Source organism: Streptomyces lanatus (assembly GCF_014655715.1).
Classification (GTDB): domain Bacteria; phylum Actinomycetota; class Actinomycetes; order Streptomycetales; family Streptomycetaceae; genus Streptomyces; species Streptomyces lanatus.
The window spans coordinates 1-55,907 of record NZ_BNBM01000015.1 but is presented as its reverse complement, the minus strand read 5'-3'; the positions used below and the strand labels follow the sequence as shown (position 1 = coordinate 55,907).

The 55,907-nt window shown below is 67.3% G+C and carries 64 protein-coding genes and 1 tRNA gene (1 of these 65 running past the window's edge); 61 read left to right on the top strand and 4 right to left on the bottom strand.

From position 1 onward, the window contains the following. From IE325_RS32245 to IE325_RS32225, 5 genes are all read left to right on the top strand, one after another. Positions 1-586: the 3' portion of an AfsR/SARP family transcriptional regulator gene (locus IE325_RS32245; protein ID WP_190073646.1), read on the top strand. It extends 209 nt beyond the left edge of the window; the window shows 586 of its 795 coding nt (coding positions 210-795); the start codon falls outside the window, past its left edge; its stop codon occupies positions 584-586. 17 nt (positions 587-603) lie between these two features. Further along, complete coding sequence (locus IE325_RS32240; RefSeq protein WP_190073645.1) at positions 604-1,170, top strand: TetR/AcrR family transcriptional regulator; 567 nt, start codon at positions 604-606, stop codon at positions 1,168-1,170. Between the two features lie 117 nt (positions 1,171-1,287). Further along, positions 1,288-2,763, top strand: a complete 1,476-nt coding sequence (locus IE325_RS32235; RefSeq protein ID WP_190073644.1) for an MFS transporter — start codon at positions 1,288-1,290, stop codon at positions 2,761-2,763. Positions 2,764-2,886: 123 nt separating this feature from the next. Then, positions 2,887-3,267 (top strand): DUF3291 domain-containing protein, encoded by a 381-nt coding sequence (locus IE325_RS32230; RefSeq protein ID WP_190073643.1) that lies wholly within the window; start codon positions 2,887-2,889, stop codon positions 3,265-3,267. A gap of 66 nt (positions 3,268-3,333) precedes the next feature. Next, positions 3,334-4,389: a UDP-N-acetylmuramate dehydrogenase gene (locus IE325_RS32225; RefSeq protein ID WP_190073642.1), complete on the top strand. Its 1,056-nt coding sequence runs from the start codon at positions 3,334-3,336 to the stop codon at positions 4,387-4,389. A 42-nt stretch (positions 4,390-4,431) separates the two neighbouring features. On the opposite strand, the gene IE325_RS32220 is transcribed toward IE325_RS32225, so the two are convergent. Continuing rightward, positions 4,432-5,064 carry an NAD(P)-dependent oxidoreductase gene (locus IE325_RS32220; protein WP_190073641.1) on the bottom strand — a complete coding sequence of 211 codons (633 nt, stop codon included), beginning with the start codon at positions 5,062-5,064 and terminating at the stop codon, positions 4,432-4,434. A 119-nt stretch (positions 5,065-5,183) separates the two neighbouring features. Here IE325_RS32220 and IE325_RS32215 point away from each other — a divergent pair, with 119 nt between their 5' ends. Then, positions 5,184-5,780: a TetR/AcrR family transcriptional regulator gene (locus IE325_RS32215; RefSeq protein WP_190073640.1), complete on the top strand. Its 597-nt coding sequence runs from the start codon at positions 5,184-5,186 to the stop codon at positions 5,778-5,780. Here the strand turns inward: IE325_RS32215 and IE325_RS32210 are convergent. Further along, positions 5,777-6,805, bottom strand: coding sequence for an adenosine deaminase (locus IE325_RS32210; RefSeq protein WP_190073639.1), 1,029 nt, complete (start codon positions 6,803-6,805; stop codon positions 5,777-5,779). The two genes, IE325_RS32215 and IE325_RS32210, sit on opposite strands and share 4 nt — an antisense overlap. A 122-nt stretch (positions 6,806-6,927) precedes the next feature. Then, the gene (locus IE325_RS32205; protein WP_190073638.1) at positions 6,928-8,154 is read right to left on the bottom strand and encodes a pyridoxal phosphate-dependent aminotransferase; all 1,227 of its coding nucleotides are present in this window, start codon (positions 8,152-8,154) and stop codon (positions 6,928-6,930) included. Positions 8,155-8,436: 282 nt separating this feature from the next. Between IE325_RS32205 and IE325_RS32200 the strand changes: the two genes are divergently transcribed. From IE325_RS32200 to tuf, 16 genes are all read left to right on the top strand, one after another. After that, positions 8,437-8,509 (top strand) — tRNA-Trp (locus IE325_RS32200). Between the two features lie 109 nt (positions 8,510-8,618). Beyond that, positions 8,619-8,903 carry a preprotein translocase subunit SecE gene (secE, locus tag IE325_RS32195; protein WP_190073637.1) on the top strand — a complete coding sequence of 95 codons (285 nt, stop codon included), beginning with the start codon at positions 8,619-8,621 and terminating at the stop codon, positions 8,901-8,903. A gap of 81 nt (positions 8,904-8,984) precedes the next feature. Further along, positions 8,985-9,818: a transcription termination/antitermination protein NusG gene (gene nusG / locus IE325_RS32190; protein ID WP_190073636.1), complete on the top strand. Its 834-nt coding sequence runs from the start codon at positions 8,985-8,987 to the stop codon at positions 9,816-9,818. Between the two features lie 251 nt (positions 9,819-10,069). After that, a complete protein-coding gene (locus IE325_RS32185) occupies positions 10,070-10,597 on the top strand; it encodes a hypothetical protein (protein WP_190073635.1) in 528 nt (175 codons plus the stop codon). A 212-nt stretch (positions 10,598-10,809) separates the two neighbouring features. After that, positions 10,810-11,244, top strand: coding sequence for a 50S ribosomal protein L11 (gene rplK, locus IE325_RS32180; RefSeq protein ID WP_016645192.1), 435 nt, complete (start codon positions 10,810-10,812; stop codon positions 11,242-11,244). Between the two features lie 77 nt (positions 11,245-11,321). Continuing rightward, positions 11,322-12,047, top strand: coding sequence for a 50S ribosomal protein L1 (rplA, locus tag IE325_RS32175; RefSeq protein ID WP_190073634.1), 726 nt, complete (start codon positions 11,322-11,324; stop codon positions 12,045-12,047). 131 nt (positions 12,048-12,178) lie between these two features. Then, a complete protein-coding gene (locus tag IE325_RS32170) occupies positions 12,179-13,012 on the top strand; it encodes an SCO4651 family lipoprotein (RefSeq protein ID WP_190073633.1) in 834 nt (277 codons plus the stop codon). 287 nt (positions 13,013-13,299) lie between these two features. Further along, entirely contained in the window at positions 13,300-13,830 is a 531-nt protein-coding gene (gene rplJ, locus IE325_RS32165; RefSeq protein ID WP_190073632.1) for a 50S ribosomal protein L10, read from the top strand. Positions 13,831-13,936: 106 nt separating this feature from the next. Continuing rightward, positions 13,937-14,320 (top strand): 50S ribosomal protein L7/L12, encoded by a 384-nt coding sequence (gene rplL / locus IE325_RS32160; RefSeq protein WP_190073825.1) that lies wholly within the window; start codon positions 13,937-13,939, stop codon positions 14,318-14,320. Positions 14,321-14,911: 591 nt separating this feature from the next. Beyond that, a complete protein-coding gene (gene rpoB, locus IE325_RS32155; RefSeq protein ID WP_190073631.1) occupies positions 14,912-18,397 on the top strand; it encodes a DNA-directed RNA polymerase subunit beta in 3,486 nt (1,161 codons plus the stop codon). Between the two features lie 98 nt (positions 18,398-18,495). Further along, positions 18,496-22,395, top strand: a complete 3,900-nt coding sequence (locus IE325_RS32150; RefSeq protein ID WP_190073630.1) for a DNA-directed RNA polymerase subunit beta' — start codon at positions 18,496-18,498, stop codon at positions 22,393-22,395. A gap of 158 nt (positions 22,396-22,553) precedes the next feature. Further along, positions 22,554-23,078: a DUF1707 and DUF4190 domain-containing protein gene (locus tag IE325_RS32145; protein WP_229912146.1), complete on the top strand. Its 525-nt coding sequence runs from the start codon at positions 22,554-22,556 to the stop codon at positions 23,076-23,078. Positions 23,079-23,397: 319 nt separating this feature from the next. Further along, positions 23,398-23,769 carry a 30S ribosomal protein S12 gene (gene rpsL, locus IE325_RS32140; RefSeq protein ID WP_003948652.1) on the top strand — a complete coding sequence of 124 codons (372 nt, stop codon included), beginning with the start codon at positions 23,398-23,400 and terminating at the stop codon, positions 23,767-23,769. A gap of 2 nt (positions 23,770-23,771) precedes the next feature. Continuing rightward, on the top strand, positions 23,772-24,242 hold the full coding sequence (gene rpsG / locus IE325_RS32135) for a 30S ribosomal protein S7 (protein WP_003992340.1): 471 nt from the start codon (positions 23,772-23,774) through the stop codon (positions 24,240-24,242). Between the two features lie 39 nt (positions 24,243-24,281). Next, positions 24,282-26,408 carry an elongation factor G gene (gene fusA, locus IE325_RS32130; protein WP_190073629.1) on the top strand — a complete coding sequence of 709 codons (2,127 nt, stop codon included), beginning with the start codon at positions 24,282-24,284 and terminating at the stop codon, positions 26,406-26,408. Between the two features lie 154 nt (positions 26,409-26,562). Next, positions 26,563-27,756 carry an elongation factor Tu gene (gene tuf / locus IE325_RS32125; protein WP_190073628.1) on the top strand — a complete coding sequence of 398 codons (1,194 nt, stop codon included), beginning with the start codon at positions 26,563-26,565 and terminating at the stop codon, positions 27,754-27,756. 103 nt (positions 27,757-27,859) lie between these two features. Here tuf and IE325_RS32120 read toward each other — a convergent pair whose 3' ends face one another. Further along, positions 27,860-28,354: a hypothetical protein gene (locus tag IE325_RS32120; RefSeq protein ID WP_190073627.1), complete on the bottom strand. Its 495-nt coding sequence runs from the start codon at positions 28,352-28,354 to the stop codon at positions 27,860-27,862. 321 nt (positions 28,355-28,675) lie between these two features. On the opposite strand from IE325_RS32120, the gene IE325_RS32115 reads away from it, so the two are divergent. The 39 genes from IE325_RS32115 to IE325_RS31925 all read left to right on the top strand — a co-directional run. Then, positions 28,676-29,263, top strand: coding sequence for an LbetaH domain-containing protein (locus tag IE325_RS32115; protein ID WP_190073626.1), 588 nt, complete (start codon positions 28,676-28,678; stop codon positions 29,261-29,263). Then, the gene (locus IE325_RS32110) at positions 29,260-30,387 is read left to right on the top strand and encodes a glycosyltransferase (RefSeq protein WP_190073625.1); all 1,128 of its coding nucleotides are present in this window, start codon (positions 29,260-29,262) and stop codon (positions 30,385-30,387) included. Before IE325_RS32115 ends, IE325_RS32110 begins: the two co-directional genes overlap by 4 nt. 73 nt (positions 30,388-30,460) lie before the next feature. Continuing rightward, complete coding sequence (locus tag IE325_RS32105; RefSeq protein WP_190073624.1) at positions 30,461-31,162, top strand: CDP-alcohol phosphatidyltransferase family protein; 702 nt, start codon at positions 30,461-30,463, stop codon at positions 31,160-31,162. A 121-nt stretch (positions 31,163-31,283) separates the two neighbouring features. Continuing rightward, a complete protein-coding gene (locus IE325_RS32100) occupies positions 31,284-32,264 on the top strand; it encodes an NAD-dependent epimerase/dehydratase family protein (RefSeq protein ID WP_190073623.1) in 981 nt (326 codons plus the stop codon). Between the two features lie 28 nt (positions 32,265-32,292). Further along, the gene (locus tag IE325_RS32095; RefSeq protein ID WP_190073622.1) at positions 32,293-33,492 is read left to right on the top strand and encodes a glycosyltransferase family 4 protein; all 1,200 of its coding nucleotides are present in this window, start codon (positions 32,293-32,295) and stop codon (positions 33,490-33,492) included. 30 nt (positions 33,493-33,522) lie between these two features. Then, complete coding sequence (locus IE325_RS32090) at positions 33,523-35,076, top strand: hypothetical protein (protein WP_229912145.1); 1,554 nt, start codon at positions 33,523-33,525, stop codon at positions 35,074-35,076. After that, positions 35,073-36,680, top strand: coding sequence for a hypothetical protein (locus IE325_RS32085; RefSeq protein WP_190073621.1), 1,608 nt, complete (start codon positions 35,073-35,075; stop codon positions 36,678-36,680). The genes IE325_RS32090 and IE325_RS32085 overlap by 4 nt, the downstream gene beginning before the upstream one ends. Then, complete coding sequence (locus IE325_RS32080) at positions 36,677-38,221, top strand: oligosaccharide flippase family protein (RefSeq protein ID WP_190073620.1); 1,545 nt, start codon at positions 36,677-36,679, stop codon at positions 38,219-38,221. Before IE325_RS32085 ends, IE325_RS32080 begins: the two co-directional genes overlap by 4 nt. 74 nt (positions 38,222-38,295) lie before the next feature. Further along, the gene (locus IE325_RS32075) at positions 38,296-39,858 is read left to right on the top strand and encodes a fibronectin type III domain-containing protein (RefSeq protein WP_190073619.1); all 1,563 of its coding nucleotides are present in this window, start codon (positions 38,296-38,298) and stop codon (positions 39,856-39,858) included. Then, a complete protein-coding gene (locus IE325_RS32070; protein ID WP_190073618.1) occupies positions 39,855-40,340 on the top strand; it encodes an FAD synthase family protein in 486 nt (161 codons plus the stop codon). The genes IE325_RS32075 and IE325_RS32070 overlap by 4 nt, the downstream gene beginning before the upstream one ends. A 476-nt stretch (positions 40,341-40,816) precedes the next feature. Further along, positions 40,817-41,125: a 30S ribosomal protein S10 gene (gene rpsJ, locus IE325_RS32065; protein ID WP_003948644.1), complete on the top strand. Its 309-nt coding sequence runs from the start codon at positions 40,817-40,819 to the stop codon at positions 41,123-41,125. Between the two features lie 17 nt (positions 41,126-41,142). Continuing rightward, on the top strand, positions 41,143-41,787 hold the full coding sequence (gene rplC, locus IE325_RS32060) for a 50S ribosomal protein L3 (RefSeq protein ID WP_190073617.1): 645 nt from the start codon (positions 41,143-41,145) through the stop codon (positions 41,785-41,787). An 8-nt stretch (positions 41,788-41,795) separates the two neighbouring features. Further along, complete coding sequence (gene rplD / locus IE325_RS32055) at positions 41,796-42,452, top strand: 50S ribosomal protein L4 (protein ID WP_190073616.1); 657 nt, start codon at positions 41,796-41,798, stop codon at positions 42,450-42,452. Further along, the gene (rplW, locus tag IE325_RS32050; RefSeq protein WP_190073615.1) at positions 42,452-42,871 is read left to right on the top strand and encodes a 50S ribosomal protein L23; all 420 of its coding nucleotides are present in this window, start codon (positions 42,452-42,454) and stop codon (positions 42,869-42,871) included. Before rplD ends, rplW begins: the two co-directional genes overlap by 1 nt. A gap of 40 nt (positions 42,872-42,911) precedes the next feature. Then, a complete protein-coding gene (gene rplB, locus IE325_RS32045) occupies positions 42,912-43,748 on the top strand; it encodes a 50S ribosomal protein L2 (RefSeq protein WP_059192905.1) in 837 nt (278 codons plus the stop codon). A gap of 12 nt (positions 43,749-43,760) precedes the next feature. Next, complete coding sequence (rpsS, locus tag IE325_RS32040) at positions 43,761-44,042, top strand: 30S ribosomal protein S19 (RefSeq protein WP_019753092.1); 282 nt, start codon at positions 43,761-43,763, stop codon at positions 44,040-44,042. A gap of 44 nt (positions 44,043-44,086) precedes the next feature. After that, positions 44,087-44,434: a 50S ribosomal protein L22 gene (rplV, locus tag IE325_RS32035; RefSeq protein ID WP_053759515.1), complete on the top strand. Its 348-nt coding sequence runs from the start codon at positions 44,087-44,089 to the stop codon at positions 44,432-44,434. After that, positions 44,434-45,258, top strand: coding sequence for a 30S ribosomal protein S3 (gene rpsC, locus IE325_RS32030; protein WP_190073614.1), 825 nt, complete (start codon positions 44,434-44,436; stop codon positions 45,256-45,258). The genes rplV and rpsC overlap by 1 nt, the downstream gene beginning before the upstream one ends. Before the next feature lie 5 nt (positions 45,259-45,263). After that, positions 45,264-45,683, top strand: coding sequence for a 50S ribosomal protein L16 (gene rplP, locus IE325_RS32025; protein ID WP_030967307.1), 420 nt, complete (start codon positions 45,264-45,266; stop codon positions 45,681-45,683). Next, positions 45,683-45,907 (top strand): 50S ribosomal protein L29, encoded by a 225-nt coding sequence (gene rpmC, locus IE325_RS32020; protein WP_007494763.1) that lies wholly within the window; start codon positions 45,683-45,685, stop codon positions 45,905-45,907. Before rplP ends, rpmC begins: the two co-directional genes overlap by 1 nt. Then, a complete protein-coding gene (gene rpsQ, locus IE325_RS32015; protein ID WP_190073613.1) occupies positions 45,907-46,191 on the top strand; it encodes a 30S ribosomal protein S17 in 285 nt (94 codons plus the stop codon). Before rpmC ends, rpsQ begins: the two co-directional genes overlap by 1 nt. Before the next feature lie 95 nt (positions 46,192-46,286). Next, the gene (gene rplN / locus IE325_RS32010) at positions 46,287-46,655 is read left to right on the top strand and encodes a 50S ribosomal protein L14 (protein ID WP_003998823.1); all 369 of its coding nucleotides are present in this window, start codon (positions 46,287-46,289) and stop codon (positions 46,653-46,655) included. A 2-nt stretch (positions 46,656-46,657) separates the two neighbouring features. Further along, positions 46,658-46,981, top strand: coding sequence for a 50S ribosomal protein L24 (gene rplX, locus IE325_RS32005; RefSeq protein ID WP_031477830.1), 324 nt, complete (start codon positions 46,658-46,660; stop codon positions 46,979-46,981). Next, the gene (gene rplE / locus IE325_RS32000) at positions 46,981-47,538 is read left to right on the top strand and encodes a 50S ribosomal protein L5 (protein WP_190073612.1); all 558 of its coding nucleotides are present in this window, start codon (positions 46,981-46,983) and stop codon (positions 47,536-47,538) included. The genes rplX and rplE overlap by 1 nt, the downstream gene beginning before the upstream one ends. A 5-nt stretch (positions 47,539-47,543) precedes the next feature. Then, a complete protein-coding gene (locus IE325_RS31995; RefSeq protein WP_003948630.1) occupies positions 47,544-47,729 on the top strand; it encodes a type Z 30S ribosomal protein S14 in 186 nt (61 codons plus the stop codon). A 211-nt stretch (positions 47,730-47,940) separates the two neighbouring features. Then, entirely contained in the window at positions 47,941-48,339 is a 399-nt protein-coding gene (gene rpsH, locus IE325_RS31990) for a 30S ribosomal protein S8 (protein WP_007384075.1), read from the top strand. A 24-nt stretch (positions 48,340-48,363) separates the two neighbouring features. After that, positions 48,364-48,903: a 50S ribosomal protein L6 gene (rplF, locus tag IE325_RS31985; protein WP_190073611.1), complete on the top strand. Its 540-nt coding sequence runs from the start codon at positions 48,364-48,366 to the stop codon at positions 48,901-48,903. 3 nt (positions 48,904-48,906) lie between these two features. Continuing rightward, on the top strand, positions 48,907-49,290 hold the full coding sequence (gene rplR, locus IE325_RS31980; protein ID WP_190073610.1) for a 50S ribosomal protein L18: 384 nt from the start codon (positions 48,907-48,909) through the stop codon (positions 49,288-49,290). 38 nt (positions 49,291-49,328) lie between these two features. Then, positions 49,329-49,934 (top strand): 30S ribosomal protein S5, encoded by a 606-nt coding sequence (gene rpsE, locus IE325_RS31975; RefSeq protein WP_015658456.1) that lies wholly within the window; start codon positions 49,329-49,331, stop codon positions 49,932-49,934. Between the two features lie 2 nt (positions 49,935-49,936). After that, entirely contained in the window at positions 49,937-50,119 is a 183-nt protein-coding gene (gene rpmD, locus IE325_RS31970; RefSeq protein WP_003974250.1) for a 50S ribosomal protein L30, read from the top strand. A gap of 2 nt (positions 50,120-50,121) precedes the next feature. Then, positions 50,122-50,577, top strand: coding sequence for a 50S ribosomal protein L15 (gene rplO / locus IE325_RS31965; protein ID WP_014674382.1), 456 nt, complete (start codon positions 50,122-50,124; stop codon positions 50,575-50,577). A gap of 245 nt (positions 50,578-50,822) precedes the next feature. Beyond that, the gene (gene secY, locus IE325_RS31960) at positions 50,823-52,136 is read left to right on the top strand and encodes a preprotein translocase subunit SecY (protein WP_190073609.1); all 1,314 of its coding nucleotides are present in this window, start codon (positions 50,823-50,825) and stop codon (positions 52,134-52,136) included. Then, a complete protein-coding gene (locus IE325_RS31955) occupies positions 52,136-52,798 on the top strand; it encodes an adenylate kinase (protein ID WP_190073608.1) in 663 nt (220 codons plus the stop codon). The genes secY and IE325_RS31955 overlap by 1 nt, the downstream gene beginning before the upstream one ends. A gap of 150 nt (positions 52,799-52,948) precedes the next feature. After that, the gene (map, locus tag IE325_RS31950) at positions 52,949-53,785 is read left to right on the top strand and encodes a type I methionyl aminopeptidase (RefSeq protein ID WP_190073607.1); all 837 of its coding nucleotides are present in this window, start codon (positions 52,949-52,951) and stop codon (positions 53,783-53,785) included. Positions 53,786-53,948: 163 nt separating this feature from the next. Next, the gene (gene infA, locus IE325_RS31945) at positions 53,949-54,170 is read left to right on the top strand and encodes a translation initiation factor IF-1 (protein WP_003948620.1); all 222 of its coding nucleotides are present in this window, start codon (positions 53,949-53,951) and stop codon (positions 54,168-54,170) included. A 29-nt stretch (positions 54,171-54,199) separates the two neighbouring features. Then, the gene (rpmJ, locus tag IE325_RS31940; RefSeq protein WP_003998809.1) at positions 54,200-54,313 is read left to right on the top strand and encodes a 50S ribosomal protein L36; all 114 of its coding nucleotides are present in this window, start codon (positions 54,200-54,202) and stop codon (positions 54,311-54,313) included. 200 nt (positions 54,314-54,513) lie between these two features. Continuing rightward, positions 54,514-54,894, top strand: coding sequence for a 30S ribosomal protein S13 (rpsM, locus tag IE325_RS31935; RefSeq protein WP_037680379.1), 381 nt, complete (start codon positions 54,514-54,516; stop codon positions 54,892-54,894). A gap of 70 nt (positions 54,895-54,964) precedes the next feature. Beyond that, positions 54,965-55,369, top strand: coding sequence for a 30S ribosomal protein S11 (gene rpsK, locus IE325_RS31930; protein ID WP_003956432.1), 405 nt, complete (start codon positions 54,965-54,967; stop codon positions 55,367-55,369). Between the two features lie 144 nt (positions 55,370-55,513). After that, a partial coding sequence (locus IE325_RS31925; protein ID WP_506005360.1) for a DNA-directed RNA polymerase subunit alpha occupies positions 55,514-55,907 on the top strand: 394 nt, incomplete at its 3' end.

The following is a 55,907-nucleotide window of genomic DNA, read 5'->3' as shown; positions in this document are numbered from 1 at the left end:
ACGCCAGCTCGGCGACCGCCGCCGCACCGTCCTGGTGACCCAGTCGCCCGGCTACCGACTGCTCCTGGAGCCGGAACAGCTCGACGTCAGCCGGTTCGACGAACTGTGCGCCAGAGGCCAGGACCTGTTCGCGGCTGGCCGCTACGACCGTGCCGTCGCGGTGTTCGGCGAGGCGCTGGCGCTGTGGCGCGGGGCGCCGCTGGAGGACGTACCGCCCTCGCCCTCGGTGGTCGCCGAGGCCGAGCGGCTGCGGGAGGCCCGGCTCGCCGCGGCCGAGATGTGCGTCGACGCCAGCCACCGCACCGGCGAGTACGCGGCCACCCTCGCCGAACTGCGCGCGCTCCGCGACGACCACCCCCTGCGCGAGGGGCTCTGGGAGAAGGAGATGACGGCACTGCACGCGTGCGGCCGCCGGGCGGAAGCACTGGAGCTCTACCAGCTGGCCCGCCGCACCTTCCGCACCGAACTGGGCCTGGAACCGGGCGCGAGCCTGCGCACCCTCCAGCGCCGCATCCTGGAGGGCGGCCAGGTGCATCGGCCGTCCGAGCGCACTCGCCAGGGGACCCTTGACGTAGTTAGTGATTGAGTACTAACTTAGCTTTCATGGCCAGGATGAGTGCAGAGGAGAGGCGCGAGAGCGTCATCCGCGCGGCGATGACCGAGTTCGCCCGCGGCGGCTACTACGGCACCTCGACCGAGGCCATCGCCAAGCGGGTCGGTGTCTCGCAGCCGTATCTCTTCCGGCTCTTCCCCGGCAAGAAGGCGATCTTCCTCGCGGCGGCCGAGCGCTGTGTAGAGGACACCATCCGGATGTTCGAGGAGGCCGGCGAAGGGGTGGCGGCCGAAGAGGCCATGCATGCCATGGGTGCCGTCTACCGCAAGGTCGTCTCGGAGGAGCCCGAGCGGCTGATGATGCAGATGCAGATGTATCTCGCCGTGGCGGCCGCCGAGCAGGAGGGTGACCGCGAGTTCGGCGAGGCCGTGCGGGCCGGGTGGATGCGCCTGTGGGACACCATCCATATCCCACTCGGGGCGGACGTCAACGAGACGACGAGCTTCATGGCGTACGGCATGCTCATCAACTGCCTGGTGGCCATGGGTTTCCCGCCCGATCACCGGGTCTGGGCGGGGCTGGACACGGAGGAGCAGCCGGGCGAGGAGCGGCCGTAGGGGCGGGGTGGCGAGTGCTGCCCCGCTTTTTCATGACGACAAAAGTTAGTGATCAATAACTACCCACTACTAACCGTCCATGTCCATGTAGAGGAACACATCACTTCAGGGGGAGCGATGTCACACCACACCGAGCAGCACACCGATCAGCACACGCGCACAGCCGCCCTGCCGGGCGGGGCCGTATGGGCCCTGGTGATCACCAGCGTCGCCGGTTTCATGGCCGCGCTCGACAATCTCGTCGTCACCACCGCGCTGCCCTCCATCCGCGAGGACCTGGGCGGCGGGCTGCACGACCTGGAGTGGACGGTGAGTGCGTACACACTCACCTTCGCCGTCCTGCTGATGTTCGGCGCGGCGCTGGGCGACCGCTTCGGCCGCCGCAGGCTCTTCCTCGTCGGCATCACGATCTTCACCGGAGCGTCCGCCGCCGCGGCCCTCGCGCCCGGCATCGACTCCCTGATCGCCGCCCGCGCGGTGCAGGGCGCCGGTGCGGCGATCATGATGCCGCTGACGCTGACCCTGCTGACGGCGGCCGTGCCCGCGGCCAAGCGCGGGATGGCGTACGGCATCTGGGGCGCCGTCAACGGGCTCGCGATCGCGTCCGGGCCGCTCATCGGCGGCAGCCTCACCGAGCACATCTCCTGGCAGTGGATCTTCTGGCTGAACGTCCCCCTGGGCATCGCCCTGCTGCCGCTCGCCCGACTGCGCCTCGCCGAGTCGTACGGCACCGGTGCCCGCCTCGACATCCCCGGCACCCTGCTCGCCAGCGGCGGCCTCTTCGGGATCGTGTACGGCCTGGTGCGCGGCCCCGCCGACGGCTGGACCGGACGCCTGGTCCTGACCGGCCTGTTCGCGGGAGGCGCTCTGCTGGCCGGCTTCGTCCTCTACAGCACCCGCGCGAAGAACCCGATGCTGCCGATGCGGCTGTTCCGCTCCCGGGCGTTCTCCGGGATCAACGCCGCGAGCATGCTGATGTTCCTCGGCATGTTCGGGTCGATCTTCCTGCTCAGCCAGTACATGCAGGGCGTGCTCGGCTACTCGCCCACCGAGGCGGGCCTGCGGATGCTGCCCTGGACCGGCATGCCGATGCTCGTCGCGCCGATCGCCGGCATCCTCTCCGACCGCATCGGCGGCCGCCCGGTCGTCGCCACCGGCCTGTTCCTCCAGGCCGCCGGCCTCGCCTACCTGGCCTCCGCGGTCACCGTCGACGTCTCCTACGCCGCCCAGCTCCCCGGCCTGATCATCAGCGGCATCGGCATGGCCCTGTTCTTCGCCCCCGCCTCCCACCTGGTCATGTCCAGCGTCCGCGCCTCCGAACAGGGCATCGCCTCCGGCGCCAACAACGCCCTGCGCGAGGTCGGCGGCGCCCTCGGCATCGCCGTCATGGGCTCGATCTTCTCGGCCCAGGGCGGCTACGAGACCGGCCAGACCTTCGTCGACGGGCTGCGGCCCGCGCTGATCACCGGCGCCGCGGTGGTGGCTCTCGCAGGAATCGCGGCCCTGACCATCCCGGGCCGACGGCACAACGAGGCTGCCGCCGGCTTGGCGGAGCCGGCGCCGGAACGCGTGATGGAGCCGGCGTCGCGGTGAGGCCGTGAGGGCGTGCGGGGCGGGGGTGGGCCGGAGTGGGCGGGCACCCCCCGAACCAACCCCACCGCCCCCGCCCCACCCCAGACCCCACCACCCCCGAACCACCCCCAAGGAGCAGCAGCCATGCCCACCCTCCCCTGGACCGTCCCCAACCCCGCCCCGCCCGGCGCCGAAGTCCACGTCTTCGCCTCCCGTTTCGAGACCCGCACCCTCTGGGGAGCGCTCCGTTTCCTCGCCCGCACGCCGGGTGTGTGGCGGCAGGTGAGTCGGGCGCCCGGGGCGTACGGAGCCACCCTGAAAGCCGAGCCCTTCAAGCGGACCTTCTGGACGCTGTCGGCCTGGGAGTCGCCGGCCGCCCTCAAGGACTTCGCCCGCTCCGGCACCCATGCCCCGACCTCAAGGGGCCTGTCGGCCCGGATGCGGGACGCGAAGTTCGCCACCTGGCAGGTGTCGAGCGAGGAACTCCCGCTCGACTGGACGGAGGCCTTCCGGAGGCTGACATGAGCGGATCGGCCCCGGCGCTCCCCATGGGTGCCGGGGCTGTCGGTGCCGTCTCGTAGTCTTGGGCGCGTGCAGGAACTCCACGACGCCCCCCTCGCCCCGTTCACCACCTTCCGGCTGGGCGGCCCCGCCACCCGCCTGGTCACGGCCACCACGGACGCCGAGGTGATCGACGCCGTGCGCGAGGCCGACGCCGAAGGCACCCCGCTGCTGCTCATCGGCGGCGGATCGAACCTGGTCATCGGCGACAAGGGCTTCGCGGGCACCGCACTCGTCATCGCCACCAAGGGCTTCGAACTGGACGGCACCACACTCGAACTCGCCGCCGGCGAGGTCTGGACCGACGCCGTCGCCCGCACAGTCGAGGCCGGTCTCGCCGGGATCGAGTGCCTCGCCGGAATCCCCGGCTCCGCCGGCGCCACCCCGATCCAGAACGTCGGTGCCTACGGCCAGGAGGTCTCCTCGACGATCACCGAGGTGATCGCCTACGACCGCAGGACCGGCGAGACCGTCGTCATCCCGAGCTCCGACTGCGCCTTCTCCTACCGCCACAGCCGCTTCAAGGCCGACCCCGAGCGCCACGTCGTCCTACGCGTCCGCTTCCGCCTGGAGGACGCCGACGGACTCTCCGCCCCCGTCAAGTACGCCGAGACGGCCCGCGCCCTCGGCGTCGAGGTCGGCGACCGCGTGCCCCTGGCGGCGGCCCGCGAGACGGTTCTGAAGCTGCGCAGCGGCAAGGGCATGGTCCTGGACCCCGAGGACCACGACACCTGGTCGGCCGGGTCCTTCTTCACCAACCCGATCCTCACCGACACCGACTTCGCCGCCTTCCACGCGCGCGTGAAGGAGCGCCTGGGCGACGGCATCGAGCCGCCCGCCTATCCAGCAGGCGACGGCCACACCAAGACCTCCGCGGCCTGGCTCATCGACAAGGCCGGCTTCACCAAGGGCTACGGCACCGGCCCCGCCCGCATCTCCACCAAGCACACCCTCGCCCTCACCAACCGCGGCGCTGCCACCACCGAGGACCTCCTCGCGCTCGCCCGCGAGGTCGTCACCGGCGTCCACAAGGCCTTCGGCATCACCCTGGTCAACGAGCCGGTGACAGTCGGAGTCAGCCTCTAGGCCAGGCCCCACGATGGACCGCGTCCGCAATGGACCACGCCCTCAATAGGCCACGCCCACCCCCTGCTTCACCGTCCCCGCATCCCCGATCATCCCCAGCATCGCGTGCGCCACATCCGCCCGCCCGATGAAGCGGCCCCTGGCCGGAAACCCGCCCACGACCGTGCGGTACCTCGCGCTGACCGGCTTGTCCTGCAGTCGAGGGGGCCGTACGACCGTCCAGTCCGTGGCGCTGCGGGCCACGGCCGCCTCCATCTCCCGCAGGTCGGCGTAGATGTCCTTGAGGACGGCCGACACGATGCCGCGCACGGCACGGTCCACCAACCCGTCCCCCTCCGGCTCGGGCCCGACCGGCGCCGCACTCACCACCAGCAGCCGCCGCACCTCCTCGGCCTCCAGGGCCGCCAGCACGGTGCGGGTCAGCTTCACCGCGACCCCCGCGTCCCCCCGGCCCCGGGCACCGAGACCCGACAGCACGGCGTCCCGCCCGGCGACGGCGGCCCGCAGCACGCCGGGATCGCCGAGGTCCGCGCGGAACACCTCCAGACGGTCACCCGTGACAGGCAGCCGCGCGGGATCCCGTACGACGGCCGTGACCTCGTGACCTGCGTCCAGGGCCTGGCGGACGATCTCCTTGCCGATGCCTCCGGTGGCGCCGAAGACGGTGAGTTTCATGAGAGCTCCCGGGTGTGTGAGATGGGCGCGTGAAATAGGTGGGTGAGTATTCACTCACCCCTCGCTCCCACTAGAGTGAGTAAGTACTCACCCACCCGTCAAGGGCGATAGGACATTCCATGGAGAACAAGCCGACCAGGGTCCGCCTCCTCGACGCCGCGCACGACCTGATGCTCACCGTCGGCCTCGCGCGGACCACGACCAAGGAGATCGCTCGGGCGGCCGGCTGCTCCGAGGCGGCGCTGTACAAGCACTTCGCCAGTAAGGAGGAGCTCTTCATCCAAGTGCTCACCGAGCGGCTGCCCCCACTGCGCCCCCTGCTCAGCGGCCTCGCGGCCGAGCCCGGCCGGCACTCCATCCAGGAGAACCTCACCGAGATCGCCCGCCAGGCGGCACTGTTCTACGAGCAGAGCTTCCCGATCGCCGCGTCCCTGTACGCGCAGACCGAGCTCAAGAAACGGCACGACGACGCCGTACGGCAGATGGGCGCGGGCCCGCACGTACCGATCCAGGAGCTCGACACCTATCTCCGGGCCGAACAGGAGATGGGCCGGGTCCGCACGGACGCGGACACCTTCGCCGCGGCCTCACTGCTGATGGGGGCCTGCGCGCAGCGGGCGTTCGCCTACGACGCCACCAGGGAGGCGGTACGGCCCCCGGTGGACGAGTTCGCCGCCCGGCTGGCCCGCACACTGCTCGCCGGAATCGCCGACTAGGCGAGCCAGTCGTCGACCCCGGACAGGAGCTTCGCCTTCACATCCTCCGGCGCCGCCGACGCCCGCACCGACTGCCGGGCCAGTTCGGCCAGTTCCTCGTCGGTGAAGGCGTGATGGCGGCGCGCGATGTCGTACTGTGCGGCGAGGCGCGAGCCGAAGAGCAAGGGGTCATCCGCGCCGAGGGCCATGGGCACACCCGCCTCGTACAGGGTGCGCAGCGGCACGTCCTCGGGTTTCTCGTAGACACCGAGGGCGACGTTCGAGGCGGGGCACACCTCGCAGGTCACGCCCTTGTCGGCGAGGCGCTTCAGCAGCCGCGGGTCCTCCGCCGCGCGCACGCCGTGGCCGAGCCGGTTCGCGTGCAGGTCGTCCAGGCAGTCCCGGACCGAGGACGGGCCGGTCAGCTCGCCGCCGTGCGGGGCCGACAGCAGACCGCCCTCGCGGGCGATGTGGAAGGCCCGGTCGAAGTCCCGCGCCATGCCCCGGCGCTCGTCGTTCGACAGCCCGAAGCCGACCACACCCCGGTCGGCGTACCGCACCGCGAGCCGCGCCAGCGTGCGCGCGTCCAAGGGGTGCTTCATCCGGTTCGCGGCGACCAGGACGCGCATCCCGAGCCCCGTGTCCCGCGACGCCGTCTCCACCGCGTCCAGGATGATCTCCAGCGCCGGGATCAGCCCACCGAGCCGGGGCGCGTACGACGTCGGATCGACCTGGATCTCCAGCCAGCCGGAGCCGTCCTTCAGATCCTCCTGCGCGGCCTCCCTGACCAGCCGCTGGATGTCCTCGGGCCGCCGCAGGCACGAGCGCGCCGCGTCATACATGCGCTGGAAGCGGAACCAGCCCCGCTCGTCCGTGGCCCGCAGCCTCGGCGGCTCCCCGCCGGTCAGCGCGTCCGTCAGCGCCTCGGGCAGCCGCACGCCGTAGTGGTCGGCCAGTTCGAGCAGGGTCGTCGGCCGCATCGAACCAGTGAAGTGCAGGTGCAGATGGGCTTTCGGCAGTTCAGAGACATCACGTACACGCTCCATTCCAGGATCCTGCCGCACGTGTCCGCCGTCCCGGTAGCGGTTTCCCCTTTAGTGGTCTTGCTCGCACAAACAAATGGGGCACATACCAAAGCCGGTATGTGCCCCATCGCCGATACGGAACGTCAGTCCCTGGCCTCCGCCAGCAGCTTCTGGATCCGGCTCACACCCTCGACGAGATCCTCGTCACCGAGCGCGTACGACAGCCGCAGATAGCCCGGCGTACCGAACGCCTCACCGGGGACGACCGCGACCTCGGCCTCCTCCAGGATCAGCGCGGCCAGCTCGACGCTGTTCTGCGGGCGCTTGCCGCGGATCTCCTTGCCGATGAGGGCCTTCACCGACGGGTACGCGTAGAAGGCGCCCTCGGGCTCCGGGCAGAGCACCCTGTCGATCTCGTTCAGCATCCGCACGATCGTCTTACGGCGGCGGTCGAACGCCTCGCGCATCTTCGCGACGGCGTCCAGATCACCGGAGACGGCGGCGAGGGCGGCCACCTGCGCCACGTTCGAGACGTTCGACGTCGCGTGGGACTGGAGGTTGGTCGCGGCCTTCACCACGTCCTTCGGGCCGATGATCCAGCCGACCCGCCAGCCCGTCATGGCGTACGTCTTGGCCACACCGTTGACCACTACGCACTTGTCGCGCAGCTCGGGCAGCACGGCGGGCAGCGACACGGACACCGCGTCGCCGTACACCAGGTGCTCGTAGATCTCGTCCGTCATCACCCACAGGCCGTGCTCCAGGGCCCAGCGGCCGATGGCCTCGGTGTCGGCCTCGCTGTAGACGGCGCCGGTCGGGTTGGACGGCGACACGAAGAGGACGACCTTCGTCTTCTCCGTACGGGCCGCCTCCAGCTGCTCCACGGAGACGCGGTAGCCGGTCGTCTCGTCGGCGACGACCTCGACCGGGACGCCGCCCGCGAGGCGGATCGACTCCGGGTACGTCGTCCAGTACGGCGCCGGGACGATGACCTCGTCGCCCGGGTCGAGGATCGCGGCGAAGGCCTCGTAGATGGCCTGCTTGCCGCCGTTGGTGACGAGGATCTGCGAGACGTCGGGCTCATAGCCGGAGTCGCGCAGCGTCTTCGCGGCGATCGCGGCCTTCAGCTCGGGCAGACCGCCGGCCGGGGTGTAGCGGTGGTACTTCGGGTTCTTGCAGGCCTCGATGGCGGCCTCGACGATGTAGTCCGGGGTCGGGAAGTCGGGCTCGCCGGCGCCGAAGCCGATCACCGGACGCCCGGCGGCCTTGAGGGCCTTGGCCTTGGCGTCCACGGCGAGGGTGGCGGACTCGGAGATCGCGCCGACTCGGGCGGAGACCCGGCGCTCGGTGGGAGGGGTTGCAGCGCTCATGGGGCCATCGTTTCAGACCGGAAACGCGGGCGGCACGCGGGTTTCACGGACTGAACATCGGTTGAACATCCGTCCGGATCGGGCCCACGGCCTGCGCGATCTTGCGTCGTGGCATGGCTCAACACCCGGCGATCTTTCGCCTATCGAGCCTCTATCGGGCACTTTCTGTTCGACGGCGCGCCCAGGACCACGTACACTCTCACCTCGTTGGCCTTCAGCGGCCCGCGGCGAATGGTGCACAGCGAGCACTCGTCCGGATGCGGTACGTTGGGGTGCACACAAAGGGTCGTAGCTCAATTGGTAGAGCACTGGTCTCCAAAACCAGCGGTTGGGGGTTCAAGTCCCTCCGGCCCTGCTACACACACCTTCGCCAGGATGTGTGCGCATGTACGTACAGCAATTGCAACGCCGTGCGGCTCAGACCGGGCGCGGCACGGCCACGACCCGGGATCAGGTGAGGACGGATGGCGGACGCCGTGGGCTCCATCGATACGCCTGACGCCCAGGATGAGGCGCAGGACAAGAAGAAGTCCCGTAAGGGCGGCAAGCGTGCGAAGAAGGGCCCGCTGAAGCGGCTCGCGCTCTTCTACCGCCAGGTGGTCGCGGAACTCCGCAAGGTCGTCTGGCCCACGCGCAATCAGCTGACGTCGTACACCACCGTGGTGATCTTCTTCGTCGCCATCATGATCGCCCTGGTGACCGTGATTGACTATGGGCTCGACCACGCCGCCAAGTACGTCTTCGGCTGAGCCAAGAGCGAAGGGCGCCGCGGTTACCGGCGCCCCTTTTCGCATGTTCCACCCCTATGTATCCAGGAAGAAGCAGCCACCGTGTCTGACCAGAACCTGAACGACGCCATCGAGCCGCTCGGACAGGACGCCGAGTCCATGGAAGACGAGCTCGACATCGTCGAGGGCGCGGACGAGGACCTGGACGAGGTCGAGGCTGCCGACGCCGAGGCGGGCGAGCCGGCCGAGGAGGCCGCACTGCACGTCGAGGACGCCGAGGTCGCAGAGGAAGAGGCCACCGAGGAGGAGGCCGAGCCCGTCGACCCGGTCGCCGCCCTGCGCGAGGAGCTTCGCACGCTGCCCGGCGAGTGGTACGTCATCCACACCTACGCCGGTTACGAGAACCGCGTGAAGACCAACCTGGAGCAGCGCGCCGTCTCGCTGAACGTCGAGGACTACATCTTCCAGGCCGAGGTGCCGCAGGAAGAGGTCGTCCAGATCAAGAACGGCGACCGCAAGACGATCAAGCAGAACAAGCTGCCGGGTTACGTCCTGGTCCGTATGGACCTCACCAACGAGTCCTGGGGTGTCGTCCGCAACACCCCCGGCGTCACCGGCTTCGTGGGCAACGCCTACGACCCGTACCCGCTGACCCTGGACGAGATCGTCAAGATGCTCGCCCCGGAGGCCGAGGAGAAGGCCGCCCGCGAGGCCGCCGAGGCCGAGGGCAAGCCCGCCCCGCAGCGCAAGGTCGAGGTCCAGGTCCTGGACTTCGAGGTCGGCGACTCGGTCACCGTCACCGACGGCCCGTTCGCCACGCTGCAGGCCACGATCAACGAGATCAACGCCGACTCCAAGAAGGTCAAGGGCCTGGTGGAGATCTTCGGCCGGGAGACGCCGGTCGAGCTCTCCTTCGACCAGATCCAGAAGAACTAGCGGTACAGCAGCTCTCACGAAAGGGCCCTCGACCAGCGGTTTCCGCTGGTCGAGGGCCCTTTCGTCGTATGGGCACCTCAAGTTCCCAATAAATGTGTGCTGCACCACAACCATCCGGTGACTCCGCTGGTCTGACTTGATGACCGAAACGCGTGGACAGCGTTCTTCACGGTGATCTCCAACCCTTTATGGCGGTTTGCCATGCGATGTCCGCTGCCCGCGCGCCGACCGAGAAGTGGGGGAACTTCCTCATGCGCACTCGCACCATCCTGGTCGCGGCAGCCGCGTCCGCCTGCGTCCTGCTGCCGGCGACCTCCGCGTTCGCCGGCACCGGACCGGCCCCGTCGCCCGGCAAGCAGAACCTGACCGCCCGTTCGGCCGCCCCGTCCGAGGCCGGCAACCCGCTGAGCACCAAGGCGCAGGCGGCCGGCGTCTGCTCGGACGCCTATCAGATCGGCGCCACCGCGTACATCAACCGGGGCGGCGCGCACGCGGCCTCGGTGAAGCAGTTCTACTCGCCCAGGTGCAAGGCGAACTACGGCTACGTCTGGGTCTGGCAGAGCTTCCGCGACAAGGTCAAGGACTACGACGTCAGCACCGGCGTCTACAGCTACGCCCGTGACGAGATCGTGGGCCAGGACTGGTGGAACGCCACCAACAGCCAGGAGTTCTGGTCCTACCCGGCCGACACGGTCGACGAGTGCACCGCGGCCATCGGTACGCTGCGTGCCCCCGGCGACCCGGTGCCGGGTCAGGCCACCACGTCCAAGCGCTGCTGACCTCGCTCTCGCCCCCTGTGGGCCCCGGCCGACGCGCGGCGGCCGGGGCCGACGTCTGTCCGGGCGTCTGAGCTGCCGGTTTTGGCCCTGACGCGTTACCCGTTATCGTTGTGCGGTATGCCTCCATCCGGATGATCCGGACGTTCACCGTTCCAGGTGGCCAGCGGTACGGATGGTGGCGGAACACCTCTCACTAAGGACCCGGAGAGAGCATGCCTCCCAAGAAGAAGAAGGTCACGGGGCTCATCAAGCTCCAGATCCAGGCCGGTGCGGCCAACCCGGCTCCGCCGGTCGGCCCCGCGCTGGGCCAGCACGGCGTCAACATCATGGAGTTCTGCAAGGCCTACAACGCCGCGACCGAGTCGCAGCGCGGTTGGGTCATCCCGGTGGAGATCACGGTCTACGAGGACCGTTCCTTCACCTTCATCACCAAGACCCCGCCGGCCGCGAAGATGATCCTCAAGGCCGCTGGTGTCGAGAAGGGCTCCGGCGAGCCGCACAAGACCAAGGTCGCCAAGATCACCGAGGCGCAGGTCCGCGAGATCGCCACCACCAAGATGCCCGACCTCAACGCCAATGACCTGGACGCCGCGTCCAAGATCATCGCCGGCACCGCCCGCTCCATGGGCATCACGGTCGAGGGCTGACCTCACCCCCGTAGGTACATCCGTGGCAGGGCCTGCTCGGCCCGCACCACGACTCCTCAGAACACACAGGAGCAGTAGTGAGCAAGCGCAGCAAGTCTCTCCGCGCTGCGGACGCCAAGGTCGACCGGGACAAGCTCTACGCCCCGCTCGAGGCCGTCCGTCTCGCCAAGGAGACGTCCACGACCAAGTTCGACGGCACCGTCGAGGTCGCCTTCCGTCTGGGTGTCGACCCGCGCAAGGCCGACCAGATGGTCCGTGGCACCGTGAACCTTCCGCACGGCACCGGTAAGACCGCCCGGGTCCTGGTCTTCGCGACCGGTGACCGTGCCGAGGCCGCGCGTGCCGCGGGCGCCGACATCGTCGGTGCCGACGAGCTGATCGACGAGGTCTCGAAGGGCCGCCTGGACTTCGACGCCGTCGTCGCCACCCCGGACCTCATGGGCAAGGTCGGCCGCCTCGGCCGTGTCCTCGGCCCGCGTGGTCTGATGCCGAACCCGAAGACCGGCACCGTGACCCCGGACGTGGCCAAGGCCGTGACCGAGATCAAGGGCGGCAAGATCGAGTTCCGCGTCGACAAGCACTCGAACCTGCACTTCATCATCGGCAAGGCGTCCTTCGACGACACCAAGCTGGTGGAGAACTACGGCGCCGCGCTGGAGGAGATCCTCCGTCTGAAGCCGTCCGCCGCCAAGGGTCGCTACATCAAGAAGGCCGCCATCACCACCACGATGGGCCCCGGCATTCCGCTCGACCCGAACCGCACCCGCAACCTCCTCGTCGAAGAGGACCCGGCCGCGGTCTGAGCCACCGGCTCACCAGGCTCGACGACGGGCCCCGCACCCCTTACCGGGTGCGGGGCCCGTTCCCTTGTCTCCCGCCGTTTGTCAGTGGCCTGGGTTAACGTGCATTCACGGGATTCGCGCAGGGGGGACGGATGACGAGCACGAGGGCGCGCCGGACGGCGCTCTGGATCGCGCTGCTGACCGCGCTGACGGCCCTGGCCGCCTGCACCTCCTCAGAGTCCTCCGACTCCTCCGACTCCTCCGGCGAGGAGGACGGCCCGACGCCCTCCCGTGCCGTGACGGCCGCCCTGCGCACCGTCGAGCGGTCCACCGACGCAGCCGACTCCGCCCGCGTACGGTCCACGACCACCGTCGGCTCGACGCTGTCCATGAAGGCCCACGGCACCCTCGCCTGGGGCGACGGCCTCACCGGCACCCTGACGATCACCTACACCGGTGGCACGACGGCCGAGACGATGCGCCGGCTCGGCACCACCTCCATGGAGGCCCGCTACCTCCCCGACGCCTACTACGCCCGCATGGGCGAGACCTTCGCCGAGAAGGCCGACGGCAAGCACTGGATCAAGTACGCCTACGACGACCTCAAGAACCTCGCCGGCAGCTCCGGAGCCGACCTCGCCGACCAGATGCGCGGCAACACCCCGCACACCTCCGTGAAGCTCCTGCTGTCCTCCAGAGACGTACGGAAGGTCGGCGAGGAGACCCTGAGCGGCAGGCGCACCACGCGCTACTCCGGCACCGTGCGGGTCGAGGGCGCCACCACCCAGACCGTCGACATATGGGTCGACGACCGGGACCTGCTGGTCAAGAAGGTCGAGCAGGGACGCACGGCCACGGGCCCGCTGACCCAGACCGCGTACTACAGCGACTACGGCGTGAAGGCCGCGGTCGAGAAGCCTCCGGCGGGGGACACCGCTGACCTCAGGGACCTGCTGCGGCGGGGCGCGATCGGCGGCGCCTCCTGAGGGGAGAGGAGCCGATTTGCCTGACGGCGACCGGGTCCCGTACTCTCCTACAGAAGCCAAAGACCGCTGGTCGTTGCCGTGTGCTCGTACGAGGGCGCGGTGGCCGAAGGATCCGCTGAAATTCGCGGACGACCCGCGCAGGTGACTGTGGAAGTGCTCCCGGAGTTCGCTGCCCAACAGCGTGCGAGTCCCGGTCGAGCTACGCCCCGTGCGCCTGCGCCGGGGCGTTTCGTTTACCCCAGCCCCTTCTGAGCGGTCCTCATCACCCGGAAGGAGGCCGACGCTCTATGCCGACGCCCGACAAGGCTGCCGCGGTAGCCGAGCTCACGGACAAGTTCCGCAGCTCGAACGCCGCCGTGCTGACCGAGTACCGGGGTCTCACCGTGGCCCAGCTCAAGCAGCTGCGCCGTTCGCTCGGTGAGAACTCCGAGTACGCCGTGGTGAAGAACACGCTGACCAAGATCGCGGCCAACGCGGCCGGGATCAACACGCTCGACGACCTGTTCAACGGTCCGACGGCGGTCGCCTTCGTCACCGGTGACCCGGTGGAGTCGGCCAAGGGTCTTCGTGACTTCGCCAAGGACAACCCGAACCTCGTCATCAAGGGCGGTGTCCTTGACGGCAAGGCGCTGTCCGCCGACGAGATCAAGAAGCTTGCGGACCTCGAGTCCCGCGAGGTTCTGCTCGCCAAGCTGGCGGGCGCTCTGAAGGGCAAGCAGACGCAGGCTGCTCAGGTCTTCCAGGCGCTCCCGTCGAAGCTCGTCCGCACCGTGGACGCGCTTCGTGCCAAGCAGGACGAGCAGGGCGGTGCCGAGTAACTCGGCTCGCATCATGATCGCCGCCTGAGGCGGAGGTCGTAGCGGGCCAACGTACGCCCGCCATTCATGTACATCCGGCACCAGCCGAATTAGTGGAAGGAAAGCCATCGTGGCTCTCACCCAGGACGAACTGCTCGCCGAGTTCGAGGGCATGACCCTCATCCAGCTCTCCGAGTTCGTGAAGGCGTTCGAGGAGAAGTTCGACGTCACCGCCGCCGCCGCGGTCGCCGTTGCCGGCCCGGCCGGTCCGGCCGCCGCCGCCGAGGCCCCGGAGGAGAAGGACGAGTTCGACGTCGTCCTCACCGGCGCCGGCGACAAGAAGATCCAGGTCATCAAGGTCGTGCGCGAGCTCACCTCCCTCGGCCTGAAGGAGGCCAAGGACCTGGTCGACGGTGCGCCGAAGCCGGTTCTGGAGAAGGTCAACAAGGAGGCCGCGGACAAGGCCAAGGAGTCCCTCGAGGGCGCCGGCGCCTCCGTCGAGGTCAAGTAAGACCTTCCCGGTCTTGCCGGTCGACCACGACCGCCGCGCTTGCTGAATCCGGCCTTCTGAGGCTGTAACGCAGTCGCACCGAAGAGCGATCATCCATTCGGGTGGTCGCTCTTCGGCGTTCCTGGGGGCGCGGCCACGGTTGCCTTGCGCCCGCTGGAGCGAGGGGTATGGTGATCTTCGTCGTGTCTCCGGGCCGTCCTGGGTTCGGGCATGGGGGCCTTGACGAACCGCACGCAGCGCGCAATTCTCAGGACGCGTCGCCACAAGGATCCGAATCCGAGGCATGGATCGGCGACGAAGAGGGCAGTATCAACGTGCAATGAGGGCAAGCATGCCGAGGGCGTTGAGGACAACGAGGGTCGCGGAAAACCCGCACTGGACATCAGTGTGCCAAGTGGCTACACTGACCCTTTGCGCTGCCTGTTAGCTGTCCCCTGCCCGTCACCAGGGGCATGCCCTCGCTTGAGCACCGATGACCGGACCATCCCTGACCTGGCCATTCTTTGGCTGGAGAAGGAAACCCCTGTCTCTGTGCGCCGGTGAGGGGCCGGTACGCGCGTAGTGAGTCCGAGCCCTCGGAAGGACCCCCTCTTGGCCGCCTCGCGCAACGCCTCGACCGCGAATATGAACAACGGCGCCAGCACCGCCCCGCTGCGCATCTCCTTTGCAAAGATCAAGGAGCCCCTCGAGGTTCCGAACCTGCTCGCGCTGCAGACCGAGAGCTTTGACTGGCTGCTCGGCAACACCGCCTGGCAGAGTCGGGTCGAGGCGGCTCTGGAGTCGGGTCAGGACGTCCCCACCAAGTCCGGACTGGAGGAGATCTTCGAGGAGATCTCTCCGATCGAGGACTTTTCCGGGTCGATGTCGCTGACGTTCCGCGACCACCGCTTCGAGCCGCCGAAGAACTCGATCGACGAGTGCAAGGAGCGCGACTTCACCTACGCCGCCCCGCTCTTCGTGACGGCGGAGTTCACCAACAACGAGACCGGTGAGATCAAGTCCCAGACGGTCTTCATGGGCGACTTCCCGCTCATGACGAACAAGGGCACCTTCGTCATCAACGGCACCGAGCGTGTCGTCGTGTCGCAGCTGGTCCGTTCGCCCGGTGTCTACTTCGACTCCTCCATCGACAAGACGTCCGACAAGGACATCTTCTCGGCCAAGATCATCCCGTCCCGGGGTGCCTGGCTGGAGATGGAGATCGACAAGCGCGACATGGTCGGTGTCCGTATCGACCGCAAGCGCAAGCAGTCCGTGACCGTCCTCCTCAAGGCGCTCGGTTGGACGACCGAGCAGATCCTGGAGGAGTTCGGCGAGTACGAGTCGATGCGCGCCACCCTGGAGAAGGACCACACCCAGGGCCAGGACGACGCGCTGCTCGACATCTACCGCAAGCTGCGTCCGGGCGAGCCCCCCACGCGTGAGGCCGCGCAGACGCTTCTGGAGAACCTCTACTTCAACCCGAAGCGCTACGACCTCGCCAAGGTCGGCCGCTACAAGGTCAACAAGAAGCTGGGTGCGGACGCTCCGCTGGACGCGGGCATCCTGACCGTCGAGGACGTCATTTCGACGATCAAGTACCTGGTCAAGCTGCACGCGGGCGAGACCGAGACGGTCGCCGACAGCGGTCAGACGATCGTTGTCGAGACCGACGACATCGACCACTTCGGCAACCGTCGTCTGCGCAGCGTCGGCGAGCTCATCCAGAACCAGGTCCGCACCGGTCTGGCTCGTATGGAGCGCGTCGTGCGTGAGCGCATGACGACCCAGGACGTCGAGGCGATCACGCCGCAGACCCTGATCAACATCCGGCCGGTCGTCGCCTCCATCAAGGAGTTCTTCGGCACCAGCCAGCTGTCCCAGTTCATGGACCAGAACAACCCGCTGTCGGGTCTGACGCACAAGCGGCGTCTCTCCGCACTCGGCCCGGGTGGTCTCTCCCGTGAGCGGGCCGGCTTCGAGGTCCGTGACGTTCACCCGTCGCACTACGGCCGTATGTGCCCGATCGAGACGCCCGAAGGCCCGAACATCGGTCTGATCGGTTCGCTCGCCTCCTACGGCCGCGTCAACGCGTTCGGCTTCGTGGAGACCCCGTACCGCAAGGTCGAGGGCGGTCAGGTCACCGACGAGGTGGACTACCTGACGGCCGACGAGGAAGACCGCTTCGTCATCGCGCAGGCCAACGCCACGCTCACGGACGACCTGCGGTTCGCCGAGAACCGCGTCCTGGTCCGCCGCCGTGGCGGTGAGGTCGACTACGTCGCCGGTGACGACGTGGACTACATGGACGTCTCGCCGCGCCAGATGGTGTCGGTCGCGACCGCCATGATCCCGTTCCTCGAGCACGACGACGCCAACCGTGCCCTCATGGGCGCGAACATGATGCGTCAGGCCGTACCGCTGATCAAGTCCGAGGCGCCGCTCGTCGGCACCGGCATGGAGTACCGCTCCGCGGTCGACGCCGGCGACGTGGTCAAGGCCGAGAAGGCCGGTGTGGTCCAGGAGGTCTCCGCGGACTACATCACCACCGCCAACGACGACGGCACGTACATCACGTACCGACTGGCCAAGTTCGCCCGCTCCAACCAGGGCACCTCGGTCAACCAGAAGGTCATCGTCCTGGAGGGCGACCGGATCATCGAGGGCCAGGTCCTCGCCGACGGTCCGGCCACCCAGAACGGCGAGATGGCGCTCGGCAAGAACCTGCTCGTGGCGTTCATGCCGTGGGAGGGTCACAACTACGAGGACGCGATCATCCTGTCGCAGCGCCTCGTACAGGACGACGTCCTCTCCTCGATCCACATCGAGGAGCACGAGGTCGACGCCCGTGACACCAAGCTCGGCCCCGAGGAGATCACCCGGGACATCCCGAACGTCTCCGAGGAGGTCCTCGCCGACCTCGACGAGCGCGGCATCATCCGCATCGGTGCCGAGGTCATCGCCGGCGACATCCTCGTCGGCAAGGTGACCCCGAAGGGTGAGACCGAGCTGACGCCGGAGGAGCGCCTGCTGCGCGCGATCTTCGGTGAGAAGGCCCGTGAGGTCCGTGACACCTCGCTGAAGGTGCCGCACGGCGAGACCGGCAAGGTCATCGGCGTCCGCGTCTTCGACCGCGAGGAGGGCGACGAGCTTCCCCCCGGTGTGAACCAGCTGGTGCGCGTGTACGTGGCGCAGAAGCGCAAGATCACCGACGGTGACAAGCTCGCCGGCCGACACGGCAACAAGGGTGTCATCTCGAAGATCCTGCCGATCGAGGACATGCCGTTCCTGGAGGACGGCACCCCGGTCGACATCATCCTCAACCCGCTGGGTGTGCCGTCCCGAATGAACCCGGGACAGGTCCTGGAGATCCACCTCGGCTGGCTCGCCAGCCGCGGCTGGGACGTCTCCGGTCTCGCGGACGAGTGGGCGCAGCGCCTCCAGGCGATCGGCGCCGACTCGGTCCAGCCGGGCACCAACGTCGCGACCCCGGTCTTCGACGGTGCGCGTGAGGACGAGCTGGCCGGTCTGCTGGAGCACACGATCCCGAACCGCGACGGCGAGCGCATGGTGCTCCCGACCGGTAAGGCGCCGCTGTTCGACGGCCGTTCCGGTGAGCCGTTCCCGGAGCCGATCTCGGTCGGCTACATGTACATCCTGAAGCTGCACCACCTGGTCGACGACAAGCTGCACGCCCGCTCGACCGGTCCGTACAGCATGATCACCCAGCAGCCGCTGGGTGGTAAGGCCCAGTTCGGTGGCCAGCGGTTCGGTGAGATGGAGGTGTGGGCGCTGGAGGCATACGGCGCCGCGTACGCCCTCCAGGAGCTGCTGACCATCAAGTCCGACGACGTCACCGGCCGCGTGAAGGTCTACGAGGCCATCGTCAAGGGCGAGAACATCCCCGAGCCCGGCATCCCCGAGTCCTTCAAGGTGCTCATCAAGGAGATGCAGTCGCTCTGCCTGAACGTGGAGGTGCTGTCCAGCGACGGTATGTCCATCGAGATGCGTGACACCGACGAGGACGTCTTCCGCGCAGCGGAGGAGCTCGGCATCGACCTGTCCCGGCGCGAGCCGAGCAGCGTCGAAGAGGTCTGACGGGAGTCCGGCGGGGCCCTCACCCACAGGGCCCCGCCGACCCCCAGGCCCCCGTTTCAGACCCCAAGACTTACAACCCTGAGAGGGATTGACGCATAGTGCTCGACGTCAACTTCTTCGATGAGCTCCGGATCGGTCTGGCCACCGCTGACGACATCCGTCAGTGGAGCCACGGCGAGGTCAAGAAGCCCGAGACCATCAACTACCGCACGCTCAAGCCCGAAAAGGACGGACTCTTCTGCGAGAAGATCTTCGGTCCGACCCGGGACTGGGAGTGCTACTGCGGCAAGTACAAGCGTGTCCGCTTCAAGGGCATCATCTGTGAGCGCTGCGGCGTCGAGGTGACTCGCGCCAAGGTGCGTCGTGAGCGGATGGGCCACATCGAGCTGGCCGCGCCTGTCACGCACATCTGGTACTTCAAGGGTGTTCCTTCGCGCCTCGGCTACCTGCTGGACCTGGCGCCCAAGGACCTCGAGAAGGTCATCTACTTCGCGGCGTACATGATCACGTACGTCGACGAGGAGCGCCGTACCCGTGACCTGCCCTCCCTGGAGGCGCATGTCTCGGTGGAGCGTCAGCAGGTCGAGAACCGCCGGGACGCCGACCTGGAGGCCCGCGCCAAGAAGCTCGAGACCGACCTGGCCGAGCTGGAGGCCGAGGGCGCCAAGGCCGACGTGCGCCGCAAGGTGCGCGAGGGTGCCGAGCGTGAGATGAAGCAGCTGCGCGACCGTGCGCAGCGCGAGATCGACCGTCTCGACGAGGTGTGGACCCGGTTCAAGAACCTCAAGGTCCAGGACCTGGAGGGCGACGAGCTCCTCTACCGCGAGCTGCGTGACCGCTTCGGCACCTACTTCGACGGTTCGATGGGTGCCGCGGCGCTGCAGAAGCGCCTGGAGTCCTTCGACCTCGACGAGGAGGCCGAGAAGCTCCGCGAGATCATCCGTACCGGCAAGGGTCAGAAGAAGACCCGTGCGCTGAAGCGGCTGAAGGTCGTGTCTGCCTTCCTGCAGACCTCCAACAGCCCCAAGGGCATGGTTCTCGACTGCGTCCCGGTCATCCCGCCGGACCTTCGCCCGATGGTGCAGCTGGACGGTGGCCGCTTCGCGACCTCCGACCTGAACGACCTGTACCGCCGTGTGATCAACCGGAACAACCGACTGAAGCGCCTTCTCGACCTCGGTGCGCCCGAGATCATCGTGAACAACGAGAAGCGCATGCTCCAGGAGGCCGTCGACGCGCTGTTCGACAACGGTCGTCGCGGTCGCCCGGTCACCGGTCCCGGTAACCGTCCGCTGAAGTCCCTCAGCGACATGCTGAAGGGTAAGCAGGGTCGATTCCGTCAGAACCTGCTCGGCAAGCGTGTGGACTACTCCGCGCGTTCCGTGATCGTCGTCGGTCCGCAGCTGAAGCTGCACCAGTGCGGTCTGCCCAAGGCGATGGCGCTGGAGCTCTTCAAGCCGTTCGTGATGAAGCGCCTGGTCGACCTGAACCACGCGCAGAACATCAAGAGCGCCAAGCGCATGGTGGAGCGCGGCCGCACGGTCGTGTACGACGTCCTCGAAGAGGTCATCGCCGAGCACCCGGTTCTGCTGAACCGTGCTCCCACCCTGCACCGCCTCGGCATCCAGGCCTTCGAGCCGCAGCTGGTCGAGGGCAAGGCCATCCAGATCCACCCGCTCGTCTGCACCGCGTTCAACGCGGACTTCGACGGTGACCAGATGGCCGTGCACCTGCCGCTGTCCGCGGAGGCGCAGGCCGAGGCCCGCATCCTGATGCTGTCCTCGAACAACATCCTCAAGCCCGCCGACGGTCGTCCGGTGACGATGCCGACCCAGGACATGGTCCTCGGTCTGTTCTTCCTCACCACCGACTCCGAGATGCGGAACGTCAAGGGCGAGGACCGCTCCTTCGCGTCCGTGGCCGAGGCGATCATGGCCTTCGACGCGGGCGAGCTCTCGCTCCAGTCGAAGATCGACATCCGCTTCCCGGTCGGCACCATCCCGCCCCGCGGCTGGATGCCGCCGGCGCAGGAGGAGGGCGAGCCGGAGTGGCAGCAGGGTGACTCGTTCCGGCTGCGGACGACCCTGGGCCGCGCGCTCTTCAACGAGCTGCTGCCCGAGGACTACCCGTTCGTCGACTACGAGGTCGGCAAGAAGCAGCTCTCCGAGATCGTCAACGACCTCGCCGAGCGCTACCCCAAGGTCATCGTGGCGGCGACGCTCGACAACCTGAAGGCATCCGGCTTCTACTGGGCGACCCGTTCCGGTGTCACCGTCGCCATCTCCGACGTCGTCGTTCCCGAGGCGAAGAAGGAGATCGTCAAGGGCTACGAAGCGCAGGACGAGAAGGTCCAGAAGCAGTACGAGCGCGGTCTGATCACCAAGGACGAGCGCACCCAGGAGCTCATCGCGATCTGGACCAAGGCGACCAACGAGGTCGCCGAGGCCATGAACGAGAACTTCCCGAAGACCAACCCGATCTTCATGATGGTGAACTCGGGTGCACGAGGCAACATGATGCAGATGCGTCAGATCGCCGGTATGCGTGGTCTGGTGTCGAACGCGAAGAACGAGACGATCCCGCGTCCGATCAAGGCGTCGTTCCGTGAGGGCCTGTCCGTGCTGGAGTACTTCATCTCCACGCACGGTGCCCGTAAGGGTCTGGCGGACACCGCCCTGCGTACCGCCGACTCGGGTTACCTCACCCGTCGTCTGGTCGACGTCTCCCAGGACGTCATCATCCGCGAGGAGGACTGCGGCACCGAGCGCGGTCTGAAGCTGCGGATCGCCTCGAAGGACGCCAATGGCGTGCTCCAGAAGGCGGAGGACGTCGAGACCAGCGTCTACGCCCGCATGCTCGCCGAGGACGTCGTCATCGACGGCAAGGTGATCGCGCCGGCCAACGTGGACCTGGGCGACGTGCTCATCGACCAGCTGGTGCGCCATGGTGTCGAGGAGGTCAAGACCCGTTCGATCCTGACCTGTGAGTCCCAGGTCGGCACCTGCGCGATGTGCTACGGCCGCTCCCTGGCCACCGGCAAGCTGGTCGACATCGGTGAGGCGGTCGGCATCATCGCCGCCCAGTCCATCGGTGAGCCCGGTACCCAGCTGACGATGCGTACCTTCCACACCGGTGGTGTGGCCGGTGACGACATCACCCAGGGTCTGCCGCGTGTCGTCGAGCTCTTCGAGGCCCGTACCCCGAAGGGTGTCGCCCCGATCTCCGAGGCCACCGGCCGCGTGCGGATCGAGGAGACCGAGAAGACCAAGAAGCTCGTCGTCACCCCGGACGACGGCAGCGACGAGACGGCGTACCCGATCTCGAAGCGTGCCCGACTCCTGGTCAGCGAGGGCGAGCACGTCGAGGTGGGCCAGAAGCTCACCGTGGGTGCCACCAACCCGCACGACGTGCTGCGCATCCTGGGCCAGCGTGCCGTCCAGGTCCACCTGGTCGGCGAGGTCCAGAAGGTCTACAACTCGCAGGGTGTGTCGATCCACGACAAGCACATCGAGATCATCATCCGGCAGATGCTGCGCCGAGTGACGATCATCGAGTCCGGCGACGCCGAGCTGCTGCCCGGCGAGCTGGTCGAGCGCTCGAAGTTCGAGACCGAGAACCGTCGTGTGGTGCAGGAGGGCGGTCACCCGGCCTCCGGTCGTCCGCAGCTCATGGGTATCACCAAGGCCTCGCTGGCCACGGAGTCCTGGCTGTCGGCGGCGTCCTTCCAGGAGACGACGCGAGTCCTCACGGACGCGGCGATCAACGCCAAGTCCGACTCGCTCATCGGCCTCAAGGAGAACGTCATCATCGGTAAGCTCATCCCGGCCGGTACGGGTCTGTCCCGCTACCGCAACATCCGGGTCGAGCCGACCGAGGAGGCCAAGGCCGCGATGTACTCGGCCGTCGGCTACGACGACATCGACTACTCGCCGTTCGGCACCGGCTCCGGCCAGGCCGTTCCGCTGGAGGACTACGACTACGGTCCGTACAACCAGTAAGCGAGCGATCGTATGAAGGGCGGTCACCTCTCGGGGTGGCCGCCCTTCGGCGTTCCCTGAGACCGTCTCCGGGTTTTCTCCGGGTGGACCCCGATGCCTGGAATGCCCGTTCGGCGCATCATGGAGAGACTCCGACCAGTACGGGGGAGGTGCTCTCCATGGGGCAACCGTCGTGGCAGCCGTGGTCCGGGTCGAACGCCCCGGTGATGCTCGCCTCGCACGCCGACCGTGAGCGGGCCGTGGACGTGCTCAGGGCCGGCTATGGCGAGGGGCGGCTCGAGCAGCCCGAGTTCGAGAAGCGGGTCACACGGGCCTACACGGCTCGTACGGTGGGTGAGCTCGCCCTGCTGGTCGCCGACCTGCCCCAGGGCCCGATGCCGCAGTCGGCGCCCGTCACGCCCGTACCGGGCACGTTCCTGGCGTCGCCGCGGCCGCCGACCAACAGCAAGGCCGTCGGTGCGGCGGTCTGCGGGGTGTTGTGTCTGGTGAGCTTCGGGCTGACCGGCATTCCGGCCGTCGTCCTCGGGCATGCGGCGCGTACCGAGATACGCCGCACCGGGCAGGGCGGTGACACGCTGGCGCTGACCGGCCTCGTGCTCGGGTGGCTGTCCACCGCCGGCTGGGCGGTGCTGCTGACGCTGCTGATGGTGGCCGCCGCCGTGTCCGAGTCCGGGGCTGGATGAGCGACACCGGCCTGCCCGAATCGGCGATTCGAAGATCGAACCCGCCGCGCGGTCTTGACATCGGCCGTATGGCGATGCGGGCGAGGCCCATTTGTTTTGACCGTAGCGTTTGAGGTAGGTACGCTCAGACCTTGTGCCTGGGGTGTGCCCTGGCTCTTGTGCGTGCCTTCAGACCGCACAGCGAGCTGTGAGCGGCCACCGCAATCCGTGCTCTTCTCGCCTCACGGCGGAAGTTCGCCGGGTTCGACACACCCGACCGCGTGGGTCGGCGACGTTCCAGGTTAGCTTCACCATTCGGCACACAGAAACCGGAGAAGTAGTGCCTACGATCCAGCAGCTGGTCCGTAAGGGCCGGCAGGACAAGGTCGAGAAGAACAAGACGCCCGCACTCGAGGGTTCCCCTCAGCGTCGTGGCGTCTGCACGCGTGTGTTCACGACCACCCCGAAGAAGCCGAACTCGGCCCTGCGTAAGGTCGCGCGTGTGCGTCTGACCAGCGGGATCGAGGTCACCGCTTACATTCCGGGTGAGGGACACAACCTGCAGGAGCACTCCATCGTGCTCGTGCGCGGCGGCCGTGTGAAGGACCTGCCGGGTGTTCGCTACAAGATCATCCGTGGTTCGCTTGACACCCAGGGTGTCAAGAACCGCAAGCAGGCCCGCAGCCGCTACGGCGCCAAGAAGGAGAAGTAAGAATGCCTCGTAAGGGCCCCGCCCCGAAGCGCCCGGTCATCATCGACCCGGTCTACGGTTCTCCTCTTGTCACGTCGCTCATCAACAAGGTGCTGCTGAACGGCAAGCGCTCCACCGCCGAGCGCATCGTCTACGGCGCCATGGAGGGTCTGCGTGAGAAGACGGGCAACGACCCGATCATCACGCTGAAGCGCGCGCTTGAGAACATCAAGCCGACCCTCGAGGTCAAGTCCCGCCGTGTCGGTGGTGCGACGTACCAGGTTCCGATCGAGGTCAAGCCCGGTCGTGCCAACACGCTCGCGCTGCGCTGGCTGGTCGGTTACTCCCGCGCCCGTCGCGAGAAGACCATGACCGAGCGTCTCCTCAACGAGCTTCTCGACGCCTCGAACGGCCTCGGTGCGGCCGTGAAGAAGCGCGAGGACACCCACAAGATGGCCGAGTCCAACAAGGCCTTCGCGCACTACCGCTGGTAGTCGCAGACCCCATCGAGACCGAGAGAAGACTGAAGCCTTATGGCTACCACTTCACTTGACCTGGCCAAGGTCCGCAACATCGGGATCATGGCCCACATCGACGCGGGCAAGACGACCACCACCGAGCGGATCCTCTTCTACACCGGCGTCAGCTACAAGATCGGTGAAGTCCACGACGGCGCTGCCACCATGGACTGGATGGAGCAGGAGCAGGAGCGTGGCATCACGATCACCTCTGCTGCCACCACCTGTCACTGGCCGCTCGAGGACAACGACTACACGATCAACATCATCGACACCCCGGGCCACGTCGACTTCACGGTCGAGGTGGAGCGCTCGCTGCGCGTCCTGGACGGTGCCGTCACGGTGTTCGACGGTGTCGCCGGTGTGGAGCCGCAGTCCGAGACGGTGTGGCGTCAGGCCGACCGTTACGGCGTGCCGCGCATCTGCTTCGTGAACAAGCTGGACCGCACCGGTGCCGAGTTCCACCGCTGCGTCGACATGATCTCGGACCGCCTCGGTGCGCAGCCGCTGGTCATGCAGCTTCCGATCGGCGCCGAGGCCGACTTCAAGGGCGTCGTGGACCTGGTCCGCATGAAGGCGCTCGTGTGGTCCGCCGAGGCCGCCAAGGGCGAGATGTACGACGTCGTCGACATCCCGGCCACGCACACCGAGGCTGCCGAGGAGTACCGCGGCAAGCTGATCGAGGGCGTCGCCGAGAACGACGAAGAGATCATGGAGCTGTACCTGGAGGGCCAGGAGCCCACCGAGGAGCAGCTGTACGCCGCGATCCGTCGCATCACCATCGCGTCCGGCAAGTCCAGCGACACCACGGTCACCCCGGTGTTCTGTGGCACCGCGTTCAAGAACAAGGGCGTCCAGCCCCTGCTCGACGCGGTCGTGCGCTACCTGCCGACCCCGCTCGACGTCGAGGCCATCGAGGGCCACGACGTGAAGGACCCCGAGCTGGTCGTCAAGCGCAAGCCGTCCGACGACGAGCCGCTGTCCGCGCTGGCGTTCAAGATCATGAGCGACCCGCACCTCGGCAAGCTCACCTTCGTCCGGGTCTACTCGGGCCGCCTGGAGTCCGGCACCGCCGTGCTGAACTCCGTCAAGGGCAAGAAGGAGCGCATCGGCAAGATCTACCGCATGCACGCGAACAAGCGTGAGGAGATCGACTCGGTGGGCGCCGGCGACATCATCGCCGTCATGGGCCTGAAGCAGACCACCACCGGTGAGACGCTGTCCGACGACAAGAACCCGGTGATCCTGGAGTCCATGGACTTCCCGGCGCCGGTCATTCAGGTCGCCATCGAGCCCAAGTCCAAGGGTGACCAGGAGAAGCTGGGTGTCGCCATCCAGCGTCTCGCGGAGGAGGACCCCTCCTTCCAGGTTCACTCGGACGAGGAGACCGGCCAGACCATCATCGGTGGTATGGGCGAGCTGCACCTCGAGGTGCTGGTCGACCGTATGCGCCGTGAGTTCAAGGTCGAGGCCAACGTCGGCAAGCCGCAGGTCGCCTACCGCGAGACGATCCGCAAGGCCGTCGAGCGCGTCGACTACACGCACAAGAAGCAGACTGGTGGTACCGGCCAGTTCGCCAAGGTGCAGATCGCGATCGAGCCGATCGAGGGCGGCGACGCCTCGTACGAGTTCGTGAACAAGGTCACCGGTGGCCGTATCCCGAAGGAGTACATCCCTTCGGTCGACGCCGGTGCGCAGGAGGCCATGCAGTTCGGCATCCTCGCGGGCTACGAGATGACGGGCGTCCGCGTCACGCTCATCGACGGTGGCTACCACGAGGTCGACTCCTCCGAGCTCGCGTTCAAGATCGCCGGTTCGCAGGCCTTCAAGGAGGCCGCGCGCAAGGCCAGCCCTGTGCTCCTTGAGCCGATGATGGCCGTCGAGGTCACCACGCCCGAGGACTACATGGGTGAGGTCATCGGCGACATCAACTCCCGCCGTGGCCAGATCCAGGCCATGGAGGAGCGGGCGGGTGCTCGCGTCGTGAAGGGCCTCGTGCCCCTCTCGGAGATGTTCGGTTACGTCGGCGACCTGCGCAGCAAGACGTCCGGCCGGGCCAGCTACTCCATGCAGTTCGACTCCTACGCCGAGGTTCCGCGGAACGTCGCCGAGGAGATCATCGCGAAGGCCAAGGGCGAGTAACGCACCGCGTTCACACGCTTTAGGCTTGACTCCGGAGCCTTGAGGGGCAAACACCCGCAAACACGGTTGTTTGCCCCGAGGCCCGGGCTTTCCAGCAAAGATCACCTGGCGCCGATGAAGCAAGGCGTTCAGAACCACTCCACAGGAGGACCCCGTGGCGAAGGCGAAGTTCGAGCGGACTAAGCCCCACGTCAACATCGGCACCATCGGTCACATCGACCACGGTAAGACGACCCTTACGGCCGCCATTACCAAGGTGCTGCACGACGCGTACCCGGACCTGAACGAGGCCTCGGCCTTCGACCAGATCGACAAGGCTCCCGAGGAGCGCCAGCGCGGTATCACCATCTCCATCGCGCACGTCGAGTACCAGACCGAGGCGCGTCACTACGCCCACGTCGACTGCCCCGGTCACGCGGACTACATCAAGAACATGATCACCGGTGCCGCTCAGATGGACGGCGCCATCCTCGTGGTCGCCGCCACCGACGGCCCGATGCCGCAGACCAAGGAGCACGTGCTCCTGGCCCGCCAGGTCGGCGTTCCGTACATCGTCGTCGCCCTGAACAAGGCCGACATGGTGGACGACGAGGAGATCCTGGAGCTCGTCGAGCTCGAGGTCCGTGAGCTGCTCTCCGAGTACGAGTTCCCGGGCGACGACCTGCCGGTCGTCAAGGTCTCGGCGCTCAAGGCCCTTGAGGGCGACAAGGAGTGGGGCCAGACCGTCCTCGACCTGATGAAGGCCGTCGACGAGAACATCCCGCAGCCCGAGCGTGACGTCGACAAGCCGTTCCTGATGCCGATCGAGGACGTCTTCACGATCACCGGTCGCGGTACGGTCGTCACCGGCCGTATCGAGCGTGGTGTCCTGAAGGTCAACGAGACCGTCGACATCGTGGGCATCAAGCAGGAGAAGACCACCACCACGGTCACCGGCATCGAGATGTTCCGCAAGCTGCTCGACGAGGGCCAGGCCGGTGAGAACGTCGGTCTGCTGCTCCGTGGCATCAAGCGCGAGGACGTCGAGCGCGGCCAGGTCATCATCAAGCCCGGTTCGGTCACGCCGCACACCGAGTTCGAGGCCCAGGCCTACATCCTGTCCAAGGACGAGGGTGGCCGCCACACGCCGTTCTTCAACAACTACCGTCCGCAGTTCTACTTCCGTACGACGGACGTGACCGGCGTCGTGACCCTCCCCGAGGGCACCGAGATGGTCATGCCGGGTGACAACACCGAGATGAAGGTGGAGCTCATCCAGCCCGTCGCCATGGAAGAGGGCCTGAAGTTCGCCATCCGTGAGGGTGGCCGGACGGTCGGCGCCGGCCAGGTCACCAAGATCAACAAGTAAGTCTTGTTGGTTTGACCTGGTAGCTCCAGCGCGAGCTCGTGAAGGGGCCCGTACGACTTCGGTCGTACGGGCCCCTTTGCTGTGTCTGTGTGCCTCTAGGGCGTCAGGTGTTGCTGCCGTCCGGGACGACGCAGAACGCCACGTGGCTGATGTCGGTGATGGCGTTACCGGGAGGGTTGAGCTGAGCGTGGAGGTCCTCGTCCGCTTCGATCTGGCCGGCCGGCGTGCCCGTGTAGTCGTAGAGGTTGGCTCCTCCCTCGTTTGCCGGACCGCCCTTGACGATGACTCCCACCACGGCGAAGGGGCCGTCGACGCTGAAGCTCAGCAGCTGCCCGTCCGGCTCCTCTGTTCTCTGCGTGACGCCCAGGGTGATCGTTCCCTGCCCGTTGATGTCCAGCTCTTCCCCGTTCGCCGGCGCGTTGTCCGTGTCGAACTCTTCGGAGCCGGCAAACTGATCGAAGTCGTCACAGTCCGGGTTGTCGGCAACCTCTTCGGGCGCTACCTCCGCCCTCAGCTGAGGCCCCGGGGCGGCCGCCGCCGGGCCTGCCGCGAAGGTGACCGCCAGGGCCGTGGTCAGGCCGAGGCCGACGCAGCGCACTCCCCATCTCGCTCGCGCCGACCGCGTGGCCGCTCGACTGGTTACTCGCACGATAAGTGCTCCTTTTGCTCTGAATCTTCCCGATTGCACCCTTTGTGGGCAGTCTGATTCGTTGCACAACCGGATCGGCGTCAGTCCCCGGGGATCCCTTTTCCTGGGCCGTCCGGGGTGCAGGGCACCGGAAAGGGCGAATGTCGGTACGGCGGATGCGCCGGGCAGCCGAGCGCGTCGGCAACACGCCTGTATGTGCTGGTGCTTGCGATGAGGTCATAGTAAATACGCGTAAATGCAGTTTCTCCGCATATTGGGAAGGGTGCCGCCATGTCAGAGACCGCTGCGCCGCCTAGTGGGGGCACCCATGCGGGCCAGGCCCAGCACAGGGCCGTCGTCGAACGTTCCCTGCGGGGTTTCACCGGGGCGGGCTACGACAAGGGGCGGCCCTGGCTGGTCCAGGCTGCGTGGTTCGCCGTACTGCATCTCGTGTTCCGCAAGTGGTGGTTCCCGGCGCGCTGGCGTCCGGTGGTGCTGCGGGCGTTCGGTGCGCGGATCGGGCGGCGGGTGCTGATCCGGCACGGTGTCCGGGTGCACTGGCCCTGGCGGCTGACCGTCGGCGACGACGTGTGGATCGGTGAGGGTGCCTGGTTGCTGAACCTGCAGCCGATCATCATCGGCAGCGATGTGTGTGTCTCGCAGGACGCCTTCCTGTGCACCGGAAGTCACCAACGACGCAGCCCCACCATGGAGTTCGACAACGGACCCATCCGTCTGGAGCCCGGATCCTGGGTCGCGGCCCGGGCCGTCGTGCTGCGCGGCGTGACCGTCGGCCGCAGCGCGGTGGTCGGTGCCTCGGCGGTCGCCCGCCGTGATGTCGGTCCCGGTGAGGTCATCACGCATGGGGCCGCGGCATGAGAGTGGTCCATGTAGTGACGCTCGTCAGCGACGACGGAGCGTACGGCGGTCCGACGAGCGTGGCCGCCGGGCATCTTGAGGAGTGCGCCGCACGTGGCCACGAGGTCACGCTGGTGTCGCTGTGGCGAGGCAGGTCCTCGGCGCCGAAACGCCTCGGCTCCGTGCCGCTGCGAACGCGTCCGGCTCGCTCGCTGCTCCCGGGGCGTTTCACCGGGCTCATGCATCCGCTGCTGGTCAGGGACCTGTGGGTGTCGATGGGCAGGGCCGACGTGGTCCATGTGCACGCGGGGCGCGACCTTGTCTCCCTCGCGGCGCTCGCCGTCGCCGCGCTGCGCCGCAAGAAGTTCGTCGCACAGACGCATGGCATGCTGCAGCCCCGGCACGCTGCCGTCGCCAGGCTCTTCGACCGCTTGTACGTGCCGCTGCTGCGGCGGGCGCACGGCTGCCTGGTTCTCACCGAGCACGAGCGCCGGGCCGTTGCCGAGGTCATCGGTGCCGGCGGTCCGCCGCTGATGACCCTGCCCAACGGGGTGTGTCCCGAGCCCGGGGGAGGGGCGGAGCACTCGCGGCGCCACCGCGAGGTGCTCTTCCTCGCCAGACTGCACCCGCGCAAGCGCCCTGAGGCCTTCGTCGAGATGGCCGCCCTGGTGCACCGGCGGATGCCCGACGCCCGGTTCACCGTCCACGGGGCGGACGAGGGGATGCTCCCCACCGTGCGCCGGCTGATCGCCGCCCATGGGCTGCAGGGCATCGTCTCCTACGGCGGGGCGCTGCAGCACCCGGAGGCGGTACGGGCGTATGCGAGGGCGGCGGTCTATGTGCTGCCCAGCGTTGACGAACCGTTCCCGATGACCGTGATGGAGGCCCTCTCGGCGGGCACCCCCGTCGTCTGCACGGACAGTTGCGGCATCGCGAACGAGCTGGCCGGCCGGGGCGCGGCGTTGGTCACCGACGGCAGTCCCGAAGAGCTGGCCGACGCGGTGTGCAGTGTGCTGGCAGACGACGCCAAGCGGGACGCCCTCGTGGCGGCGGGGCATCGCGCCGTCCGGGAGGCGTTCTCGATTCATGCGGTGACGGATCGGCTGGAGGCGATCTATCGGGGTGCCTGTCACTCTCGGGATTAGCTCGCGCGCGGACGACTCCGAGAATTCGGTACGCGGTTGATCCTCCCGCCAGTTGACGCACTAGGTCGAGGTAATGGAATTCTCCAGCACGCTGCAGCAGCTCTCGAAGGTGCAGAAACCCGCTCAGGGGGTTTCCGTCTACGCACGGTTCGTCAACCGGCCTGCCGGGAGACTGCTCGCGGCAGCGGCATACCGTATCGGGCTCTCACCCAACCATGTGACGGGCGTCAGCGCGCTGATCACCTTCGCGGCCGTTGTCGCGATTGCTCTCCGCCCGCCCTCGTACATGTTGGGACAGTGGGTCTCCCTCGCTCTGCTTCTCGGGTTCGCGCTCGATTCCGCGGACGGTCAGCTGGCCAGGCTGCACCGGTCGTCCAGCCTTTGCGGGGAGTGGCTGGACCACATGGTGGACTGCGCGAAAATCCTGGGCATTCACGCGGCGGTGCTGATTTCCTTCTACCGCTTCTTCGGCCTGACGCCGCCGGCGCTGCTGCTCCCGGTCATCTTCCAGTTCGCCGCTGTCCTGCTGTTCTTCGGCGGGATTCTCACGGAACAGCTGAGAAGGCGAAGGGCGAAAACGCCCACCGGACCGGTGCCCCCGCCTTCCAGAGTTCGCGGTATGGCTCTGCTGCCCGTGGACTACGGCCTGTTCTGCCTGAGTTTTCTGTTCCTAGGGAGCCGGAAGCTGTTCCTTGCGTCGTACGTCGCCCTGCTCGTAGCCCATGTCGTGCTGCTTCCGGCGTTCTTCGGCAAGTGGCTCCGGGAGCTCTCCTGACCCGAACCCGGACGGAGGCATCGGGCACCTTGTGATGCGGAAACACGCGGCATATCACATGAAAAGGTGTAAACGGTGATTAATCTGCCAGTCGGATTCCGGCTTTCCAGAAGGAGCTGCCATGAGCAAGCAGGTGGACGTCGTTGTCGCGGGTGGCGGAGGATTCATTGGTGGGCATCTCGCGGCCGACCTCCTGTACCAGGGGCTGACCGTTCGGTGTGTCGATATCAAGCCGCGTGATGAGTGGCAGCAAGTGCACGCCGCCGCCGAGAACGTCGTCGCCGACCTGTCTCTCCTGGCGAACGCCCGCGCCGCCGTCCGGAGTGCCCGTCAGGTGTACATGCTGGCCGCCGACATGGGCGGCATGGGATTCATCGAGAACCACAAGGCCGCCTGCATGATGTCGGTGCTGACCAGCACCCACATGCTCAAGGCCGCGCACGAGGCCGGGGTGGAGCGTTATTTCTACTCCTCGTCCGCCTGTGTGTACGCCGCCGGCAAGCAGCGCGACCCGAGAGTCACCGCCCTCAAGGAGGAGGACGCCTACCCGGCGCAGCCAGAGGACGGCTACGGCTGGGAGAAGCTCTTCTCGGAGCGCATGTGCCGCCACTTCGAGGAGGACTACGGGTTCACCTGCCGCGTCGCGCGCTACCACAATGTCTACGGCCCCGCGGGCACCTGGACCGGAGGGCGCGAGAAGGCCCCGGCGGCCGTGTGCCGCAAGATCGCCGAGGCGGTCATCTCCGGTGAGCACCGGATCGACATCTGGGGCGACGGCCGGCAGACCCGTTCCTTCATGTACATCGACGACTGCCTGTACGGCACGCGGACGGTCATGAACGGCACCAGCAGCGTGCCGGTCAACATCGGCTCCTCCGAGCTGGTCACCATCAACCAACTGGTCGACATCGTCGAGGAGATCGCGGGCATCCGCTGCGAGCGCACCTACCGGCTGGACGCACCGCAGGGCGTACGTGGCCGCAACTCCGACAACGGGCTGATCCGCGAACTGTACGCCTGGGAGCCGTCGATCGCGCTGGCAGACGGGCTCGAGAAGACGTACGCCTGGGTCTACGACCAGGTCAAGCGTGCCTGTTCCTGATCCCTCGAACCGGCCGGGAGCGCAGCACATGAGGATCCTCGTCCACGACTACAGCGGGCACCCGTTCCAGGCCCAGCTCAGCCGTGAACTGGCGTACCGCGGTCATGACGTCGTCCACTCGACCTGCTCGGCTTACGTCTCCGGGAAGGGCAACCTCGCCGAGGGCACCGTAGCCGGTCTGCGGTTCGTCACCATCGGCGACCGCGTCGTGCTGGACAAGGGGGCCTACGTCCGACGCCTCTTCAAGGAGACGCGGCTGGGTCTGGAGCTGGCACGGCAGGTGCGGCGCGAGAAGCCGGACGTGGCGATGCTGGCGAATCTGCCGATCCCGACCCTGGTCGTGGCCGTGTCCGTGCTGAGGACCCTGCGTATCCCCTGGGTACTGTGGCACCAGGACATCACCGCCGTAGCTCTGAAGAGCTTTGCCGCCGCCGGGGTGTCGAGGCTGATGGGCGTCGCCGCCCGCGTCTTCGAGCGGGGCGAGAGGTGGTCGGCGCGACGTGCCTTGGCGATCGTCGTGATCGCGGAGTCCTTCGTGCGGGTCCACCGCGAGTGGGGTACCGCCGACAAGGTCACCGTCATTCCCAACTGGGCGCCGCTGGACGAGATCGTCCCCGTGCCCCGCGTCAACGCGTGGTCGCATGAGCATGGCCTCACCGGCGTCAGGACCGTGCTTTACTCGGGCACGATCGGCCTCAAGCACAACCCCGTCCTGTTGGTGCGGCTGGCCGAGAAGCTGCGCGAGCAGGGCGAAAGGGTCCGCCTCGTGGTCGTCAACGACGGCCCGGCCGTCCCGGTCATCAAGGAGGCCGCCGCCGCCCGCCGCGTCGACCTGACCCTGTTGCCCTTCCAGCCCTACGCGCGGCTGCCCGAGGTGCTGGGCGCGGGCGATGTGCTGGTCGTGCTTCTGACTGCGGACGCGGGAGAGTTCTCGGTCCCCTCCAAGACGCTGTCCTATCTGTGCGCCGGACGCCCGGTGCTTGGCCTGATGCCGGCGGACAACCTGGCGGCGAAGCTGCTCCGGCAGGCCGGCTCGCCGGTGTTCGCCCCCGAGGAGTCCTCGTTGTCCGACGCGGCGACCTGGGTCCGCGGGGTCCTGAACGACCCGGCGCGGGCGGAGTCGCTGGGCAAGGAGAGCCGGGCGCTGGCCGAGCGGGAGTTCGCCCTGGAGAGGTGCGCTTCGCGTTTCGAGGAAATTCTGCGGGCGGCAAGCCGAGCCGCTCCATGATTATTGTGACTTCATAGTCGTTCACGTCATGTGAAACGCCCTCTGAAATGCGAGGGATGGGCCGGGTTATTGAGCTATAAATCTACCGGTGGCGATCCATTCCGTTTGCTCGCTCGATCGGGGGTGCAGGTGCGAGGCGGTGAACAGCGTTCCGTGGCGGCGGTGTGCTGCTGGGCCCTCTTCTTTGTCGTCTTCCTGCCCGCGCTGATTCTGCAGTCCATCGACACGCGTTTCGGGGTGGCGCTCGCCGTGCAATGCGTCGTCGTGGTGCACACGGGAGTGGGGCTGGCCCGGGTGCTCACCGATACGTCGGTGCGCCTGATCGCGTTCGGATTCTGGCTCTTCTCCTACGTATGGCTCGGTCTGGCGCCGCTCGCCATGCTCGCCACCGACACCTATCCGCTCGGCTACCGCACGGGTGAGACGACAGCTTTCGGGGCCGCCGTGCTGACGGAACTCGGGCTCCTCGCCTACACCGCGGGGGCAGCCTTGGCCGCCGGACGCAACGGCGCCAGGTCGGCCGTACTCGAACCACTGCTGTCCCGCACGCTCGCGCCGCTCCCCGTGCTGCTCCTGTGTTGTCTGTCGCTGCTGCTCGCGGTCGTGCTGATCCCCGGGCAGGAAGGCGGTCTGAGGGCCTACTTCACCAGCAGACAGGCTCTGTGGCAGTCGGGCACCCAGTCGGACACCGCGCACGCGCTGCGCGTCTGGGGCCTTGCAGTCCCGGCCTTCTGGTCCATGGTGGCCCTGGTCCACCTGCCCCGCCGGGCCACCGGCGACCGCTTGCTGCGCACGATCCGCAGGCTGCTGCTCCCGGCCCTGCTAGCTCTCAACGTGATCGTCAACAACCCGATCAGCAGGCCGCGCTTCTGGGCCGGCACCGTCCTTCTGGTGCTGCTCTTCTCGTGGCACCGGTTCAACACCCCGCCGGCCTTTCGCCGCACCGCCGTGGCCATCACGGCCGTCGTGCTGTTCGCTTTCCCGTACAGCGACTACTTCCGCTACGACGAACGTGAAGCGCTACAACTCGTGGGACTTGCGGAGCAGTTCAGTACCGCCATGGATTACGACGCATTTCAGCAAATGCAGACCGGCGTCGACTATGTGCAGGAAAACGGCTTCACGCCGTCGTCCCTGCTCGGTGTCATCCTCGTCATGATCCCTCGCACCATGTGGCCCGGAAAGCCGCAGGCCACCGGTATCGAATTCGCCCAGTACGCAGGCTACGACTTCCAAAACCTTTCCGCGCCGCTGTGGATCGAGAGTTACCTGTGGGGCGGTCCGCTGTGCGTCGTCGCGGTCTTCTGTCTGCTGGGCGCGGCCGGACGACGGGTGGACGACATCAGGGCGCGGCTGCGGGGCCGGCAGAGCACGCTGGCGGTTCTGCTGGTCCCCGCCTTCGCCTTCTACCAGTTGATCTTCCTGCGCGGCAGCCTCATGGCGATCGTCGCGCCCCTCCTGCTGCTCCTGATCGTTCCGTTCTTCCTCACCCGCACCGCCGGACGATCCCGTCTCCCGTCACTGGTGCGGTCACCCGCCACCGCGGGCCACGCACTCATCCCCGGCCACAGGAGGCACCCGTGACCAGCCCCGCCGGTTTCGACGATCAGTACGACGACCCCGATGAGCTGCGCGACCAGGTGCGCCTGCTGCTGAGGTACCGCGCGACCATCGTGCTGGGCGTGCTCCTGGGACTGCTCGGCGGGCTGCTCCTGGTCCTGCTGCGCGCAGGCAGCTACACCTCCACAGGTGAAGTCCTTGTCCGCGCCAGGTCCGACCCCTTCAGCACGATCGGAGTGGGCGCCGACAGCCAGGTGAGCATGGGCACGGAGCGGCAGATCGCGCTCAGCGCGACCGTCGCGGCCCGGGCAGCGAAGGAACTGCGCCACCGGCCCGGCGCCGACGCGCTGCCGGCGGACCTGCGCGTGACCAACATCCCGGACACCCAGGTCCTCCGGTTCGAGTACACGGCGGGCACCGCGGAGCGTGCCGCACGGGTCACCAACGCCTTCGCCCGGGCCTATCTCGCCGATCGCCAGGACCGGTCCGAGGCCATGGCTGCCCGGATGGCCGCCGGACTGGAGCGGCAGATCAACGAACTGACCGAGCGGCTCAACACGAAGAAGGGCGACCAGCCCGTCACCGGCGCCGCGGGCCTGCGGGAGCAGGTCGGCATTCTGCGCAAGAAGCTCTCGGACGTCGGGACCTACGACACCTTCGCCGGCGACATCGTCCGCAGGGCCGAACCGGCGGCGCGGCCCTCGGGACCCCGCCCCGGCTGGCTCATCGGGACCGGCCTGCTCGGCGGTCTCATCCTGGGCGTCGTGCTCGCCTGGCTGTGCTCCGCCCTGGAGCCGCGGGCGCGCTCGGTCGGCGAGGTCCAGGAGTCCCTGCACGCACCCGTCCTGGGTATCCTCCCGGCCCCCGGCGCCGAGGGCGAACTGCTGGAGGTCGGCCGGGCGGACGGCAGCCGCGCGGAGGCGTACCGCGCCCTGGCCCAGCGTCTGCGGGGCAGCGACGGCCGTATGGCTGTGGGCAGGCTCATGATCGTGGCGCCTCGACAGCAGCGTGCGGCCGACGCCGTCGCCGTGAACCTCGCCGCCGCCTTCGCCGAGTCCGGTGACGACGTACGGCTGGTGGACGCCGTCGCGCACACGCCCGGTCTGTGGGCACGCCTGCCGCTGGCGGCCGGCGGCCCCGAGCCGGACGACGCACCCGAGGGAGCAGTGATGGTCGACGCCGGCACAGCCGGGCGGTTCACGCTCTGCCCCCACAGTCGCGGCACCACCGGCGACGACGGGCCGGCGGTCCCGGCGGCGCGCGGTGTGCCGGGTGCCGATTCCGGCGGGCCGACGCTCCTCCTGAGCCCGCCTCTGCTGGAACACGGCGATGGCCTGGTGCTTGCTCCATGCGTGGACGGCGTTCTCGTGGCGGGCGCGCTGGACGACATCCGGCGCGACGACCTCAAGCGGGTTCACGAGCTGGTCAGCTGCTTGGGAGGGCACATCGTGGGCGCGGCGCTCCACGACGGCAGCCGGTCCGGCCTGCTCCGCCGGGTCACGGACCGCAACCGGTGGCGTCGGGTCCGGGAGCGGAACGCGTCCACGGCACCGTCCGCGGCGGCCGACGACGCCGTGGCGAGGCCGACCGAGCCGGTGCGGGACGACACGCTCAGCACCTCCCGGTGAGCACCTCCGGTACGACCGTCCCGGCCACCGTCGAGTCCCACGTGCGGTCCGGGGTCGCCGCCACCGCACGCGGCGGATGGTGGGGGTTCCTGGGCTCGACGGTCAACGCGGTCTTCGGCTACGTCCTGGTCGCCCTGGTCACCCGCGGACTGGGGGCGTACGGGGCGGGCGCGGTGTTCACCGGCGTCGCGGCCTTCACCATCCTGTGCAACACCTGCAAGCTCGGCGCCGACACCGGGCTGGTGCGCTTCATCCCCGGTGACCTGGCCATCACCGGCGGCTGCAAGGTGGGCGCACTGCTGCGCAGCGCGGTCGTGCCAGGAGCCCTGGCGAGCACCACGGCCGCCGCACTGCTGTTCCTGTCGCCCCGGACGGCCACCGCGCTGCTGCCGAGTCTCGCCCCGGGCGACGCGGTGACCCTGGTCCGGCTGTTCGCCGTGTTCCTCCCCCTGGCCACGGTCACACTGATCCTGCTGGGTGCCACCCAGGGCTACGGCACCGTGATCCCGTACGTCGGTGTCGAGCAGATCGGGAAGCCGGTGCTGCGTGTCCTGATCGCCGTACCGGTCCTGCTGCTGGCCCCGGGCGTGCTGACGCTGGCCGCCGCCTGGCTGGTGCCCTCCCTGGCCGGCTTCCTCATCGCCTGGCTCGAGCTGCGCCGGTGCCGCCGCAGGAGCACGGGACATGTCTCCGTAGGGGAGACCGCCGCCACCCGGCGCGGGTTCTGGGCGTTCGCCGCCCCCCGGGCCGTCTCGTCCGTCTTCGACATCAGCGCGGTCTGGCTGGGCGTCGTCCTGCTGTCCTCCCTGGCGACGAGCGAAGAGGCGGGCATCTACACCGCCGTGGGCCGGGTGGTCATCGCGGCAACGCTGCTCCAGCTGGCCATCCGGCTGGCCGTCGCTCCCGAGATCAGCCGCCTTCTCGCGCTGGGCGACCTCGGGCAGGCCTCCCATCTGCACCGTGTCTCGACGCGCTGGATCGTGCTGTTCTCCTGGCCGCTGCTGGCCCTGCTCACGAGTTTCCCGGGCACCGTTCTGTCGCTGTTCGGGCCGGAGTTCGAGCAGGGGGAGGGCGCCCTGGTGCTGCTCTGTATCGCCTCGGCGGTCAACGTCGGGGTGGGCAACGCCCAGACGGTGCTGCTCATGGCGGGCAAGAGCACCTGGCATCTGGCGGTCACCGGGGTCGCGTTCGCGGTGCAGCTGACGGTGGGGTTCCTCGCCATTCCCCGTCTCGGCGTCATCGGCGCCGCTCTGTCCTGGGGAGCGGCGACCGTCGTCGAGAACGTCGTCGCAGCCGTGTTGGTGCGGCGGCATCCCGGCTTCGGCTTCATCGACGGCGGATACCTCCTGGCGGCTGCCGTCGCCCTCTGCCTCACCGTGGCGCCGGTCGCCGCCGCGAGGCGGTTGGCAGGTGACACGACCGTAGGACTTGCCGTCGCAATCACCATGGGATTGTGCGCATTTGGTATAGGTTTGTGGCGATTTCGCACACCTTTGGGAGTGCATGAACTCGTCGGTGTGCTGCGCGAGCGCACCCCGTGAGGCCGTCTCGGAATCGCGGCCGCCGGTCCATCTCCCCTTCTTCCACCCGTCCTTGCTGCAACCCGGGATGTTCCATGCGCCTGAGAAAAAGCACGAAGCGGGGGGCCACCGCGGCTTCGGTCGCGGCCCTCCTCGCGGCTGCCTCGCTCATCACCGCTTCGGCCTCGGTGGCCGACAGCGACGAAAAGACCCTGACCGCCGATCCTTTGGCGACCTGGCAGACCGATGGCATCGTCTGGTCGATCGAGTACGCACGCGGTGTCGTGTATGTCGGCGGGACCTTCAACAAGGTCCGTCCTCCGGGCGCCAAGCCTGGCCAGAGGGAGGTCGCGCGCAAGAACTTCGCGGCCTTCGACGCCGTCACCGGCAAACTGCTGTCGTGCGCCCACCGCTTCACCGGCGCTGGAAGCACCGTACGGGCGCTCAAGGCGACCGCGGACGGCAGGATGCTCTACATCGGCGGCTCGTTCGCCAAGGCCGGCAAGGCCAGGGCGTCCCATGCGGTCGCGCTCAACACGGCCTCCTGCTCGCTGCGCAAGGACTTCCGCCCGCGCCTGTCGTCGGATGTGCGGGCCATCGACGTCACGAAGAGCGCGGTCTATCTGGGAGGCGACTTCACGGCCGCCGACGGCCGGGAGAGGGAGCGCATCGCGGCGTTCACCCACAGAGGTGCGCTGCTGCCGTTCAAGGCGGAGATCGAGGCGCCGGTACGCGCCATCGCCGCCGCGCCCGAGTACGGCAAGATCATCATCGGGGGTGACTTCCAGCTGGTCAACGACGACCTGGAGGCATCGCTCGTCGGCCTGCACCCCCGCACGGGGAAGACGGTGGCCCAGTACACGGACTGGCTGCCGGCCCGATCGGCCGTGAAGGCGCTGGTCCGCGACAAGACCAAGTTCTATGTGGCGGCCGAGGGCAACGGGACGGGCATCTTCGACGGCCGTATCGCCGCCAGCCTCCGTACCGGCAAGCTGGTGTGGCGTGACACCTGCCTGGGCGCCACCCAGGCGCTCGCCCTGCACAACGGTGTGCTCTACAGCGGATCCCACGCCCACAACTGCAGGGACACACCGGGCGGTTTCCCCGAGTACGACAACCGCCAGCACTTCCTGGCCCAGTCGACCCGTGACCGCCACATTCTGCACTGGTTCCCCGACACGAACGAAGGGATCGGCGAGCAGAACGGCCCCCGGGCCATGGCGATGGCCGGTGGCATCCTGTGGGCCGGCGGCGAGTTCACCACGGTCAACAACCGGCCGCAGCAGAGCCTGACCCGCTTCGGGGCCGGCCCCGACCGGGGAGCCCCGGAGAACCCGCCCCGGCTCACGGCCTCGGTGGCGCGTGCCGGTCGGGTCACGCTCGCCTGGCGTGCCGCATGGGACCGGGACGACGCGGAGCTGAAGTACCTCATCTACCGGGACGGCCTCCTCGTGGCCACGCGGACAGGCCGGTCCCAGGAGTGGAACCGCCCCAGGATGAAGTACACGGACACCGTCGCCCCCGGCTCGCGCCACCGGTACACGATCGCCGTCACCGACGGCCGCAACACCACGCTCAGGTCGCGGGCACTCACAGTCACCGCTGTCGCCGACAAGGCTTCGAAGACCTCGAAGACTCCGAAGGAACGGCGGCGATGAGGCAACGTCTCGGCTACGCGCCAGGGGTCTTCGACCTCTTCCACGTGGGCCATCTGAACGTCCTGCGCCGGGCCCGCGGGCACTGCGACCGGCTCATCGCCGGCGTGTGTTCCGACGACCTCGTGGTGCGTCTGAAAGGCAGACCGCCCGTCGTACCGCTCGCCGAGCGACTCCAGATCGTCCGCAGCGTGCGCCATGTGGACGAGGCTTTCGTCGCGACCGTGGACGACAAGATCGAGATCTGGAAGGAAGTCGGTTTCGACGTCATCTTCAAGGGTGACGACTGGCTCGGCTCGGACGTCTGGACGACGCTCGAGACCGAATTCGCGAGGGTGGGGGTCGAGGTCGTGTACTTCCCCTATACCGAGCACACCTCAAGCACGCTGCTGCGGGACGCGCTCCACCTGCTCGCTCCGCAGCACCCTTCCGAGCCGCTCACGGGTCAGCTCGCGGGACCCCGCCCGGGAGGAACGGAGAGCTGACGCAGGCGCGGGAGGCCTGAGGCTGTTGTGACTGACGGGTCCGTCGAGGTCTGCGGGCCCGTCATCGCGTCTCCCGGGCCTACGCGTGTCGGGCCTGGGTTTGACCTACGTCACCCTCGGGGTATTCTCTCCGGCTCGATTGGCGGAGCCCCTGCCCCATATGGCAGACTGTCCGAGTTGCTCGGTCGAGTGTTGATGCTGCGCGCCTCCCGCCGGGAGGACCGGAAGCGAGTCCCACAGTACTCGTCGCCCTAACTGCCGTAAGGCAGCGCTGGGGCGGACGTACGGGAATCTTTCGGGAAGTGTGGTGCGGCACTGGCCAGGCACCCGGTGGATCTCTTTCTCAGACAAGGGATGTTCGAACAAGGGACATCTGTGTCAGCGAAAGCGCGACACGCCCGACCGCGTGGGTCGGAGAGTGGGCGCACGGAAGACCGGGTTCCAGAGCTGTATAGAGACAGGACTACTGAGTAGCCATGGCGGGACAGAAGATCCGCATCCGGCTCAAGGCCTACGACCACGAGGTCATCGACTCCTCGGCGAAGAAGATCGTCGAGACGGTGACTCGCACTGGTGCGTCGGTCGCGGGCCCGGTGCCGCTGCCCACTGAGAAGAACGTGTACTGCGTCATCAAGTCGCCGCACAAGTACAAGGACTCGCGCGAGCACTTCGAGATGCGCACGCACAAGCGCCTGATCGACATTCTCGACCCGACGCCCAAGACCGTTGACTCTCTGATGCGACTCGACCTCCCGGCCGGTGTCGACATCGAGATCAAGCTCTGAGGGTCGGTGATCTGAGAATGGCTAAGCAGATCAAGGGCATCCTGGGCGAGAAGCTCGGCATGACGCAGGTGTGGGACGCGAACAACCGTGTTGTTCCGGTCACCGTCGTCAAGGCCGGCCCCAACGTCGTGACCCAGGTTCGTACGAACGACGTCGACGGCTACGAGTCGGTGCAGATCGCCTTCGGCGACATCGACCCGCGCAAGGTGAACAAGCCCCTCAAGGGCCACTTCGCCAAGGCCGACGTCACCCCCCGTCGCCACCTCGTCGAGATCCGCACCGCTGACGCCTCCGAGTACACGCTCGGCCAGGAAGTCACGGCCGAGGTCTTCGAGGCCGGCGTGAAGGTCGACGTCACCGGCAAGAGCAAGGGCAAGGGCTTCGCCGGTGTCATGAAGCGTCACAACTTCAAGGGCCTCGGCGCCGGTCACGGCACCCAGCGCAAGCACCGCTCTCCCGGCTCCATCGGTGGCTGCGCCACCCCGGGCCGTGTGTTCAAGGGCCTCCGCATGGCGGGTCGCATGGGCAACGAGCGGGTCACCACCCAGAACCTGACCGTCCACGCCGTTGACGCGGAGAAGGGTCTGCTGCTCATCAAGGGCGCGGTTCCCGGTCCGAACGGCGGCCTCGTCCTGGTCCGCACCGCGGCCAAGGGGGCCTGAGGTAACCGATGAGCACTGTTGACATCCTTTCGCCTGCCGGCGAGAAGACCGGTAGCGTCGAGCTCCCCGCGGAGATCTTCGGCGTGGAGAAGGTCAGCATCCCGCTGATCCACCAGGTCGTCGTTGCGCAGAACGCGGCTGCCCGTCAGGGCACGCACAAGACCAAGACCCGTGGCGAAGTCCGTGGTGGTGGCAAGAAGCCTTACCGCCAGAAGGGCACCGGCCGCGCCCGTCAGGGCTCGACCCGCGCGCCGCAGTTCGCCGGTGGTGGCGTCGTGCACGGTCCCGTGCCGCGCGACTACTCGCAGCGCACCCCCAAGAAGATGAAGGCTGCCGCTCTGCGTCACGCCCTCACCGACCGGGCCCGCGCGAACCGCATCCACGTCGTCACCGGCGTGATCGAGGGCGAGACCCCCTCCACCAAGGCCGCCAAGGCTCTGTTCGGCAAGATCAGCGAGCGTAAGAACCTCCTGCTGGTCGTCGACCGTGCCGACGAGGCCGCGTGGCTGTCCGCCCGCAACCTGCCCCAGGTGCACATCCTGGAGCCGGGCCAGCTGAACACGTACGACGTGATCGTCTCGGACGACGTGGTCTTCACCCAGGCCGCTCTCGAGTCCTTCGTCGCCGGCCCGAAGGCCAACGACACCGAAGGGACTGAGGTCTGATGGCCGTCCGTCACCCCTCCATCGCCTCCAAGGCGGCCAAGGCCGCCAAGGCCGCGCGCGTCGCCAAGGCGCGTCGTCACGAAGCCGAGGGCAAGAACACCGTCGAGACCCCGATCAGCAAGTCCTTCACGGACCCCCGTGACGTGCTGCTGAAGCCGGTCGTCTCGGAGAAGAGCTACGCGCTTCTCGACGAGGGCAAGTACACGTTCATCGTCGCCCCGAGCGCCAACAAGACCCAGATCAAGCAGGCCGTCCAGGCGGTCTTCGACGTCAAGGTCACCGGGGTCAACACGATCAACCGCGTCGGCAAGCGCAAGCGCACCCGCACGGGCTTCGGCCAGCGGGCCGGCAGCAAGCGAGCGATCGTGACCCTCGCCGAGGGCGACCGTATCGACATCTTCGGCGGTCCGACCGCCTAAGGGCGGTCCGGATCGTCCGATATCGGACGAGGACTGAGAAATGGGAATCCGCAAGTACAAGCCGACTACGCCGGGCCGTCGTGGTTCCAGCGTCGCCGACTTCGTCGAGGTCACGCGGTCCACGCCGGAGAAGTCGCTGGTCCGCCCGCTGCACAGCAAGGGCGGCCGTAACAACGCCGGTCGTGTGACCGTTCGCCACCAGGGTGGCGGACACAAGCGCGCCTACCGAGTGATCGACTTCCGTCGTCACGACAAGGACGGCGTGCCGGCGAAGGTCGCGCACATCGAGTACGACCCCAACCGCACCGCGCGCATCGCGCTGCTGCACTACGCCGACGGCGAGAAGCGCTACATCCTCGCCCCGCGCAACCTGCAGCAGGGTGACCGCGTCGAGAACGGTCCCGGGGCCGACATCAAGCCGGGCAACAACCTGGCCCTCCGCAACATCCCGGTCGGTACCACGATCCACGCGATCGAGCTCCGTCCCGGTGGCGGTGCCAAGTTCGCCCGCTCCGCCGGTGCCTCCGTGCAGCTGCTCGCGAAGGAGGGCCAGATGGCCCACCTCCGCATGCCGTCCGGTGAGATCCGCCTGGTCGACGTGCGCTGCCGCGCCACCGTCGGCGAGGTCGGCAACGCCGAGCAGAGCAACATCAACTGGGGCAAGGCCGGCCGTAAGCGCTGGCTGGGCGTTCGTCCGACCGTTCGCGGTGTGGCGATGAACCCGGTTGACCACCCCCACGGTGGTGGTGAGGGCAAGACCTCCGGTGGTCGCCACCCGGTCAGCCCCTGGGGTCAGAAGGAGGGTCGTACTCGTTCGCCGAAGAAGGCTTCGAACAAGTACATCGTCCGCCGCCGCAAGACGAACAAGAAGCGCTAGGAGCGGGTTTAGATGCCGCGCAGTCTCAAGAAGGGGCCCTTCGTCGACGACCACCTGATCAAGAAGGTGGAAGCCCAGAACGAAGCCGGCACCAAGAACGTCATCAAGACCTGGTCCCGTCGCTCCATGATCGTGCCGGCCATGCTCGGCCACACGCTCGCGGTGCACAACGGCAAGACCCACATCCCGGTGTTCGTCACCGAGTCGATGGTCGGCCACAAGCTCGGCGAGTTCTCGCCGACGCGCACCTTCCGGGGCCACGTCAAGGACGACCGGAAGTCGAAGCGCCGCTAGTAGCGGATCGCATTCAGACACGTAAGTAACTGAGAGGGACAACCATGGAAGCCAGGGCCCAGGCGCGGTACATCCGCGTTACGCCCATGAAGGCCCGCCGCGTGGTGGACCTTATCCGTGGCATGGATGCCACGGAGGCTCAGGCTGTTCTGCGATTCGCTCCGCAGGCAGCCTCCGTGCCCGTCGGCAAGGTGCTCGACAGCGCCATCGCCAACGCCGCGCACAACTACGACCACCCGGACGCCTCCTCGCTGTTCATCAGCGAGGCGTACGTTGACGAGGGTCCGACCCTGAAGCGGTTCCGTCCGCGTGCCCAGGGCCGTGCCTACCGGATCCGCAAGCGGACCAGCCACATCACCGTGGTCGTCAGCAGCAAGGAAGGAACCCGGTAATGGGCCAGAAGGTAAACCCGCATGGGTTCCGGCTCGGTGTCACGACCGACTTCAAGTCGCGTTGGTACGCCGACAAGCTGTACAAGGACTACGTCAAGGAAGACGTCGCCATCCGTCGGATGATGACGTCCGGCATGGAGCGCGCCGGTATCTCGAAGGTTGAGATCGAGCGCACCCGTGACCGTGTCCGCGTGGACATCCACACCGCGCGTCCGGGCATCGTCATCGGCCGCCGTGGCGCCGAGGCCGACCGCATCCGCGGTGACCTCGAGAAGCTCACGGGCAAGCAGGTCCAGCTGAACATCCTCGAGGTCAAGAACCCCGAGACGGACGCTCAGCTGGTTGCTCAGGCCGTTGCCGAGCAGCTCTCCTCCCGCGTCTCCTTCCGCCGCGCCATGCGTAAGAGCATGCAGTCGGCGATGAAGGCCGGCGCCAAGGGCATCAAGATCCAGTGCGGTGGCCGCCTCGGTGGCGCCGAGATGTCCCGCTCGGAGTTCTACCGCGAGGGCCGTGTGCCCCTGCACACGCTCCGTGCGAACGTGGACTACGGCTTCTTCGAGGCCAAGACGACCTTCGGCCGTATCGGTGTGAAGGTCTGGATCTACAAGGGCGACGTCAAGAACATCGCCGAGGTCCGCGCCGAGAACGCCGCTGCCCGTGCGGGTAACCGCCCGGCCCGCGGTGGCGGCTCCGACCGCCCGGCCCGTGGTGGCCGTGGTGGCGAGCGGCGCGGTCGCAAGCCGCAGCAGGCTGCCGGTTCCGAGGCCCCCAAGGCCGAGGCTCCCGCGTCCGCTCCGGCTGAGAGCACCGGAACGGAGGCCTGACCGAAATGCTGATCCCCCGTAGGGTCAAGCACCGCAAGCAGCACCACCCGAAGCGCTCCGGCGCTGCCAAGGGTGGCACGACGGTTGCGTTCGGCGAGTACGGCATCCAGGCGCTCACCCCGGCGTACGTGACGAACCGTCAGATCGAGGCCGCTCGTATCGCCATGACGCGTCACATCAAGCGTGGTGGCAAGGTCTGGATCAACATCTACCCGGACCGTCCCCTCACCAAGAAGCCTGCCGAGACCCGCATGGGTTCCGGTAAGGGTTCGCCGGAGTGGTGGATCGCCAACGTCAAGCCCGGACGCGTGATGTTCGAGCTGTCGTACCCCAACGAGAAGATCGCCCGTGAGGCGCTGACTCGTGCGGCCCACAAGCTGCCGATGAAGTGCCGGATCGTCAAGCGCGAGGCAGGTGAAGCGTGATGTCGGCCGGTACCAAGGCGTCCGAGCTGCGCGAGCTGGGCAACGAGGAGCTTCTTGCGAAGCTTCGCGAGGCCAAGGAAGAGCTGTTCAACCTCCGCTTCCAGGCGGCGACCGGGCAGCTCGAGAACCATGGCCGTCTGAAGGCGGTCCGCAAGGACATCGCGCGGATCTACACCCTGATGCGCGAGCGTGAGCTGGGCATCGAAACGGTGGAGAACGCCTGATGAGCGAGAAGAACGTGACTGAGACTGCAGAGGCGCGCGGCTTCCGCAAGACCCGTGAGGGTCTCGTCGTCAGCGACAAGATGGACAAGACCGTCGTCGTCGCTGTCGAGGACCGCGTCAAGCACGCGCTGTACGGCAAGGTCATCCGCCGTACCAACAAGCTCAAGGCGCACGACGAGCAGAACGCCGCGGGCGTCGGCGACCGTGTCCTCCTCATGGAGACCCGGCCGCTGTCCGCGACGAAGCGCTGGCGCGTCGTCGAGATCCTCGAGAAGGCCAAGTAATTCCTGCGGGCATCCCCGCAGGACAGTTCCGCCAGGCTCCGGGAGCCGCTCACTGAGCGGCTCCCGGGGAACCGGCAGACACACAGGAGATAGACGTGATCCAGCAGGAGTCGCGACTGCGCGTCGCCGACAACACTGGTGCGAAGGAAATCCTTTGCATCCGTGTGCTCGGTGGCTCCGGTCGCCGCTACGCGGGCATCGGTGACGTCATCGTCGCCACCGTCAAGGACGCGATCCCCGGTGGCAACGTGAAGAAGGGTGACGTCGTCAAGGCGGTCATCGTTCGCACCGTCAAGGAGCGCCGCCGTCCGGACGGCTCGTACATCCGCTTCGACGAGAACGCCGCCGTCATTCTGAAGAACGACGGCGACCCTCGCGGCACCCGCATCTTCGGCCCGGTCGGGCGTGAGCTGCGCGAGAAGAAGTTCATGAAGATCATCTCGCTGGCTCCGGAGGTGCTGTAAGCATGAAGATCAAGAAGGGCGACCTGGTCCAGGTCATCACCGGTAAGGACAAGGGCAAGCAGGGCAAGGTCATTGCCGCTTACCCGCGCGAGGAGCGTGTCCTGGTCGAGGGTGTCAACCGGGTCAAGAAGCACACCAAGGCCGGTCCGACCGCTCGCGGTTCGCAGGCCGGCGGCATCGTCACGACCGAGGCGCCGATCCACGTCTCCAACGTCCAGCTGGTCGTTGAGAAGGACGGCAACAAGGTCGTCACGCGTGTCGGCTACCGCTTCGACGACGAAGGCAACAAGATCCGCGTTGCCAAGCGGACGGGTGAGGACATCTGATGACGACCACCACCACTCCGCGTCTGAAGCAGAAGTACCGCGAGGAGATCGCGGGCAAGCTGCGTGACGAGTTCAAGTACGAGAACGTCATGCAGATCCCCGGCCTCGTCAAGATCGTGGTCAACATGGGTGTGGGCGACGCCGCCCGCGACTCCAAGCTGATCGACGGCGCGATTCGCGACCTCACCACGATCACCGGTCAGAAGCCGGCCGTCACCAAGGCCCGCAAGTCCATCGCGCAGTTCAAGCTGCGTGAGGGTCAGCCGATCGGTGCCCACGTCACGCTCCGTGGCGACCGCATGTGGGAGTTCCTGGACCGCACCCTGTCGCTCGCGCTGCCGCGCATCCGCGACTTCCGTGGTCTGTCCCCCAAGCAGTTCGACGGCCGTGGCAACTACACCTTCGGTCTCACGGAGCAGGTCATGTTCCACGAGATCGACCAGGACAAGATCGACCGTACCCGGGGTATGGACATCACCGTGGTCACCACGGCGACCAACGACGCTGAGGGCCGCGCGCTCCTTCGTCACCTCGGCTTCCCGTTCAAGGAGGCGTGAGCGAGATGGCGAAGAAGGCTCTGATTGCCAAGGCTGCTCGCAAGCCCAAGTTCGGTGTGCGTGGCTACACGCGCTGCCAGCGCTGCGGCCGTCCGCACTCCGTGTACCGCAAGTTCGGCCTGTGCCGCGTGTGCCTTCGTGAGATGGCTCACCGTGGCGAGCTGCCGGGCGTGACCAAGAGCTCCTGGTAGTCCCTGTTTTCAGGGGTTCCGGAAGCTCTCGGTAAGTAAAGGGCTCTGTCAGGTGCCCACCTCTCCATGGCTTAGGCTTGGAGGGTTGGGCGCCTGACGCCCATACGACTTACTACGCCGTAGGTCCACCGCGCCGCACCCGTCCCGTCTCGGATCGGGGAGAGGGATGGCGCACCAGGAAACCCCGGCGAGAGAGGCCGAAGGCCAATTCATGACCATGACTGATCCGATCGCAGACATGCTTACGCGTCTGCGGAACGCGAACTCGGCATACCACGACTCCGTGACGATGCCGGCATCGAAGATCAAGTCGCACATCGCGGAGATCCTCCAGCAGGAGGGCTTCATCACGGGCTGGAAGGTCGAGGACGCCGAGGTCGGCAAGAACCTCGTCCTGGAGCTGAAGTTCGGCCCCAACCGTGAGCGCTCCATCGCGGGCATCAAGCGGATCTCCAAGCCCGGTCTCCGGGTTTACGCGAAGTCCACCAACCTGCCGAAGGTGCTCGGCGGCCTCGGCGTGGCGATCATCTCCACGTCCCACGGGCTCCTCACCGACAAGCAGGCCGGCAAGAAGGGCGTGGGTGGGGAAGTCCTCGCCTACGTCTGGTAGCGGAAGGGAACGGAGGAAACAGCTATGTCGCGTATTGGCAAGCTCCCCATCACGGTTCCCGCCGGCGTGGACGTCACCATCGACGGCCGTACGGTCTCGGTCAAGGGCCCCAAGGGCACGCTGACCCACACCGTTGCCGCGCCGATCGACATCGCCAAGGGTGAGGACGGCGTCCTGAACGTCACCCGCCCCAACGACGAGCGTCAGAACAAGGCCCTGCACGGCCTGTCCCGCACGCTGGTGGCGAACATGATCACCGGCGTGACCCAGGGTTACGTGAAGAAGCTCGAGATCAGCGGTGTCGGTTACCGCGTGGCGGCCAAGGGCTCGAACCTCGAGTTCGCGCTCGGCTACAGCCACTCGATCACGGTCGAGGCGCCCGAGGGCATCTCGTTCAAGGTCGAGAACCCGACGCACTTCTCGGTCGAGGGCATCGACAAGCAGAAGGTCGGCGAGGTTGCGGCCAACATCCGCAAGCTGCGCAAGCCCGACCCGTACAAGGCCAAGGGCGTCAAGTACGAGGGCGAAGTCATCCGCCGCAAGGTCGGAAAGGCGGGTAAGTAAGCCATGGCATACGGACAGAAGATCCTTAAGGGCGACGCCTACAAGCGCGCCGCGATCAAGCGCCGCCACATCCGGATCCGTAAGCACATCAACGGAACGGCGGAGCGTCCGCGTCTGGTCGTTACCCGCTCGAACCGCCACATCGTGGCCCAGGTGATCGACGACATCAAGGGTCACACCCTTGCGTCGGCGTCCACCCTGGACACCTCGATCCGCGGTGCCGAGGGCGACAAGTCCGCGCAGGCCAAGCAGGTCGGCGCCCTGGTCGCCGAGCGCGCCAAGGCCGCCGGTGTCGAGGCCGTCGTATTCGACCGCGGTGGTAACCAGTACGCCGGGCGCATCGCTGCCCTGGCGGACGCCGCCCGCGAAGCCGGCTTGAAGTTCTGAGCCGTTCGTAGCTAGCGGAAAAGAGAGAGGTAAATCCAATGGCTGGACCCCAGCGCCGCGGTGGCGGTGCCGGTGGCGGCGAGCGGCGGGACCGGAAGGGCCGTGACGGCGGCGCAGCTGCCGCCGAGAAGACCGCGTACGTTGAGCGCGTTGTCGCGATCAACCGCGTCGCCAAGGTTGTGAAGGGTGGTCGTCGCTTCAGCTTCACCGCGCTGGTCGTGGTGGGCGACGGTGACGGCACCGTGGGTGTCGGTTACGGCAAGGCCAAGGAGGTGCCGGCCGCCATCGCCAAGGGTGTGGAGGAGGCCAAGAAGCACTTCTTCAAGGTCCCCCGTATCCAGGGCACCATCCCGCACCCGATCCAGGGTGAGAAGGCTGCCGGCGTCGTGCTGCTCAAGCCCGCGTCGCCCGGTACCGGTGTTATCGCCGGTGGTCCGGTGCGTGCCGTGCTCGAGTGCGCCGGTATCCACGACATCCTGTCGAAGTCCCTGGGCTCCGACAACGCGATCAACATCGTGCACGCGACCGTGGAGGCCCTCAAGGGCCTGCAGCGTCCCGAGGAGGTCGCGGCCCGCCGCGGTCTGCCGCTCGAGGACGTCGCCCCCGCGGCTCTTCTCCGTGCGCGTGCCGGGGCGGGTGCGTAATCGTGGCGCAGCTCAAGATTACGCAGGTCAAGTCCTACATCGGCAGCAAGCAGAACCACCGTGACACCCTGCGTTCCCTTGGTCTCAAGGGGATCAACACGCAGGTCGTCAAGGAGGACCGCCCCGAGTTCCGCGGCATGGTGCACACCGTCCGCCACCTCGTGACGGTCGAGGAGGTCGACTGATCATGGCGGAGCAGAACCCGCTCAAGATCCACAACCTCCGTCCCGCCCCGGGCGCCAAGACCGCGAAGACCCGTGTCGGTCGTGGTGAGGCGTCGAAGGGTAAGACGGCCGGTCGTGGTACCAAGGGTACGAAGGCCCGTTACCAGGTTCCGGAGCGCTTCGAGGGTGGCCAGATGCCCCTCCACATGCGTCTTCCGAAGCTGAAGGGCTTCAAGAACCCGTTCAAGACCGAGTACCAGGTCGTGAACCTCGACAAGCTGGCGGCGCTGTACCCCGAGGGTGGCGAGGTCACCGTCGAGGGTCTGGTCGCCAAGGGTGCCGTTCGCAAGAACAGCCTCGTCAAGGTCCTCGGCCAGGGCGAGATCTCCGTGGCGCTGCAGGTGACGGTCGACGCCGTCTCCGGCTCCGCCAAGGAGAAGATCACCGCCGCCGGCGGTACCGTCACCGAGCTCGTCTGAACGCATCAGGCGACTCGATGACTTGAGCGATCCCGACCGGGGATACCCCACAAATGGGGTATCCCCGGTTGGTCGTTCCAAGGGGGGCGGTCTCGCCGGTAAGGTGGCCTGCACTGCCCACTTTTACCGAGTGCTTCGTGTGAGGCACTCTGAGCGGCAGTTGACCGTTAGCTAAGTCGTCCCTATTAGTCGAACCTCAAGACCGTCACCCTTGACGCAGTAGCGCGGGGGTCGCAGGAGGCACCGTGCTCACCGCGTTCGCCCGGGCGTTCAAGACGCCCGACCTGCGCAAGAAGCTGCTCTTCACTCTCGCCATCATCGTGGTGTACCGAATCGGTACCCACGTCCCGATCCCAGGCGTCGACTACACGGCTGTCCAGGTCTGTATCGACCAGGCGAACGCCAACCAGGGCCTCTTCGGCCTGGTCAACATGTTCAGCGGCGGCGCTCTGCTCCAGATCACGATCTTCGCGCTCGGCATCATGCCGTACATCACGGCGAGCATCATCCTGCAGCTGCTGACCGTCGTGATCCCGCGCCTGGAAGCCCTCAAGAAGGAGGGCCAGGCCGGTACGGCGAAGATCACGCAGTACACCCGTTACCTGACGGTGGCGCTCGCCATCCTTCAGGGCACCGGCCTGGTGGCCACCGCCCGCAGCGGCGCGCTCTTCCAGGGGTGCCAGGTCGCCGGGCAGATCGTGCCGGACCGCTCGATCTTCACCACCATCGTCATGGTCATCACCATGACCGCCGGTACGGCCGTCGTCATGTGGCTCGGTGAGCTCATCACCGACCGCGGCATCGGCAACGGCATGTCGATCCTGATGTTCATCTCGATCGCCGCGACCTTCCCGTCCGCGCTGTGGGCCATCAAGAAGCAGGGCTCGCTGGCCGGCGGCTGGATCGAGTTCGGCACCGTCATCCTCGTCGGCTTCTTCATGGTCGGTCTGGTCGTCTTCGTCGAGCAGGCCCAGCGCCGTGTCCCGGTGCAGTACGCGAAGCGCATGATCGGCCGCCGTTCCTACGGCGGTACCTCGACGTACATCCCGCTGAAGGTGAACCAGGCGGGTGTGATTCCTGTCATCTTCGCGTCGTCGCTGCTCTACATCCCCGCGCTGATCGCCCAGTTCTCCGGAGGTAACTCCGGCTGGAAGACCTGGATCGAGCAGTACTTCGTCAAGGGAAACCACCCGTACTACCTCACCGCGTACTTCCTGTTGATCGTTTTCTTCGCGTTCTTCTACGTGGCCATCTCGTTCAACCCCGAGGAAGTCGCGGACAACATGAAGAAGTATGGTGGCTTCATCCCGGGCATCCGGGCTGGCCGACCGACCGCTGAGTACCTCTCCTACGTGCTCAACCGGATCACCTGGCCGGGCTCGCTGTACTTGGGTCTGATCGCTCTCGTGCCGACGATGGCGTTGGCTGGTTTCGGGGCAAACCAGAACTTCCCGTTCGGTGGTACCAGCATCCTGATCATCGTGGGTGTCGGACTGGAAACGGTGAAGCAGATCGAGAGCCAGCTCCAGCAGCGCAATTACGAAGGGTTCCTCCGCTGATGCGTATCGTCCTCGTCGGGCCGCCGGGTGCCGGCAAGGGAACGCAGGCCGCGTTCCTCGCCAAGAACCTGTCGATCCCGCACATCTCCACGGGCGACCTGTTCCGCGCCAACATCAGCCAGCAGACGGAGCTCGGGAAGCTCGCGAAGTCCTACATGGACGCGGGCAACCTGGTGCCGGACGAGGTCACCATCGGGATGGCCAAGGACCGCATGGAGAAGCCGGACGCCGAGGGCGGCTTCCTCCTGGACGGCTTCCCGCGCAATGTGTCGCAGGCCGAGGCGCTCGACGAGATGCTCCAGTCCGAGAGCATGAAGCTGGACGCGGTGCTCGACCTCGAGGTCCCCGAGGAAGAGGTCGTCAAGCGGATCGCCGGGCGGCGCATCTGCCGCCGGGACTCCAGCCATGTCTTCCACGTGACGTACAGCCAGCCGAAGAAGGAAGGCGTCTGCGACGCCTGCGGCGGCGAGCTGTACCAGCGCGACGACGACTCCGAGGAAACCGTCCGCACGCGGCTGGAGGTCTACCACACGCAGACCGAGCCGATCATCGACTACTACAAGACGCAGGGGCTGGTCGTCACCATCTCCGCGCTCGGCAAGGTCGAAGAGGTCACGGCGCGCGCCATGGAGGCGCTTCAGCGTGACGAGGACGGCAAGTAGCAGCGTTCTTGGCTCGTAGGCAGCACAGGCCGCGGTTCCCGTTGAGGGGGCCGCGGCTGCTGCGTGGGGCGGGGCACCGAGGCTCCGCCTTTATGGTTGAAGCAGTCCCCGCAGTCCCCGCAGTCCCGTGAAGGAAAGGCGCCCGACCCCATGGTGCAGATCAAGAACCCCGAGCAGATCGCCAAGATGCGTGAGGCGGGGCTGGTCGTCGCCGCCATTCACGCGGCCACGCGCGAGGCCGCGGTGCCCGGGGCCAGCACCAGGGATCTGGACGAGGTCGCCCGCAAGGTCCTCGCCGAGCACAGTGCCAAGTCGAACTTCCTCGGCTACGGCGGCTTCCCCGCGACGATCTGTACCTCCGTGAACGAGGTCGTCGTCCATGGCATCCCGTCCGAGGACGTCGTCCTCAAGGACGGCGACATCATCTCCATCGACTGCGGCGCCATCATCGACGGCTGGCACGGCGACGCGGCCTACACGGCCTTCGTGGGCTCCGGTCACGCTCCGGAGCTGCTGGAGCTCTCCCGGGTGACCGAGGAGTCGATGTGGGCCGGTATCGCCGCGATGAAGCTGGGCAACCGGCTCGTCGACGTCTCCCGCGCCATCGAGACCTACATCCGCCGCCAGCCGAAGCCCGGCGGCGGCCGCTACGGCATCATCGAGGACTACGGCGGCCACGGCATCGGCACCGAGATGCACATGGACCCGCATCTGCTGAACTACGTGGAGCGCCGGCGGGGCAAGGGCCCGAAGCTGGTCCCCGGGTTCTGCCTCGCGATCGAGCCGATGGTCTCGCTCGGGACGCCGAAGACGGAGGTCCTGTCCGACGACTGGACCGTCATCACCACGGACGGCACCTGGTCCTCGCACTGGGAGCACTCGGTCGCACTGACCGAGGAGGGCCCCCTGGTGCTCACCGCCCCCGACGGCGGCAGGGCGAAGCTGGCGGAGCACGGGATCACCGCCGCCCCGGATCCCCTTGCTTAATGATCTGCCGGTTGGGGCAGGCTTCCTCGATTCGTCTTTCCGAGGGCCCTGACGTAGACTGACTCGTCGGCTCTCGTGCACCCGCATGTCCGCATGCGCCTGTAGCTCCAAGAACAGGAAAGCACAGGAGTCGATCAAGGTAGTCGATTCCGAAGGGCGAAGCGTGGCCAAGAAGCAAGGTGCCATCGAGATCGAGGGCACTGTCGTCGAGTCTCTGCCGAACGCCATGTTCAAGGTCGAGCTCCAGAACGGCCACCAGGTCCTGGCACACATCAGCGGCAAGATGCGTATGCACTACATCCGTATCCTCCCTGACGACCGGGTCGTGGTGGAGTTGTCTCCGTACGACCTGACCCGTGGCCGGATCGTCTACCGCTACAAGTAGATCCCTCTGACTCGGAGAACCTCAGTCCCATGAAGGTCAAGCCGAGCGTCAAGAAGATCTGCGACAAGTGCAGGGTGATCCGCCGTCACGGTCGGGTCATGGTCATCTGCGAGAACCCGCGCCACAAGCAGCGCCAGGGCTGACGCACGATCGACCGATCCCTCTGCATCGATATCGCAGAGATTCGCGCGACGCGAGCTGAATATGTTCATACGCAGAACCCAGACGGACGAGCGTCCGCCTGACACCCCCGGTTCGGAGGCCGGGGACTCAGTTCGTACCTGATACGGCGGCTGGGAATCGGTTCTGTGGAAGACCTCCGAAGATCACCAGGAGCCATTGAATGGCACGCGTTTCCGGTGTTGACATCCCGCGCGAAAAGCGCGTGGAGGTCGCGCTCACCTACGTGTTCGGCATTGGCCGGACGCTCTCCCAGCTGACGCTGGCCGAGACCGGTATCGACCCGAACACCCGCGTTCGCGACCTCTCCGAGGAGCAGCTCGTCGCGATTCGTGAGTACGTCGACAACAACATCAAGACCGAGGGTGACCTCCGTCGCGAGATCCAGGCCGACATCCGCCGCAAGGTCGAGATCGGCTGCTACCAGGGTCTCCGTCACCGTCGCGGCCTGCCCGTCCGCGGTCAGCGCACCAGCACGAACGCCCGTACCCGCAAGGGCCCGCGTCGCGCCATCGCCGGCAAGAAGAAGCCGGGCAAGAAGTAGTCCTCAGCGGACAACGCTTCATCAGCGGTCTTCGCTGTAGGACCGACCACCTCCCCGTAGGAGTTACTAGATGCCCCCCAAGGGTCGTCAGGGCGCTGCCAAGAAGGTGCGCCGCAAGGAAAAGAAGAACGTCGCTCACGGGCACGCCCACATCAAGAGCACGTTCAACAACACGATCGTCTCCATCACGGACCCGTCCGGCAACGTGATCTCCTGGGCCTCCGCCGGCCACGTCGGCTTCAAGGGCTCCCGGAAGTCCACGCCGTTCGCCGCGCAGATGGCCGCCGAGTCGGCTGCCCGCCGCGCCCAGGAGCACGGCATGCGCAAGGTCGACGTGTTCGTGAAGGGTCCGGGTTCCGGTCGTGAGACCGCGATCCGTTCGCTCCAGGCCACGGGCCTCGAGGTCGGCTCCATCCAGGACGTCACCCCGACCCCCCACAACGGCTGCCGTCCGCCGAAGCGTCGTCGCGTCTGACGCGTTTCAGCTGCGGTTCCCGGGCGGTACGGCTCCTTTGGGTCGTGCCGCCCGTACCCTTGCAGTACCCGCACTTTTCACCGGGTGCGGTTTCCGTCGGGCGTCAAATAGCGGGCGTCCACGAAAGAAGGATCTGATCCACACATGCTGATCGCTCAGCGTCCCTCGTTGACCGAAGAGGTCGTCGACGAGTTCCGCTCCCGGTTCGTGATCGAGCCGCTGGAGCCGGGCTTCGGTTACACCCTCGGCAACTCCCTGCGTCGGACCCTCCTGTCCTCGATCCCGGGTGCGGCGGTCACGTCCATCCGTATCGACGGCGTGCTGCACGAGTTCACCACCGTGCCGGGCGTCAAGGAGGACGTCACCGACCTGATTCTCAACATCAAGCAGCTGGTCGTGTCGTCCGAGCACGACGAGCCCGTCGTGATGTACCTGCGCAAGCAGGGCCCGGGTCTGGTCACCGCCGCCGACATCGCACCCCCGGCCGGTGTCGAGGTGCACAACCCCGACCTCGTCCTCGCCACGCTCAACGGCAAGG

Coding starts and splice junctions, on each gene's coding strand:
- rpsK (WP_003956432.1), top strand. CDS start 54,965: ATGCCCCCCAAGGGTCGTCAGGGCGCTGCCAAGAAGGTGCGCCGCAAG.
- map (WP_190073607.1), top strand. CDS start 52,949: ATGGTGCAGATCAAGAACCCCGAGCAGATCGCCAAGATGCGTGAGGCG.
- IE325_RS32100 (WP_190073623.1), top strand. CDS start 31,284: ATGAGCAAGCAGGTGGACGTCGTTGTCGCGGGTGGCGGAGGATTCATT.
- IE325_RS32215 (WP_190073640.1), top strand. CDS start 5,184: ATGGAGAACAAGCCGACCAGGGTCCGCCTCCTCGACGCCGCGCACGAC.
- IE325_RS32210 (WP_190073639.1), bottom strand. CDS start 6,805: ATGGAGCGTGTACGTGATGTCTCTGAACTGCCGAAAGCCCATCTGCAC.
- rplP (WP_030967307.1), top strand. CDS start 45,264: ATGCTGATCCCCCGTAGGGTCAAGCACCGCAAGCAGCACCACCCGAAG.
- rplV (WP_053759515.1), top strand. CDS start 44,087: ATGGAAGCCAGGGCCCAGGCGCGGTACATCCGCGTTACGCCCATGAAG.
- rplR (WP_190073610.1), top strand. CDS start 48,907: ATGGCATACGGACAGAAGATCCTTAAGGGCGACGCCTACAAGCGCGCC.
- rpsC (WP_190073614.1), top strand. CDS start 44,434: ATGGGCCAGAAGGTAAACCCGCATGGGTTCCGGCTCGGTGTCACGACC.
- IE325_RS31955 (WP_190073608.1), top strand. CDS start 52,136: ATGCGTATCGTCCTCGTCGGGCCGCCGGGTGCCGGCAAGGGAACGCAG.
- rpsS (WP_019753092.1), top strand. CDS start 43,761: ATGCCGCGCAGTCTCAAGAAGGGGCCCTTCGTCGACGACCACCTGATC.
- rplB (WP_059192905.1), top strand. CDS start 42,912: ATGGGAATCCGCAAGTACAAGCCGACTACGCCGGGCCGTCGTGGTTCC.
- IE325_RS32205 (WP_190073638.1), bottom strand. CDS start 8,154: ATGAGCGCTGCAACCCCTCCCACCGAGCGCCGGGTCTCCGCCCGAGTC.
- rplF (WP_190073611.1), top strand. CDS start 48,364: ATGTCGCGTATTGGCAAGCTCCCCATCACGGTTCCCGCCGGCGTGGAC.
- IE325_RS32115 (WP_190073626.1), top strand. CDS start 28,676: ATGTCAGAGACCGCTGCGCCGCCTAGTGGGGGCACCCATGCGGGCCAG.
- IE325_RS32145 (WP_229912146.1), top strand. CDS start 22,554: ATGGGGCAACCGTCGTGGCAGCCGTGGTCCGGGTCGAACGCCCCGGTG.
- rpsJ (WP_003948644.1), top strand. CDS start 40,817: ATGGCGGGACAGAAGATCCGCATCCGGCTCAAGGCCTACGACCACGAG.
- rpsG (WP_003992340.1), top strand. CDS start 23,772: ATGCCTCGTAAGGGCCCCGCCCCGAAGCGCCCGGTCATCATCGACCCG.
- IE325_RS32230 (WP_190073643.1), top strand. CDS start 2,887: ATGCCCACCCTCCCCTGGACCGTCCCCAACCCCGCCCCGCCCGGCGCC.
- IE325_RS32110 (WP_190073625.1), top strand. CDS start 29,260: ATGAGAGTGGTCCATGTAGTGACGCTCGTCAGCGACGACGGAGCGTAC.
- IE325_RS32105 (WP_190073624.1), top strand. CDS start 30,461: ATGGAATTCTCCAGCACGCTGCAGCAGCTCTCGAAGGTGCAGAAACCC.
- IE325_RS32170 (WP_190073633.1), top strand. CDS start 12,179: ATGACGAGCACGAGGGCGCGCCGGACGGCGCTCTGGATCGCGCTGCTG.
- secE (WP_190073637.1), top strand. CDS start 8,619: ATGGCGGACGCCGTGGGCTCCATCGATACGCCTGACGCCCAGGATGAG.
- rpsH (WP_007384075.1), top strand. CDS start 47,941: ATGACCATGACTGATCCGATCGCAGACATGCTTACGCGTCTGCGGAAC.
- rplX (WP_031477830.1), top strand. CDS start 46,658: ATGAAGATCAAGAAGGGCGACCTGGTCCAGGTCATCACCGGTAAGGAC.
- rplO (WP_014674382.1), top strand. CDS start 50,122: ATGGCGGAGCAGAACCCGCTCAAGATCCACAACCTCCGTCCCGCCCCG.
- fusA (WP_190073629.1), top strand. CDS start 24,282: ATGGCTACCACTTCACTTGACCTGGCCAAGGTCCGCAACATCGGGATC.
- IE325_RS32220 (WP_190073641.1), bottom strand. CDS start 5,064: ATGAAACTCACCGTCTTCGGCGCCACCGGAGGCATCGGCAAGGAGATC.
- IE325_RS32095 (WP_190073622.1), top strand. CDS start 32,293: ATGAGGATCCTCGTCCACGACTACAGCGGGCACCCGTTCCAGGCCCAG.
- rpsQ (WP_190073613.1), top strand. CDS start 45,907: ATGAGCGAGAAGAACGTGACTGAGACTGCAGAGGCGCGCGGCTTCCGC.
- IE325_RS32075 (WP_190073619.1), top strand. CDS start 38,296: ATGCGCCTGAGAAAAAGCACGAAGCGGGGGGCCACCGCGGCTTCGGTC.
- rplK (WP_016645192.1), top strand. CDS start 10,810: ATGCCTCCCAAGAAGAAGAAGGTCACGGGGCTCATCAAGCTCCAGATC.
- rpmC (WP_007494763.1), top strand. CDS start 45,683: ATGTCGGCCGGTACCAAGGCGTCCGAGCTGCGCGAGCTGGGCAACGAG.
- IE325_RS32240 (WP_190073645.1), top strand. CDS start 604: ATGGCCAGGATGAGTGCAGAGGAGAGGCGCGAGAGCGTCATCCGCGCG.
- rplJ (WP_190073632.1), top strand. CDS start 13,300: ATGCCGACGCCCGACAAGGCTGCCGCGGTAGCCGAGCTCACGGACAAG.
- IE325_RS31995 (WP_003948630.1), top strand. CDS start 47,544: ATGGCGAAGAAGGCTCTGATTGCCAAGGCTGCTCGCAAGCCCAAGTTC.
- IE325_RS32235 (WP_190073644.1), top strand. CDS start 1,288: ATGTCACACCACACCGAGCAGCACACCGATCAGCACACGCGCACAGCC.
- rpsM (WP_037680379.1), top strand. CDS start 54,514: ATGGCACGCGTTTCCGGTGTTGACATCCCGCGCGAAAAGCGCGTGGAG.
- IE325_RS32070 (WP_190073618.1), top strand. CDS start 39,855: ATGAGGCAACGTCTCGGCTACGCGCCAGGGGTCTTCGACCTCTTCCAC.
- rpsE (WP_015658456.1), top strand. CDS start 49,329: ATGGCTGGACCCCAGCGCCGCGGTGGCGGTGCCGGTGGCGGCGAGCGG.
- rplC (WP_190073617.1), top strand. CDS start 41,143: ATGGCTAAGCAGATCAAGGGCATCCTGGGCGAGAAGCTCGGCATGACG.
- rplD (WP_190073616.1), top strand. CDS start 41,796: ATGAGCACTGTTGACATCCTTTCGCCTGCCGGCGAGAAGACCGGTAGC.
- rplE (WP_190073612.1), top strand. CDS start 46,981: ATGACGACCACCACCACTCCGCGTCTGAAGCAGAAGTACCGCGAGGAG.
- rplW (WP_190073615.1), top strand. CDS start 42,452: ATGGCCGTCCGTCACCCCTCCATCGCCTCCAAGGCGGCCAAGGCCGCC.
- rpmJ (WP_003998809.1), top strand. CDS start 54,200: ATGAAGGTCAAGCCGAGCGTCAAGAAGATCTGCGACAAGTGCAGGGTG.
- IE325_RS32185 (WP_190073635.1), top strand. CDS start 10,070: ATGCGCACTCGCACCATCCTGGTCGCGGCAGCCGCGTCCGCCTGCGTC.